Origin of the sequence: Bradyrhizobium sp. Arg816 (genome assembly GCF_029989365.1) — a bacterium.
Classification (GTDB): Bacteria; Pseudomonadota; Alphaproteobacteria; order Rhizobiales; family Xanthobacteraceae; genus Bradyrhizobium.
The window spans coordinates 1-57,671 of sequence record NZ_JAPRAQ010000037.1; the positions used below are offsets into that span (position 1 = coordinate 1).

50 protein-coding genes (1 of these 50 running past the window's edge) are annotated in these 57,671 nt (G+C 58.7%); 30 read left to right on the forward strand and 20 right to left on the reverse strand.

Annotated elements, in window-relative coordinates:
* From OWC48_RS42785 to OWC48_RS42800, 4 genes are all read right to left on the reverse strand, one after another.
* A partial coding sequence (locus tag OWC48_RS42785; RefSeq protein WP_282525405.1) for a transposase occupies positions 1-336 on the reverse strand: 336 nt, incomplete at its 3' end.
* Between the two features lie 286 nt (positions 337-622).
* On the reverse strand, positions 623-1,465 hold the full coding sequence (locus OWC48_RS42790; RefSeq protein WP_282525406.1) for a DUF5677 domain-containing protein: 843 nt from the start codon (positions 1,463-1,465) through the stop codon (positions 623-625).
* Between the two features lie 59 nt (positions 1,466-1,524).
* Positions 1,525-1,914, reverse strand: a complete 390-nt coding sequence (locus OWC48_RS42795; RefSeq protein ID WP_282525407.1) for a hypothetical protein — start codon at positions 1,912-1,914, stop codon at positions 1,525-1,527.
* A 350-nt stretch (positions 1,915-2,264) separates the two neighbouring features.
* On the reverse strand, positions 2,265-2,618 hold the full coding sequence (locus OWC48_RS42800) for a hypothetical protein (protein ID WP_282525408.1): 354 nt from the start codon (positions 2,616-2,618) through the stop codon (positions 2,265-2,267).
* A gap of 167 nt (positions 2,619-2,785) precedes the next feature.
* Here OWC48_RS42800 and OWC48_RS42805 point away from each other — a divergent pair, with 167 nt between their 5' ends.
* Positions 2,786-3,370 (forward strand): IS1595 family transposase, encoded by a 585-nt coding sequence (locus OWC48_RS42805; RefSeq protein WP_282525409.1) that lies wholly within the window; start codon positions 2,786-2,788, stop codon positions 3,368-3,370.
* Positions 3,371-4,045: 675 nt separating this feature from the next.
* Here the strand turns inward: OWC48_RS42805 and OWC48_RS42810 are convergent.
* The 3 genes from OWC48_RS42810 to OWC48_RS42820 all read right to left on the reverse strand — a co-directional run bounded on the left by OWC48_RS42810 (position 4,046) and on the right by OWC48_RS42820 (position 5,937).
* A complete protein-coding gene (locus OWC48_RS42810; RefSeq protein ID WP_282525410.1) occupies positions 4,046-4,219 on the reverse strand; it encodes a hypothetical protein in 174 nt (57 codons plus the stop codon).
* Positions 4,220-5,410: 1,191 nt separating this feature from the next.
* Entirely contained in the window at positions 5,411-5,644 is a 234-nt protein-coding gene (locus OWC48_RS42815; RefSeq protein ID WP_282525411.1) for a hypothetical protein, read from the reverse strand.
* Positions 5,645-5,676: 32 nt separating this feature from the next.
* Positions 5,677-5,937, reverse strand: coding sequence for a hypothetical protein (locus OWC48_RS42820; RefSeq protein ID WP_282525412.1), 261 nt, complete (start codon positions 5,935-5,937; stop codon positions 5,677-5,679).
* 316 nt (positions 5,938-6,253) lie between these two features.
* Here OWC48_RS42820 and OWC48_RS42825 point away from each other — a divergent pair, with 316 nt between their 5' ends.
* Both OWC48_RS42825 and OWC48_RS42830 read left to right on the forward strand, forming a co-directional pair.
* Entirely contained in the window at positions 6,254-6,514 is a 261-nt protein-coding gene (locus OWC48_RS42825) for a hypothetical protein (protein ID WP_282525413.1), read from the forward strand.
* Between the two features lie 120 nt (positions 6,515-6,634).
* Positions 6,635-7,012 (forward strand): hypothetical protein, encoded by a 378-nt coding sequence (locus tag OWC48_RS42830; protein WP_282525414.1) that lies wholly within the window; start codon positions 6,635-6,637, stop codon positions 7,010-7,012.
* A 68-nt stretch (positions 7,013-7,080) separates the two neighbouring features.
* Here the strand turns inward: OWC48_RS42830 and OWC48_RS42835 are convergent, their stop codons facing one another.
* Positions 7,081-7,293 carry a hypothetical protein gene (locus tag OWC48_RS42835; RefSeq protein WP_282525415.1) on the reverse strand — a complete coding sequence of 71 codons (213 nt, stop codon included), beginning with the start codon at positions 7,291-7,293 and terminating at the stop codon, positions 7,081-7,083.
* A 652-nt stretch (positions 7,294-7,945) separates the two neighbouring features.
* Positions 7,946-8,362 (reverse strand): hypothetical protein, encoded by a 417-nt coding sequence (locus OWC48_RS42840; protein ID WP_282525416.1) that lies wholly within the window; start codon positions 8,360-8,362, stop codon positions 7,946-7,948.
* Positions 8,363-9,861: 1,499 nt separating this feature from the next.
* On the opposite strand from OWC48_RS42840, the gene OWC48_RS42845 reads away from it, so the two are divergent.
* On the forward strand, positions 9,862-10,026 hold the full coding sequence (locus OWC48_RS42845) for a DUF2934 domain-containing protein (RefSeq protein ID WP_282525417.1): 165 nt from the start codon (positions 9,862-9,864) through the stop codon (positions 10,024-10,026).
* Positions 10,027-11,666: 1,640 nt separating this feature from the next.
* Positions 11,667-11,837, forward strand: coding sequence for a hypothetical protein (locus OWC48_RS42850; protein WP_282525418.1), 171 nt, complete (start codon positions 11,667-11,669; stop codon positions 11,835-11,837).
* 1,003 nt (positions 11,838-12,840) lie between these two features.
* On the opposite strand, the gene OWC48_RS42855 is transcribed toward OWC48_RS42850, so the two are convergent.
* The 6 genes from OWC48_RS42855 to OWC48_RS42880 form a co-directional block, all read right to left on the reverse strand.
* Positions 12,841-13,332, reverse strand: a complete 492-nt coding sequence (locus tag OWC48_RS42855; RefSeq protein WP_282525419.1) for a hypothetical protein — start codon at positions 13,330-13,332, stop codon at positions 12,841-12,843.
* 696 nt (positions 13,333-14,028) lie between these two features.
* On the reverse strand, positions 14,029-14,580 hold the full coding sequence (locus OWC48_RS42860) for a MarR family transcriptional regulator (RefSeq protein WP_282525420.1): 552 nt from the start codon (positions 14,578-14,580) through the stop codon (positions 14,029-14,031).
* Positions 14,581-14,985: 405 nt separating this feature from the next.
* Positions 14,986-15,429 (reverse strand): SET domain-containing protein, encoded by a 444-nt coding sequence (locus OWC48_RS42865; protein WP_282525421.1) that lies wholly within the window; start codon positions 15,427-15,429, stop codon positions 14,986-14,988.
* Between the two features lie 724 nt (positions 15,430-16,153).
* Positions 16,154-17,266 carry a hypothetical protein gene (locus tag OWC48_RS42870; protein ID WP_282525422.1) on the reverse strand — a complete coding sequence of 371 codons (1,113 nt, stop codon included), beginning with the start codon at positions 17,264-17,266 and terminating at the stop codon, positions 16,154-16,156.
* A 1,165-nt stretch (positions 17,267-18,431) separates the two neighbouring features.
* On the reverse strand, positions 18,432-18,665 hold the full coding sequence (locus OWC48_RS42875; protein ID WP_282525423.1) for a hypothetical protein: 234 nt from the start codon (positions 18,663-18,665) through the stop codon (positions 18,432-18,434).
* Positions 18,662-18,925, reverse strand: a complete 264-nt coding sequence (locus tag OWC48_RS42880; protein ID WP_282525424.1) for a hypothetical protein — start codon at positions 18,923-18,925, stop codon at positions 18,662-18,664. The genes OWC48_RS42875 and OWC48_RS42880 overlap by 4 nt, the downstream gene beginning before the upstream one ends.
* A 1,183-nt stretch (positions 18,926-20,108) precedes the next feature.
* Between OWC48_RS42880 and OWC48_RS42885 the strand changes: the two genes are divergently transcribed.
* The 10 genes from OWC48_RS42885 (at position 20,109) to OWC48_RS42930 (ending at position 32,401) form a co-directional block, all read left to right on the forward strand.
* Entirely contained in the window at positions 20,109-20,381 is a 273-nt protein-coding gene (locus OWC48_RS42885) for a hypothetical protein (protein WP_282525425.1), read from the forward strand.
* The gene (locus OWC48_RS42890) at positions 20,378-22,846 is read left to right on the forward strand and encodes an AAA family ATPase (RefSeq protein ID WP_282525426.1); all 2,469 of its coding nucleotides are present in this window, start codon (positions 20,378-20,380) and stop codon (positions 22,844-22,846) included. The genes OWC48_RS42885 and OWC48_RS42890 overlap by 4 nt, the downstream gene beginning before the upstream one ends.
* Positions 22,847-23,663: 817 nt before the next feature.
* Entirely contained in the window at positions 23,664-25,049 is a 1,386-nt protein-coding gene (locus OWC48_RS42895) for a sugar ABC transporter substrate-binding protein (protein ID WP_282525427.1), read from the forward strand.
* A 67-nt stretch (positions 25,050-25,116) separates the two neighbouring features.
* Complete coding sequence (locus OWC48_RS42900) at positions 25,117-26,079, forward strand: carbohydrate ABC transporter permease (RefSeq protein ID WP_282525428.1); 963 nt, start codon at positions 25,117-25,119, stop codon at positions 26,077-26,079.
* Positions 26,080-26,091: 12 nt separating this feature from the next.
* Complete coding sequence (locus tag OWC48_RS42905; RefSeq protein WP_282525429.1) at positions 26,092-26,952, forward strand: carbohydrate ABC transporter permease; 861 nt, start codon at positions 26,092-26,094, stop codon at positions 26,950-26,952.
* On the forward strand, positions 26,949-27,890 hold the full coding sequence (locus tag OWC48_RS42910) for a ribokinase (protein ID WP_282525430.1): 942 nt from the start codon (positions 26,949-26,951) through the stop codon (positions 27,888-27,890). The genes OWC48_RS42905 and OWC48_RS42910 overlap by 4 nt, the downstream gene beginning before the upstream one ends.
* Positions 27,887-28,657 carry an SDR family NAD(P)-dependent oxidoreductase gene (locus OWC48_RS42915; RefSeq protein ID WP_282525431.1) on the forward strand — a complete coding sequence of 257 codons (771 nt, stop codon included), beginning with the start codon at positions 27,887-27,889 and terminating at the stop codon, positions 28,655-28,657. Before OWC48_RS42910 ends, OWC48_RS42915 begins: the two co-directional genes overlap by 4 nt.
* On the forward strand, positions 28,650-29,477 hold the full coding sequence (locus OWC48_RS42920; RefSeq protein WP_282525432.1) for an HAD-IIA family hydrolase: 828 nt from the start codon (positions 28,650-28,652) through the stop codon (positions 29,475-29,477). The genes OWC48_RS42915 and OWC48_RS42920 overlap by 8 nt, the downstream gene beginning before the upstream one ends.
* Complete coding sequence (locus OWC48_RS42925) at positions 29,474-30,589, forward strand: sn-glycerol-3-phosphate ABC transporter ATP-binding protein UgpC (RefSeq protein ID WP_282525456.1); 1,116 nt, start codon at positions 29,474-29,476, stop codon at positions 30,587-30,589. Before OWC48_RS42920 ends, OWC48_RS42925 begins: the two co-directional genes overlap by 4 nt.
* A 57-nt stretch (positions 30,590-30,646) precedes the next feature.
* Positions 30,647-32,401, forward strand: a complete 1,755-nt coding sequence (locus OWC48_RS42930; RefSeq protein ID WP_282525433.1) for a phosphoenolpyruvate hydrolase family protein — start codon at positions 30,647-30,649, stop codon at positions 32,399-32,401.
* A 4-nt stretch (positions 32,402-32,405) separates the two neighbouring features.
* On the opposite strand, the gene OWC48_RS42935 is transcribed toward OWC48_RS42930, so the two are convergent.
* Positions 32,406-32,957: a hypothetical protein gene (locus OWC48_RS42935; protein ID WP_282525434.1), complete on the reverse strand. Its 552-nt coding sequence runs from the start codon at positions 32,955-32,957 to the stop codon at positions 32,406-32,408.
* Between the two features lie 1,502 nt (positions 32,958-34,459).
* Between OWC48_RS42935 and OWC48_RS42940 the strand changes: the two genes are divergently transcribed.
* Positions 34,460-35,056 carry a hypothetical protein gene (locus OWC48_RS42940; protein WP_122405223.1) on the forward strand — a complete coding sequence of 199 codons (597 nt, stop codon included), beginning with the start codon at positions 34,460-34,462 and terminating at the stop codon, positions 35,054-35,056.
* On the opposite strand, the gene OWC48_RS42945 is transcribed toward OWC48_RS42940, so the two are convergent.
* On the reverse strand, positions 35,057-35,347 hold the full coding sequence (locus tag OWC48_RS42945) for a hypothetical protein (RefSeq protein WP_282525435.1): 291 nt from the start codon (positions 35,345-35,347) through the stop codon (positions 35,057-35,059).
* Between the two features lie 462 nt (positions 35,348-35,809).
* On the reverse strand, positions 35,810-35,995 hold the full coding sequence (locus OWC48_RS42950) for an integrase arm-type DNA-binding domain-containing protein (RefSeq protein WP_282525436.1): 186 nt from the start codon (positions 35,993-35,995) through the stop codon (positions 35,810-35,812).
* 219 nt (positions 35,996-36,214) lie between these two features.
* Here OWC48_RS42950 and OWC48_RS42955 point away from each other — a divergent pair, with 219 nt between their 5' ends.
* The 10 genes from OWC48_RS42955 to OWC48_RS43005 all read left to right on the forward strand — a co-directional run bounded on the left by OWC48_RS42955 (position 36,215) and on the right by OWC48_RS43005 (position 48,591).
* Entirely contained in the window at positions 36,215-37,465 is a 1,251-nt protein-coding gene (locus OWC48_RS42955; RefSeq protein WP_282525437.1) for a Tm-1-like ATP-binding domain-containing protein, read from the forward strand.
* Entirely contained in the window at positions 37,458-38,321 is an 864-nt protein-coding gene (locus OWC48_RS42960) for a phosphoenolpyruvate hydrolase family protein (RefSeq protein WP_282525457.1), read from the forward strand. The genes OWC48_RS42955 and OWC48_RS42960 overlap by 8 nt, the downstream gene beginning before the upstream one ends.
* The gene (locus OWC48_RS42965; protein WP_282525438.1) at positions 38,314-40,089 is read left to right on the forward strand and encodes an FAD-dependent oxidoreductase; all 1,776 of its coding nucleotides are present in this window, start codon (positions 38,314-38,316) and stop codon (positions 40,087-40,089) included. The genes OWC48_RS42960 and OWC48_RS42965 overlap by 8 nt, the downstream gene beginning before the upstream one ends.
* Before the next feature lie 1,235 nt (positions 40,090-41,324).
* Positions 41,325-42,188 carry a branched-chain amino acid ABC transporter permease gene (locus OWC48_RS42975; RefSeq protein ID WP_282525439.1) on the forward strand — a complete coding sequence of 288 codons (864 nt, stop codon included), beginning with the start codon at positions 41,325-41,327 and terminating at the stop codon, positions 42,186-42,188.
* Entirely contained in the window at positions 42,185-43,405 is a 1,221-nt protein-coding gene (locus OWC48_RS42980; protein WP_282525440.1) for a substrate-binding protein, read from the forward strand. Before OWC48_RS42975 ends, OWC48_RS42980 begins: the two co-directional genes overlap by 4 nt.
* A gap of 65 nt (positions 43,406-43,470) precedes the next feature.
* Positions 43,471-44,481 carry a branched-chain amino acid ABC transporter permease gene (locus OWC48_RS42985; protein ID WP_282525458.1) on the forward strand — a complete coding sequence of 337 codons (1,011 nt, stop codon included), beginning with the start codon at positions 43,471-43,473 and terminating at the stop codon, positions 44,479-44,481.
* Positions 44,468-45,202: an ABC transporter ATP-binding protein gene (locus OWC48_RS42990; protein ID WP_282525441.1), complete on the forward strand. Its 735-nt coding sequence runs from the start codon at positions 44,468-44,470 to the stop codon at positions 45,200-45,202. Before OWC48_RS42985 ends, OWC48_RS42990 begins: the two co-directional genes overlap by 14 nt.
* A complete protein-coding gene (locus OWC48_RS42995) occupies positions 45,195-45,890 on the forward strand; it encodes an ABC transporter ATP-binding protein (RefSeq protein ID WP_282525442.1) in 696 nt (231 codons plus the stop codon). The genes OWC48_RS42990 and OWC48_RS42995 overlap by 8 nt, the downstream gene beginning before the upstream one ends.
* 77 nt (positions 45,891-45,967) lie before the next feature.
* On the forward strand, positions 45,968-47,224 hold the full coding sequence (locus tag OWC48_RS43000; RefSeq protein WP_282525443.1) for an amidohydrolase family protein: 1,257 nt from the start codon (positions 45,968-45,970) through the stop codon (positions 47,222-47,224).
* A 146-nt stretch (positions 47,225-47,370) separates the two neighbouring features.
* On the forward strand, positions 47,371-48,591 hold the full coding sequence (locus tag OWC48_RS43005; RefSeq protein WP_282525459.1) for a substrate-binding protein: 1,221 nt from the start codon (positions 47,371-47,373) through the stop codon (positions 48,589-48,591).
* Positions 48,592-48,645: 54 nt separating this feature from the next.
* Here OWC48_RS43005 and OWC48_RS43010 read toward each other — a convergent pair whose 3' ends face one another.
* Positions 48,646-49,428, reverse strand: a complete 783-nt coding sequence (locus OWC48_RS43010) for an enoyl-CoA hydratase-related protein (RefSeq protein WP_282525444.1) — start codon at positions 49,426-49,428, stop codon at positions 48,646-48,648.
* Positions 49,429-50,137: 709 nt separating this feature from the next.
* Between OWC48_RS43010 and OWC48_RS43015 the strand changes: the two genes are divergently transcribed.
* Positions 50,138-51,463, forward strand: coding sequence for an MFS transporter (locus OWC48_RS43015; protein WP_282525445.1), 1,326 nt, complete (start codon positions 50,138-50,140; stop codon positions 51,461-51,463).
* Positions 51,464-51,656: 193 nt separating this feature from the next.
* Positions 51,657-54,293: a CehA/McbA family metallohydrolase gene (locus OWC48_RS43020; RefSeq protein ID WP_282525446.1), complete on the forward strand. Its 2,637-nt coding sequence runs from the start codon at positions 51,657-51,659 to the stop codon at positions 54,291-54,293.
* Positions 54,294-54,457: 164 nt separating this feature from the next.
* Here the strand turns inward: OWC48_RS43020 and OWC48_RS43025 are convergent, their stop codons facing one another.
* The gene (locus tag OWC48_RS43025; protein WP_282525447.1) at positions 54,458-55,549 is read right to left on the reverse strand and encodes a LacI family DNA-binding transcriptional regulator; all 1,092 of its coding nucleotides are present in this window, start codon (positions 55,547-55,549) and stop codon (positions 54,458-54,460) included.
* Positions 55,550-55,812: 263 nt separating this feature from the next.
* Between OWC48_RS43025 and OWC48_RS43030 the strand changes: the two genes are divergently transcribed.
* On the forward strand, positions 55,813-57,015 hold the full coding sequence (locus tag OWC48_RS43030) for a CaiB/BaiF CoA-transferase family protein (RefSeq protein ID WP_282525448.1): 1,203 nt from the start codon (positions 55,813-55,815) through the stop codon (positions 57,013-57,015).
* Between the two features lie 252 nt (positions 57,016-57,267).
* Positions 57,268-57,671, forward strand: the 5' end (the start) of a protein-coding gene (locus tag OWC48_RS43035) for a hypothetical protein (RefSeq protein ID WP_282525449.1). It continues 748 nt past the right edge of the window; 404 of the gene's 1,152 nt are visible here — the first part of the coding sequence; its start codon is at positions 57,268-57,270; the stop codon falls past the right edge of the window.

Genomic DNA, 57,671 nt, shown 5'->3' on the forward strand with positions numbered 1-57,671 from the left:
GCGCCAACGGGTCATCGACGATCGATCGAACGGCAGACGGTGGCAGAAGCTCAATTCGCCGCAGAAGTATTGGTAGTAGGGGTTCTCGATCCAGCGGGCGCACAGCACCTCATCTGACAAGTTGTGCATGTGCTTCAGAATGAACAGGCCGGCCACGAGCCGCGTCGGCAAGCCAGGCTGCCCCAACCCTGTTTGGCAGACCGAACTAAAGCGCTCATCCAGAAACTTCCAGTCGATCAGCGCCGCCAACCGCACCAGCGGGTGACCCAAGTCGATGATCTGATCGAGCGCCGGAAGCAGCAGGTCTTTCTGGCGATCGTCCCGCGGTTTGCTCATCGCCTTCCCCAACGCCGATGACCCGACATCAGGGAATCACGAATCGCCCAAAAGCAAAATCCCAAAACGCAGGAAAAGAGGTCCAGCACCCTACTTTCCTGCAAAATCGAATACTACATCAAGACCAATTCTGCCTACTCCTCAGACCGATCCGTATTCTTCACGGACGACTACCCAACACGATGGCCTTCTGACGTAGCGCGCCCTTGCAGTCTCTTTGAATTGTCCTTGGCCTCGATCAGTCACGGCCGCCCTTTGTTCGTGGTCTCGGTCTTCGACGGCTGCTCTAAATTGCTGGCCATTTTTTACGCGCAAGATAAGCCTCATGCGCATCAACAAGCGAAAATACTCGATTCTGCAGATCATCAAGTTTCGGCTCGAAGTGGCTTGAAAGCTCATCTCCCCCAATGAACTCGAAGTAGATCTTCAGGGTGTCGGCCACCACCAATGCGAGGGATGTTACCGTTTGGGGTCTTGGTCGCTTCCAGGCCATCTTCGGAGTGAAAGAGTTGGTGGCTTCGTTCCAGTCTAGATGATTGCTATAGATCTCATGCCAGTTACCGTGAATGTTGTGCGAGGGACCACCGAAGAATCCAGAGTATGCGTCTGCTAGCCCGACATCTTTCGCCTTCTCAAAGAGGTTTTTGTTACCCCAAGGTCGCTTGTCGCTAGGGTTCACATGGTCGAGCGGTATGCCGGCCACTCTTTCCGCTCTTTCAATTGAATTGAGCATTCGATCTTCAATCGGCAACACAACTCCGCTCCGCGCGAGAATATTGGCCTTGAGCTTGTCTCGAAGTTTGCGTTCATGCTGCAGAGACTTCTGAACGTAGGAGTCGATCAGATCGGCGGAGAAGTTTTTAATGAAGAACCTGATGTTTACGGTCGTTTCGAACAGCGGTCGCGCGATCAGGACTGCCGTTTCATCGCGATCTTTGCATATTTGATCGAGGAAGGCGTCAAGCAGTTTGTATTGCCGAACCACCGTGCCTCCGACGGCCGCCATACTTCGATCCCAGCTCGCCTGAGGGCCCAACGTGCCAGCAGCTATGCAGGCATAGCTGGCGGTCTCGACCATCAGAGATACCGCGAGGGATGTGAATTGGCTTTCTTTTGCAAAGGAAGCCATCGCGTCGTTATCAACTGGCACGCGGTCGATGAGCGGGACGCTATGGCCGGGAGGCACCACTATTTGCCCTTAAACGCGTCCTGTCGAACCTGGACTCGGGCGAGGTCGAATTGCGGGATTTCTGCCCCTCGTTCTCGCCTAACGTCCAGCATGTCTCTCCATCGATCGCTGGACCATGGCCCCGTAGCCTGGATGCATTCTACAAATATTTCGGTGAGCTTGCCAATCTTTGCTGGTTCGCTGGCTGAAAAACCTGCCCGCGTCTCTGGATGGTGGAGGCGCCACCAAACCTTTTCGACGATCATGTCCTCGCCGTAAGGCTCGGGATTGTCGGGCCGGTTGATCGAAATGTACGAGCCAACTCTCGGAACTTCCGGAAGGTCAAATTCCAAAGAGTACTCCGGGTTCAGCTTGCCCACCTCCCGAACCACTACGATCGCGCGCGTCATCTGAAAGCTCCGAAGCAAAATGGTGTCTGTGGCGGCTTGCTCGCACTCAGTCCTGCGAAGTTGGCCAATGCAGCGCGACAGTCTTAAGGCCAGCACGATTGAAATAGTCGAACATCCGCCTTGAGCCGATCACTTCATCGATCCGCCGATAAATTTGATATTGCCGCTGCGGCACCTCCACCTACCATGCATAATGATTGATACTGATCGACAACAACTAAGCGCAGCCAACGCAAGTGCGAATGAACCTGCTTGTCATCTCTTCCAGACTGGAGCGCCTGTTCGGGCCCGCTCGCTACGGGCGATCTCCTTCGCGATCTCTTCTGCCTGCTTCTGGAAGGGTGACCCTATCATCCATTTCCTATCTTTTCATTGCTCAGATATCGCAGAAAAACCGGGGCGAGCAATTTACTGCCAATCAAGACGAATGCATCTACGGTAGCAACCAGTAACTTAATGTCGAGGCCCTTGGTTGAAGCTGCTACGAGGAAAGAAAACGCCACGAGATAGAAGATCGTTACGAGAAGTAGCATCAGACCCAGGAAGCCTGCATCTATTGCATCCTCCTCTGTCTCTGCGTGGAAAGCGCTGTACCAAAAGAACATTATAATGATTCCGATGGTGATCAGGAAAGCTAATCCCAGGCCTGCACCAAACCATTGCCATGCTGCTTTTGAGAGCGCTTCAGACTCAAGCATAAGCATCTCGACCCTCCGCTTCTGAAAAAATGGCGATCAAGGAAGAGACGACCGGCGTGCTTGACGACGAAACGCCCAGCTAGAGTCATCGGAGCCCCCGCCCACAACAATCAATTCAACCGCAACCGATGCGCGAATGCAAGCCACGTTGTACACAAGCGGAAGAGTGGTCATTGATCCCTCTTCAGCTTGCGCCGGCTCCAATGCGGCTCTTTTCCCTTCGCGTTAAGCTCTGGGACGTGATGCCGGTTCATCGCCCGCACGACCCCGATGCTGGCAACCGCCACAAGCGCCGTAGCGGCACGCAGGGTGGTCCGAAGGACAAGACTCCCGTGATCGGCGCCGTTGAGCGGGAGGGAGAAGTCGTCGCCAAGGTGCTGCCGGTTGCCAATAAGGTGACCATGCATGCGTTTGTCAAAGAGACGGTTTCTCCGGACGCCAAGATGCTGGCGACCGATGCACACCCGGTTTACCAGCGTCTTGATGGCAATCCGACGCACCAAATCGTCAACCATCAGGCGGGCGAGTATAAGAAGGGTGAGGCGCACACCAACTCGATCGAGTCGGTTTGGGCGCTTCTCAAACGCCAGATTGTCGGCACCCATCACTGGGTCAGCGCGAAGCATCTGCAACAGTACGTGCAGGAAATGACTTGGCGGCTGAATCGGCGTAGCATGAGTCCTGCCGAGCACATGAACGCCCTGTTCGACTGCGTCGTCGGGCCGATGCCGTACAAAGTGCTGATCGCCGATGAGTAAGAAGATTAAGAGTACGCCGCCGGAGCCGCCCCTTGGCCTCGATATGCCCTTTGATGAAGCATTGAAGCGCTTTATCGGGACTGATCCGAGGGAAGTAGAGGCGAGCGTTACGCGCGCCAAAAAGAAAAAGCCGCCGGGCAGGAAGCGAAAGCTCCCGTCCGACGGCGAAGTCAGTCAAGAGAACGTAGTGTCTCTACGCTACCGACGGATGCGGAAACGGAATCACGGTCGCTGACGAACGGTGACGCGGCAAGCGTCGCCAATGCCCGCAAACCTGCTGAATCTTGCCATCGCGAATGCGATTGTAGGTATCGATCCAAATAAAGCCGTTCATGCGTGTAGTTCCTTTCATTCGGTTGATTGGGGACGCAAACGCGCACGCGCGACAGCGCGCTCGGTCGTGAGGGACTGAGCGTGCTGTCGCAGCCTCGAACTGAGATTGAGGGCTTCGGGAGGCCGCTCTTTCGCGGCTCCTACCCCGGGCAATAAAAAACCCGGCGCAGAGGCCGGGCTCCTAAGTGCAACGATTTTCGCGGCGTTAAGCGAGGGAGAGTGAAGAAAGAGGGGACCAGCGCTGTCGCGCGGCGTCCCTATTCTCCTAATAGGGAGGAAATCGCGGGCAACCGTGGGAAGGTTCTCAAAATTGCGGGATCAGCGCCGTCACCAGGCTCCCACTTAGGCCGTGCCTGAGTGGTAGAAGCCGAAGGTCAATTGCAGATCGGAATCGCGAAGGCTGAGTTTCGGCGTCAATCCCTTGAGGTACGAACCGACCTCAATGATTTGGCCGTTGTGCCATCGCAAGTGCGACCTGACATAGACGTCCTTCGGCGCTTTTCCATGGTTGTGCATGGGTCTGCCTCCTCTTTGTTGGGCGGTGAACAACCGCCCTCGCTTGGGAACGCACAAGCGGCGATAGGACAAAGGGAGTTGCCGGTGACGGCGCTGAACTTTCACCTCCAAGACGGGGTTTGGACCCGTTCGGGGACAATTCTTCTAATGGGACAATCTCTGCCATCAGGAGAGAGTTGTCCTAGTGAGCACGCAAGCTTGCCGCCGAATAGTTCAAAACCGCCGTCTTACGCAGAGCACACCCTGCGTCCGCCGGATCGATCGTCCTATTCAGTCTAGGGCACGGGACGTTTGACCGTGGCGCACCCTCACACCTGTTTTGTACTCGACACGCAATACGCCGTTCGTGAACAGACCATTCTCTTCCCCGGCCGCCCAACCCGAGCCTAGCTCAAGGGCTGACTTCGCGGGCCCGTCCCGCGCATCGGTTTAGTCAACGCAAGCACTCCGGGTGGCCGGAGGGGTGGCTACAAGGGTGGCTGTGGTTCCGCGTGCAAAGCTTCGCCTTACGCGTGGTACCCGCGCGATTCGATCCGTAACAGTCGAATCGACCTTTTATAAGCGCGTGCCGTAGCTTAGGTCAATGTCAACACGTATATAGGTCCCTCTTTCATTCTCTTTGATCAATATCAGAGGGACGCAGATCGTCGGGCCAAAGATCTGTCGCCCGCAAGTTGGCGCTACTTCTTGGTGAGCCTTAATCACCACGGCGCCTCATCCGCGAGGGTGGGGCGCTTAGCTCCACGAGATCGACGACTAAGCCGCTTTATGGCCGCCTTTTGCGGGCCGCCTCATCACCAAAGCCGCTCGCTCAATGTCGCCCCGCCCCTGTCAAACAGCGTCTTGAAACCCTCGAGCATCCGAGGTGGCTGCCCCTCTGCCGGCATGTTGCAGCGTGGGCACGGCGCGCCAGCGCCGCCACAGGGGCAAGTCCCGTCCTATGGATAATCAGGATGACTTTCGCACACCCAGCCGACGTCTTCGCAAACGAAACAATTCATCGCGCTTCCTTTGGGCGGCGAGACGGCCCCGGCTGCAGGGGGGCAAGGGGTTAGGCCGGGGCCGCTCCGCCAGCTCGATGGCGAGCCAGCAAGAAATAACTAACGAGCCGCAACCGCGGTTCTTCCGGGGCCATCGGGCGACCTGGCCTGAAGGGGCGCAGCAGCCTGCCTCAGCGATCGGGCGGGCTCGCTACTTCGTCAGCTTGTGAACGTCCCCCGGCTGTAGGTTAAGCTGCTCAAACATCCGCTGCTGCGCAGCTGTCAATGCGACATCCAACACTTCCGCGGTCCAGCCTTCTGGAACGGCAGCGAGAACCAATGTCAGCGCCTGGCTTGGCTTGGCGAGCGCGATCCAAATTTGCGTTGTTGTGTCGTCCGCGGTCACTTGAACGACGGTAAATGAGCTGCCGAACGACTCTGCCATTTCGTTCAATGCGGCAACTAGCACACGGGTTTCTAATCCGAGGCGACTCGATCTCGCTTTGCCGGTCTTCCTTCCTGCATATTCTCCAGCGCGGTCGGCGGTTGTAAGCCCGGCGATGTCAGCCATTCATTGATGTGAGCGGCGGTATCGGCCTGGCGAGCTCGCCGGAGATATAGCTCGCGCTGGGTGCCTGGCGGCAACTGTGCTGCGGCCTCCTTGAAGCGCGCAGCCTCCTCGGCCAATCGCTCTTCAAATGTTTTCGTATGCTTGGTTCGGTTGCGACGCTTGATCATGCGCTGCACCTTTCCGTCAGAGGAAGGCGGGAGCGCATTGTCGCGTTCTCATCACCGATGTTTGCCACAATACCGCGCGGTGATAGCGCCTAAACTACTGAGGGGCGTGGTTGGTTTCTTTATCCTTTGTTAAGTCATTGATTTATTTTAAGAACTACTCAATTGTGCTAACTACTCATTTTACTGGAAACACAACATTACCGCGCCCCCACGGCCCGTGCGGTATGTGGTCTAATCCCATCGGACGTTTGATTCGCTCGGTGCGTCGGCTGCGGCCGACGAGGTAAAGCAGAGCATCTTTTCCAGGGGCACGCTCTTGCCCAATCCAGCAAACGATAACCATCGCGTACAGCCGCGTGGCCTACGCCGTGCGGCTGCTGCCCGCTATCTGGGCATCAGTCCAACGCATTTCGATGCCCAGCGCAGAGCCGGCAATATTCCGGCGCCGAAGCAGATGCTCGGCGTGGTGCTGTGGGACCGCCAGGACCTCGATCGCTTGTTCGACGGTGTTTCAGTCGCGAATGAAAACGACGGCTATTGGGACAAGGCATGCGGCAGCGAAAGCCTAAATTCGTAAACGAGTACGTCGATAGGCACGGCAAGCCCCGCGTCTATCTGCGACGCCCCGGGCAGGGCGCAAATCGCCTTGCCAGCGCCTTTGTACACGCCGGAATTCTGGACGGCCTATCGTGCGGCAATGAGCGCTGACGAGCGGATGCCAGAGGTGCGGCGTGTCAAGGTCGGCAGTATAGCGGCGGTGGTGCGCGCCTATTACGGCTCGACTGAATTCAAGGCTTTGGCTGTGAGCACGCGCGACACCTATAGCGGAGTGCTGGACCGCTTTGTTGATAAGCACGGCGAAGGGCCGATTGCTGGCCTTCAGCCAAAACACATCAATAAGCTGATTGACGAGATGGCCGATATGCCATCCGCCGCGAGCCGGAAGCGGCTTAAAGGTCTGATGGACTACGCGGTGTCTGCTGGCCTTCGCAGCGACAACCCGGTTGTCGTGGCTAGCCTAAAGAGTGCAACACCATCGGCCCGAAAACTGGCTTGTAGCGCTCATCGAGCATGAAGATCACGAAAGGCTCGTTGAAATCCAGCTAGACGATGACTTTTCATAGATTGAGTGCCGAAACCAATTCATTCCAGCGGCCTCCGCGAATGCCATGGCATGCGCCAGTGCCAGCCGCAGCGTTTGTCATAATCGAGCAGGCCAGCGGCGACGTTGCAGCCGACGAGCGGCGGCAACTCCACACCGGGGCAATGAGTCGTCAGACCATCGGCGATACCATCGCATCGCACACAGACCTTGAAGCTAAAATCCCGGCTGAAGTAATGACCGGGGAAGCTCACTAAGATTCCCATAGCTCTGCGCAGCCTCCTCGTTGATATAATCGAATTGTGATTGCGTCAGATCGCTGGGATCTGTGAGACCGAGAAGGCACAGATCGTCTTGGAGAGGTCGCAGATCACGACCGCGGACTCCAGGCGCGGGTGCCTAGCAGCGTGCGCTAAAAGCCCTTGTATGTCCGTGCGGACATTCCGCGTCGGCCGGGTCAGAAAGGAATGTCTCGAAGGGAGCGACGGGATGAGTAGATGACTCACCGCGAACTCCAAGCTTGCGCTAACGTCGTCTAACGCGCAAACCTAATGCTCGGATACCTATTTCTTCGCGTTGGTTGTCAGCGATTTTCGTGCATGCCTCGCATGTTTTGTGCGAAAAGTCGCTTCGGCCGCAGTTATTGCGCTAGCCGCTCGATCCAAATCGTCGCGCTACAATACAGAGTTGTGTTTTGTCCACGGAGACAGGCAGGGGCTGGCCATCGACCGAAGGAAGCAAGTCAATTTAAGGTCGGTCAACGTGGATACGCGCTCGTCGGACCTGCGCTAACGCAACACATGCCAGGCTTTGCCATTGGGACACGATCGACACCAAGGAATCGGATGGAGCCCTATACGCCTCATCGCGTTTCCCGCCCGTCACAGCTGCCGTTAAACAATTATTTCAAAACACGCCAGCGCTCAAGTCGAGGCCATAGGCCGCCGCGATAAGCGAAATAACAAGGCCACTTCCGCAGACCACAAGAAGGGCCTTGAGCATTTCAAAGTGCCTTTTGAACTGGATCTGCGGAGAGCACACACGGACGGAAATCGGGCTGACGTTCGGTTCCATCTTGACGAGGTCGAAGCCGTTTTTATGCACACCGAGCAGCGAGAGGCGTGGGCGCACTGCGTCGGCTGAAGCGGCCTCGGCAGGCCTCAGGCCATTAGGTCCGTGATCCGCATTACCTGCCCTGCAAGCTTGCTCCTTGATGCCCTCGTTGCAGGTCCAGACGAAAATCATTTTGGCCGTGAACGTCTTCTCGTCCTGGTCGATCTGAAGTTGCCCTTCGGTGATATGGCGGGCCACGGCATTGTCCATCGGGTGCCGGGATCTTCGATCCCGGCTGCGGGATGATGCCACGCATCAAGTCAGTATTGAAACCGGGAATGAGGGACGGTGTCTCACCACCGTAAGCATGCACCACGACACTTGGCCACGTCGTGGTGGCGCCCTGTAGTCCGTCGTTTTGCGCAGCCGCTGGCCTCACGAGATAACCGACCAGCTGTTCTCGTTCAGCCTGCCGTCCGACTTTCTTTGTCCGCCCCGTCACGATCTTGAGCGCATTATTCGGCAAAGGCTGTTGTAATGTTTTGGCCTCATCCATGGCGCGCAATCCAGACTTCGCGTTCCTCGTCGATCGTCAAAATTACCGGCCTTGCCTTGGGGGGGATCGGCCCGACCATTCGGCGTATCGTTAGGAAGCCGTGACCAAATGCGGCCTCGGCGTGGTCAGCCTCCTGCATCGAACCAACTTTGAATTGGATAGACATTAAGCGTGAACTTTCGAATCCAAATTTCCGTGGTTTCCCGTTGCATCAATGGAGTAACCTGTTTTCGCCTTTGGGGGCGTAGGGATGGCGCACTACCGAGCTTACCTTTTGGATCAGCACCACCGCGTTATAAGCGTGGCCAATTTGCAGTGTGCCGACGAGCAGGAAGCACGAGAACGTGCTCAGCAGCTAGTTGATGTCAACGACATCGAGCTATGGCAACTTGATCGCCGTATTGCGGTGTTTGAGGCCGCCATAATCCGAACTTCGCAGGCGGCGGTACAGGAAAGCGTTCAGCGGGCGCAGCCCCCTACAATGAAGCCTAAGTGAAGGCTGCGGCGCAAAAGAGGCGCACGACTCGGGTTGAGCGCAAGGATGACGGCTTGGTTTGTGGTGATGCTATAGAGATTGCAAATGGAGAACACCGGCGCCGACCTACTCGACCTCGATCATTAGCTCCTTGGTGGCCCGCAGCTTCGGAGGTAATAGCCTTGTGCTTGAACGGCTGACTTGATTTCGTCGCTGACCTTGAGAACTCTTTTTCTGCTCTTGCGCCACTTATGTGCAGCGTAAAGCGCGGGTACGGCAGAGCCTGTACTTAGAACGAGGAAGTCGCGCTTGTCATTGCGATAGACATCAAACACCTTTTGCCCCCGCTGATCATATTGAACTAAGAATGAAATATGTTGGTCGTCTTAATGGAGGAGCTTAGTATCTTGAATGGCTGTGCGGGTTGTAAATCTGCAACGCCCGCGACTTTTGCTTCACCGCGTTCCGGATTTAGAACGATTGATGCAAGCCCGGACTATCGCCAAATTGGACGCGCTAGGCAGCTACTTCAGCGATGCCGTGAACGGCACGAGACAGTAGGATCGGCTTGTAACCCTCCCGTACGGAGCGGAGATGCCCTGGAGCCCCAACAGCAATGATCAGCCGGATGTGATCTAGGGAAGCTTAGAACGAACTAACCACCGAGGAGATCTAGCAGACGCGAGAATTCTGGAAAGGGTGGCCAGCCTCAGGTTGGTCTCATCGGGAGTAACGCACATGGCAGGTCCTCCAACCCAAAAGGACATCGAACGCCGGGCATATCATTTGTGGCAGCAAGCCGGAATGCCAAAGGGGAGGGATCAAGAGTTCTATTTGGAAGCAGAACGACAGTTAAAGGAAGAGCTGATCAGCCACGAGCTCAAAACGCCGGATACGCTGTGAGACGATGGCGACAAGGCAGTCCATGGTCGCCACACAGGTGAGAAGCGGTTTCATTATTTGCTCCAAGTTGCATACCGCAGATGGCGAAGCCGAGCGTCGCTGCAGGGTAGGTGAGTCGGGCCGCCCTGTATCGCGGCAGGTCCAAGTCGAGTCAAAGCGTCGGTGTCGGGCAGAATCGAAGGCTACCATTTGACGGCCGCTGCGCACGAGTTGCGAAGGCGCGTTGCTTTGGAGGCGCTTCGGCGCCTGACCGCGTGACGTAACCTGTGTACGCCCGCGACCGGACGGTCAAAAGTCCGTTCGATCGTGCTCCTTTTTCGGTAGCGCGCCGGTAGCGCGCTATTTCGCGCGTGTGAAGGTGCTTGGCGGCGAGTTGATCATTGAATGCCGGCCTGAACTTGTCCCGCTGATCGAAAATATGAACATCGCCGACCAGATCGTGGTGCGGGGCCTGCCGCTGCCTCCTGCTAACTTACATTGCTACATTTGTACCTTGCCTAGACTTTTCAATCGAGACTTCAGTTCAATTCCAACATGCCGTACCTGGCTGCGCCACGAGATCGTGTCCGCAAAGTCGCGCCGCTACTTGCGGCTACCGGCGCTGCATACAAGGTGGGCATTGTATGGTTGCCCTCTCCAACACTTCACACCGCAAGACTGCGCAAACTATCTGCGAAACGCCGGGTACGCTTCCGCCTAAATCGGAAAGGCTCTAGGGTGTCTTTGGAGTAGGGGGGGCCCGAACAGTTCCGAAAGAGGGCGGAGTCCGGGAGCAGGTCGACCCCAAGTCCCGCGAGGTAGCGGCCGACGATCTTTCGCCTTTTGAAGGTGGCAGTCCCGATCGCCTGAACGCCGGTCTTCCCGCGCTCAATCCTGTATTCCTGCCCGTCCCAATGGGCCAGGGTAAGGGGCCTTCCGTCGACCGGTGAGAACCCCGTGTCCCACAAGAGGGCAATTAGCGCTGCAAGGCCGAAATACTTCTCGCGCCACGCCCGCTTAACGAGGCATTTTGATTTCGCGGTTTTGGCGTTTCACGGCGGATTGCTAACGACGGGTCGTGATCGGCAGGACACAGCTTCATCCCAGGCAGCACGCCGTACAGCGCGCGCCAAATCTTCATCGCGCGAAATGCCTCGTTGACGCCCTTCCGCTGGATAAGCCCGAAATACCAGCGGTCGAGATGCTCAAAACGAACCGTAGCCGGCGCTACATCACCAAAAATCGGTTTGATGTATTTCCAGCCTCGATCCCAAGCCTCGTCTCGTTGTGGTCGACGTCTATGTGAAGGTCCGTCCGCCCCGGAAGAAGGGAGAAGACGCCTATGCCGCGGACTACGAGGCGGTGACACCCCTGCAGCGCTACGCCAGCGAGCATAGGCTAGCCGTGGTTTTGGTGACCCACACGCGCAAAATGGAAGCTGAGGATCCATTAGAAGCGATCAGTGGCACTAATGGCGTAACCGGCGCGGCCGACGCAGTTTTAGTGCTCAACCGGGACGCCAAGGGCACGACCCTTTATGGCCGCGGTCGAGACATTGAGGAAATCGAGACGGCAATGCGCTTCGACAGCGGCAGGTGGTCGGTCCTTGGAAATGCCGACGATGTCCGAAGTCGGATGAGTGGCGGAAGATCGTTACAGTCTTGAAGGAGACGGGTGACGAACAGACGCCGGCGGCGATTGCCAAGCCAGCTGGTATGAAGCCAGAAAATGTCCACGTGTTGCTGCGCAAGATGGTCAAGGACGGCGAAGTGATGCAGCCTCGCATCGGCTACTACACGGTGCTAGCCCAGTTCGGGCAGGCGCGCGGCTAGCTTTATAGAACTCTGACTATTCTGGTTACTCCGATTACTCTTCTAGAGGAATCACCGGAGCAATCGGAATAATCGGGAGTGTTATACGCAGAAGCCCCAACGAGTTTGTGCTTCTGGAGCAGGGCGGTGGTCATGCCCTTAGAACGCGCTGGCGAGGCCGGACGGCGGCCTTGCCCCGCGGCCGGTGTTCGGTCAGGGACGCTGCCGAATACTCACCCTTGGCGGCCCGCCTACCGTTTGTATCGGTTCACCGGCCGCACGGTCCAGCGGCGGGTGTGGCCTAGCGAGGCCTACCGTTCCGGGAGGTGCATCGTTGCTGGCCGTACGAGTATCGATGCGCTCTGACGTGATTGCCGATCCAATGGCGATGGCCAAGGCGATAGCAGATAGGAAAAGGGCTGTCCGGTTCTGGTTGTCCATCGTTAGACCTCCGCGAACGGCTCCATAGCGCGGGGATAACGCCGAACTGACGACTTGGTTCTTACGGTGGCCGGCGATGGGTAGGGGGGCTTCGATTATAACATCCGTTCGAGGCGGTGGCTGAGCGGAGATTCATCAAGGCAGCCCTCGACGAAGCCGAAAATTATCAGGCGATATGTCTCAACATTAGTGGGCCGGCCGCGGCTGTCGACTTGGGCCGGCGGCCGTAGCAGATTGGCGACGGGTCGCCCTGTGCGCTGAGTAGGACGGCCCCACTGCTCTGGTTGGCTGCCCGAGTATGGATGCACTCGGCCGCTAGGCGCCAATTCCGAGCAGAAATACGACGACTAAACCTTTGCAATCGCCGCTATCCTGCTTGTTGCGATGCTACATCGCCAAATATCCCTAAGGGAAACCGGCTTTGGTTAGATCACTGTATTTCGCTGTCGCGGCGGTGCTCTTTTGGGGCGCTCTCGGGTGCCTTTTTTTACTCTCTTTGGAAGTTGCCGTTCTAATCGTCGCGCTGCCTGGTCTCACCCAATTTCATTCCGAATCGGCGCTCTCGCAATATTTCCGAGTATTTTCAGTCTTGCGTCGGCCCGAAGTCGCTCGCCAGGAATTGCTCGTGGGTCCATTGCTTCAGCGCATCGTCGTTGAGCACCGAGGTGACCAAGGCATTCCAATTCTCACCTGCCTCCCTCCATTTCGTTTTTCGGTCCGGAAGGTTACGCAGCAACCGAAATGCCCTCGTTGCGAACTTGCTTGCCTCTTTCCCTTCAGCAGCCTCGCGGATCACGTCTTTGAACAATTGTTCGGGAAAGGTCCACCCGGCGCCTGTGAAGCGGTCGGCAAATATGTATTCGAACGAGGCGCGAAACACGACCGCGGCTAGCGCATCCTCATATTCCGTGCCTGCGCTGCGCAGGTCGAACCATTGCAGCAGTCTTCGAACGGCTGCAGCAGGCGAAAACTGGCAGTCTCCGAGCGTGAGAGATACGAACATATACGCGATGTCTGATTGAAGTTCGTCGTCCAGAGACACGTACCAATGTTTGATTGCTTCAATAGGAGTCATGTGACAATTGCTATGAAAACGCGAGAATACAGGATGCGCCCCCGCTCAGGCGCGCTTGATCACGTAGCGCCATGGCTCTCAACCAGCCGACTGCCGGCAGGGGCAGTTGCCCAGGAATCCCTGCTTCTCTGCTGTAAGACATCGACGATGGTGCTCGCCGCAATTCGATGGCACGTCGTGGTTGGCTGCAAAATAATGCGTTCTTAACAGAAGGGAAGTATCAAGCAACGGTGTAGGGTGCTGCCTCGTGCAAAATGAACGCATCTCGGTCAGTTGTCCTCACATTAGACGGTGAATCATTCTTACGATTAGTCCAAACTGCGCAACCGAGAACGACGCGACGAGCTGTCGAGGATAGCCCATAGCGCTCTGGGGCGTCGCTCGTAGAAGACCGCGCCTCCGAGCAAAAGGATTGGCCAAATGCCGCAGAGTTATCGCTTATCATCGTCTCACGGAAAAAGATGCAGAAACGATTGCCAGAGTCGACGTAAATCGCTGCGTTGGAGCTTCTGTCGGCGCATGGCTCCTTCAGCATGCGCACAGCCATAGCTTGGAGCGCCGAATTTGATCACTCGGCACCGGCTCGAGCTGTGTTGCAGAGCGGCATAGTAAATCCAAGCTCCCGATCCAGGATTTGGGTTGTGCTCGTTGTGATCGCCGCGGCGAATAGGTTCGTGGGCTCAAGTTGTTGACCGGCTAAGCGTCCCGCAGCTGCTGCTCTCTTGAAGGTTCTTGCATCTTTAACGCGGCGTGTAGGCGAGCCTTTTCCAGCCGTTGCCTGACTCCGCTAAGGCAACTAGCCAGCTTTGCGAAGTCCGTAATATCGAGATAACCAGAAACAAACTCATCGAGTTCTTCCTGCTGCGCCGTGATGCTCGCAAGTTGCCTGCGAGCGCTATCGGTTAGCGACAGGTTGACGATTCGTGCATCGTTCGCGCAGCGCTTACGTCGCACAAATCGCTTATCCTCAAGCTGTTTCGAATGCCTCGTAATGAAGGCGGACTCAACCTTCATCAACTTTGCAACCACGTTGACCGGAACTCCGCCGTCCTGTTCCAAGTCGATCAACGCCATCAAGATCATCATTTGTGGTGCAGCAATGCCCAGCGCATGCGCCTGGAAATAACGAAGGTCGTCCAGACACACATTAATGGCTCTGATCTCCCACGTGAATCGCCTGAGCACATCCTGACTCGCGGCAGGGCTCTTCCCGAGCCGTCTTTTCAATCCTGGCAGCTTGGACGGCATCAGATTTCAGGGAGCCTCCATCCTAAAACTATTCCGGGCGAGCAGAGCGCAGCTGGCGGGGACGACATATGCGCCTACTTCGAAGCGTCGAATCCCGGGTCAATAAGCAATCCCACCAACTCGCTTCCGTGCCAACCTTCCTTGCAGACACGTCCGGTGCCGAAGCTGCCTAGGAGCAAAGCAGCTTCACACACTCACCCTGGTGAAATCACTCAAAATACAACTTTCATATGCAGAATTCCTGCTTCATGAACTGCTTTTGCATGCGATTACAGCGTCTAACGTCCTGAACGTCGCGAGTCCGCTCCAAAAGCGACACTGCTCCGCCACACGATTGGACTGCGAGCTTTTTAGGTTGTCGAGAGCTGCTCACTGAATCACTAGAACAACGCGTACGGCGCAGGATCAACCTGTCGGAGCCGGCTCCAGGCTTCGAAAGCAGGAGCTGGAGATCGCCAATAGCTCCTTATTCCACGATAAGTCACACCCTGGATCGAAAGACAAGTAATCGCAAGTCAGTTCTTCACCAGGTTGTACGTCGCGGGCCGTGAAAATTCTGCAATGATCGTCTTGATATGTGTTTGGATGACTGCTGTGATTCATGAAGCGAGCGTTGTCAGCATTATACTCTACGACGCCGTCATTAACCTTGTGGTCCCTCGGATAGGCATGCTTATCAAGTAGAGCTTGAAATGTTGGAGCTAGAGCTTCGTATTGTTCGCGCGTCACCGCAATGTCAACGATCGGGTTGTGAATCCAAAGTAGCGCGCCTTTAGGCAAACGAGTCGCAGAGAAAAGTCCAATACCGCCAAACTGGTCTGGCTTCAAAATAGTTTCAACAATCAACATCGAAGAAATCCCCAAAGTCACTAACACCGAGCAAGCTAACTGACGTGAGCTGCGAAATCTCCTGCACGAATTGGTAGGGTCGTCTATCCGCGGCGCCTTCATCACAATTAGGAGTTCCTCGGGATTCGTTTCGGCTTGCATGGTCCGGATCGCCTTCCGCGGCACCGCCATCGTGGTGATGCTAGAAGGGGCTGCAGGTCGGTGGGATTCCGGGCAAAGATCCGCGCCGATCAAGGAGGCGAGTGATCGTGACCTGTGGACTCTCAACGCGGCGGCACGCCGGCCTTTCTCGCGGCCCTGCAAGCCGCCGACAAGGCCTTCCTCAAGGCCTTCACGAGCTGGGGGCGAATGCGTCAATGCCCATTCGTTCCTCTGCCTTTGCTAGAAAGAAAGTGGAGACATGGGCAGACATTATAGTGCCGAGCGCCCCGGAGGGGTCGGCAGTCACCTCCGAGTTTTCTGCACTATCACCTCGCCGCAACCAGCCCAGCAATCTGATCAGGCTCTTTACCAACAAAAAGGCGCCATGGCTGTTCGGCTCAACAAGGAGCCGCTAAGCAATGGCGCCCGCAAGTTCATCGGGGCCGGCAGTACCTATCCGGACCGCCCAGAACCTCACTAAGCTCGCAAGAGGCGCTGAAGCAAGCTATCGTCCAGCAACAAGTTCGCTACCTGAGCTATCTGGACTGGCCTCTTACGTAGCGACTGTCCCTGGTGTCTACATCTATGGATGATGGATGAGCCGAACGTCGTTGGGTCCTCCCGGCCCCAAGAGCGCCGTGTAACGCTCGCCGCGAATGTCATATTGCTTCATCGGCTGCGCTGCGTCCGGCAAGAGGCCCCAGTGGCCGAGCTTTGAGATCATCGTGATTGGGGCGGGCTGTGTGCCGTGCGAAAAGCCCTCAGGAACGGCGAATGATGCGGCGTAAATCTCGCGGGCCGCGGGCGGCGTCGTCTCAGCTGTGGCGGACGCCGGAGCGGCTTGCTCCATCGTCTGTGCAAGCAGTGCTGGCGAGGGCCGATTCGCCGGCTGTGCGCTCGGCTGCGAAACGCGTTCCGGTCGAGATCCGAAATGAATGGGTGCGCCTGACAGATTGAGTGGAGAGCTGCCCCTCATCGCCGCCGCAGGCACGAACAGCGCCGTGAAGCGGTCGTTATGAACTATGAAAGGAGCGGGTGGGGTGTCCTGGCTCGGCGGGACGCTGCTACCCTCTTGCGCGCCTGACGTGCGCTGGTCGTCCTGCCGCGAGTTGAAGGAACGAACGGCCGCTCCGGAATCCACGGCGTGGTCATGACGCTCGGTTGGCTCGAGAGACGACGATGAGCCGGCGTTTTCCAGCATCGCCCACAGCAGATCCTGAGCGTGGTCTTCCGCAGGAAGGATCAACGGACCGCTGACCCGAAACGGTGTGCCAGCCTGTTCAATTAGCTCGCGAGGGGCTGAATTGCTAGGCTCGCTGGGCCGGTGCTCAATGGCATCGGCTTGCGTCTGGCTTAGTGTCCTCTGTCTCTTCGCAGGCCTCAACTGGCCGGTGTAGTCCTCACCCATCAGGGCAGCGGCGTCCTCGCGTCCGCTGACTGCGTGTTCGGGATGAGAACCGTCGGCCCTCTGGTGCTCAAGTCCCAAGGCCTCGGCGAGTCTAAGGCCTTCTTCCGACAGATGAGGATAGTAGGGATCAGCAGAAACAGGATCCTCTGCGATCGCAGAGGTACCAACTTGCGGCACTTCATCCAAGTACGGCTCAAAATCCGCTTGCTGCTGTTGCGCTTGCGGCACCGCGGCGCTGTAAGCAGCGAACTCTCGGTCGAATGGGTTGATCGTGTTAAATGGGTCCATGTCCGCCCCCGGTTCGAGTGTGTCGCTCTCGCTCTATTAGGACCAGCTGTCGACAAGCTGACGCACTCAGAGAATTCGGTGAGCCAAATGGGCCTGCCCGATCGCCACACTTCGCTCGAAAAACGCGCAAGACTGCGCTTCAAGTGGCACGCCTTGCGGCATTTTGCGGTGTCCTGCTGGATGGAGGCCGACCTGAACCAAAAACAGTTCAGACCTTTGCCGGCCATAGCAGTCTTTAGGTCAAGGACCGCTACGGCCATCTGTTCAAATCGGACGACCACAACACTCGCAGGATATGATCGCGAAAAGTCTCTTTGATTCGAAGGCATAAAGGGTCTTCGGACCGCTCATCGACATGCCGCATTGGGCGGCGGCATTCAGCAGGTGTCGGATCCGCGTGAGTACCTATCTCAAGCGGACCGATCGCAATGATCAAACGCTCATTGAACATGGTGAGCGGCTCGGCAACGGCGTCGTGTTCAAGCGACTTGGCTTTCTTGCGGAGCGACGTTCGGACGGAGCATCACTTGCCGAACTGTGCCGCACGCGGCGCACGGCAGGAAATGCGAAGCTTGATCCCACGCTGGATTATTCGCGCCTCGTCTCAAGATGGCGGCTCTTCATTCCGTCGACCTGGGTCGCGGAGGCCGAGATTGATCGGCAAGCGCGAATTTCTTGCTGTCGCAGGGCAGACCTTGCTCGGTCCGCATATTGTAAGGACCGAGTCCTCGGTGGTTTTATCGCCGGCGTCGGCGCGCATGAGGAACTCGCCGAAGGCTATCTCACCCTTATTCCGACATGCCTGAAGACGACATCGAGGTACTGGCCTGCAACTACGTTGAGGCCTTCGCGTAAACCTCAGGACTTTGGCCGAGCGAACGCGCCCGCGCGATCTCTACGATGGCGTGAATCCTTATCGAACCGCCGTCGAGCGGACAGAGTGTTGTCTCGACCGAGCCGCGTCCCCTTAAGGGCGCCATAAATAACTTCAGGCTGATCGCCTGCGTCTTCGGGCCCATGCCTATTGTGACAGAGACTTATGGTGGCCGCCTCGCGACGTAACGGAAGGAATCGAATTAGAGGCTTTCACCCGTTCTGTCGACGTAAGATAATCTGGACTTCGGCCCTCGCTTTCCCACTACAAGCGCGTCGAGATCAGATATACTCACTCGCCCTCGTTGTATTCGGCCCGATCGAAATCCGGGCCGAACAGCGCTGCTGCGGCGTCGTAGAGCGCGACGGTATTGACGGTCGACTGCATGGCGTACCAGGCGCGCAATGCCTCGATCGCCGAAGCATGGGCTAGCAACTGTCGCGACGGGGTTTGCCAATCGAGCACCTCCAGCTTGGGCGCCTCCCGCTTCGTGCCGCTCTCGAGGATATTGCGATCGATTGTCATTTCTCTGCCTTCGCCGTCCTAGTTGGTCCGCCAGACTCTATGCGCTCGCAACCAGCCTGCCAGTCTGCGCCGTGTTGACGGAACATTTCGCGATGCGACCGTTTGATGAAGGCGCGCTCGGCGCAAAAGCCGGCGGTGACTGAAGCGGCTACCGCTAGGCCGCAGGCGACGTAGTCATCCAGCAAACTCCAAATTATGTTGCTGCCGGCGACGACGGCAAAAGTGAGTGCCATGACGGTATTGCGAACTGCTTTAACCATGCTTGTTCCCCCAGCCGATCGGCGAGGGATGTTAACATTGCAACCACGACGTTCTGCGGCGTTTGAGGGGCATGATCCGTCGCATTTCTGCTAGATCAGCTTGTGGTCGCGCGCCATGCCGCGCGCGGCTAGACGGCACTCAGTAGTGCGCCAGTTCGCGCGAGGAGATCCTTCGCCGGCTTTAACTGCACGATGGTCCCATGTAGCCGCGGGCCAGACGAACGACTCGAAAGAACTGGTGGCCGACACGGGATGTGATCACCAGGCACGAGGTCTGTCAGGCCGAAGCAGCATCAGCAGCTCAGAGCAATCCACGGCAATTGCTGTTGGGGCAGTGGCCTTCAGCGGCTGCGACGTTGGCCGTGGCTTGGTAAGACTTGTGGGAGGACCGGTTGCTCCGACGACATGTTAGGAGAGCCGCATGGCATGAGAGAAGCTTCGTCAATGACAAAGCCCGGCCGGGGCGGAATTGAACAAAACTGCAGGCTAACCTGCTGAAATCCTGCAATGTGAGGCTGCTGACCAAACGATCAAAGCGCGCGAATCGCGCTAATGTAAGAGCGATGAGGTTTTCGTCCGGCGCGTAGCAATGATATCGAGGCGCGAACGCAGCGCGGGCGTCCAAAGTTCCCTTGAGTCATCAAGGCCGGTGATGATGCGCGAGCAACGAATCCCATTCCGAATTTTATATGACGGCGAGTGCTTCATCTGCTCTCGAACTGTGACTGGCATCAGAAAGTTGCGTCAGACGGTTGCTGTCCCTGGGTTTGGCGTCGAGGTGGATTTGGCCGTTTATAGTGAAAACAATTCTCATCCAATCTCGAGCATGGAGAACGCGGCCATCCTTATCGCTATCCAGATGGTCGCGCGCGCCAGCCATGCTCGTGTTGCGCGGCGCCGCGCCGCCCCAGGCGCGTAGTTGTCGTTTGCCATGCTCGGAAAGTTCGAGGAGTTGCCCCGCTGCGCTCCCAGCCGATGGCCGCATTTGACAACATGACGACGCAAGGGCGCTTGAGGCTGGCTCGGACGACCAATGCGGTCGCTTGGAATTCGTTCTGGTACGAACGTACAAAGGACGTGCTGTCTGCGAGGTTGATAAGGAGTTACTCGTGTCGAAATGAGCGCCGAATCTCTTGCGCGCGGACCGTGACAAAACCAAATGTGCTTGCGGTTCCGAGATGAGATGATGAAGACGATGTGCTGGGGGACTATAGTGGCCAACAATGAAATTGCTTTTGGGATCGATGACAACAATACCGTTGATCAAAGCATCTCGGCGCTCGCGGCCGCACTGAAACGGATCGACGATCCGCTAGCGGACGTCCTGTCAGGGGCACTTGCAAAGCTCAGCCTGGAAATCGCCGTCGATCAGGAGGCGCTCCTCGATGCGTTGTACGCAGCGACTGCGCCGGTGCAACCGCATCAGATCTCCCCTGAGGAAAGCACTGCCCAATGAGCGGCTGGTATCTTCAGAAGGTTTCAATCGAAGGCTTTCGCGGCATTAACAATGAGGGTGCTCCCCTCGTTGTCAAACTCAAGCCGGATTGCGTCAACTCCATCTCCGCGCCGAACGGTGTCGGGAAAACGTCGATTTTCGATGCGGTGGTCTACGCGATTACCGGTCGCATTCCCAAGCTCGACGAGCTGCCAGCGGCCGAGAAAGGCTCGTCCTACTACCTCAACCGCTTCCATGCGGGTGGTGTTGGAACGGTCACCCTGACTCTTGTGCCAGCCGGCGGCGGCGCCGAGGTCGATGTGACGGTCCGGCGCGATGCGGCCGGCGGGCGAACCGTAGCGGCAAGTACCGGGGCAGACGGAAATGCGATTCTGGCCGACCTCAATCGCGAGTTCGTCCTTCTCGATGGAAAAATATTTCAGGACTTTATCGATCTAGCGCCCCAGAAGCGCGGCCGATCGTTCGCCGGGCTGCTAGGCCTGAAGCGGTATTCGGCACTGCGACAGGGGTTGGCCTCGCTGACAAATACGAGAGCATTCAACAATCACTTTGGCGTCGCCACCAAGGAAGCCAAGCAGAATACTGCGACTGTCTCCCTCCAGCGAGCGCAGGCCAACATAAGGGAGGCCTTCACTGCGCTTGTCGGTGACGAGTACGATCCGGCAGAAGCCGAAACATCTATGCTCGCGAAGGCGCATTCCGCTCTCAGTGGCATCGAACTGCTCAAGCCCCTCTGCGAGGGGCGGACGTTCGAGGAGATCGACCCCACGAGTTGCGTCGATGCAGCGAAGGTCGCGGAAGGAGGTGAGGCGAGAGCAGAGCTCGCTAAAATCTTGCGCGACGAGGCGAGGTGGTCGGAGGCACTGAAAGCCGCGCCGAGCGAAGAGGATGCCAAGCGCCTTGTCGAGCTGGCCGATGCTCGTGATACCGCCTTTAAGCTTACTCAAGGCGATCTTTTCCGCCAGCTCTACGGCCTCAGCGAAATCATCATCGCGGATGACGGTTGGGTGGATAAATGTGTCTGCCCGACATGTGATCGATCTGGTGCCGGTTCGCTACTCGACCATGTTCGCCACAAGCTCGCGGCCTTTGAGGCCGTGGAGACAGCTTCGGCCAATCTGGTTCAAGAATGGACCAAAAAAGGTTGGAATCAGCTCGACGAGCTGGAACGGTTAGGGCAGCAGCCAGATGAGCAGGCCCTATTCGCCCAGGCAAAGGACATCGGACTGACGGGGGCCATCGACGGGGCGCGCGCACGCTCGGTCGTGGGATGGAAAGAGACGCTGACTGATCGCGCGGTCGCCAAGCTCAAGCACCTCACCGACAGCAAAATCACACTGGAGAAGAGCCTTCCCGACAAGCTCACGGCTGTCGTGGAGAAAGCCGAAGCCGCACGCCGCCTCCAGAGCAATTTGTCGGACCTGCGCGCCGCCCTGAGAGAGCAATCCGCCATCGCTGCCGAACTTGCGCGAATTGCTCGGGTCAAGAGCTTCCTTGACACGGCCAACTCACGCTTCGCCAGTGCCGAGTCCGCCGCAAGTGCGCGTCGACTCGCCGCGATCGAGCCTGTTACGCGAAGTATTTTCGCGGCGATCATGTACACCGATGTGGTGCCGGCCCTGAAAAAGCGCGCCGGCAGCGAAGATCTTTCCATCTCCCTCGCTCAATTCTGGAAACTGCCGGACATCTCGGCCCAAGCCGTCCTCTCCGAGAGCTATCGCAACGCCTTCGCGATCAGCGTCTATTTGGCGGCCGCCTCGCTCTATGGTGGGGGCGCCAAGTTTCTGATTCTCGATGATGTCACATCGAGCTTTGATTCTGGGCACCAGTTCCATCTGATGAACGTGATCAAAGGACAATTTGCGCGCCCTGGGGTCCCAAATGGCCCGCAGGTCATCCTGCTTAGCCATGACACAGTCCTGGAGAAGCTTTTCAACACAAATGCAAACGAGGGCGGCTGGTGGCATCAGTGCATACAGGGCACCGCGCGGACATCGGTGCTGCCGCAGTCGGGCGCGATCCATAAGATCCGCGATGCAACTCACGCCTTTCTCGATACCGGAAACACCGATGATTCCGCGCCCCGGATCAGACAGTACCTCGAGTTCAAACTCGAGGAGGTCATCTCGAGGGTTGGCATTCCCGTGCCTATCAACATTGCTTTCAATGACGATAAGCACATGGCAAAAAACCTCATAGATGCCATCAAGGCAGCCGTCGATCTCCATGACGCGGCCGGGCGCCTGGTCCTGGAGCCTGCCCAGCTCGCCGGCCTCGGCACCTCGGTGGCGACGATCGTGAGCAACTACCTCTCGCATTGGTCGACAGGACAGACCCATGCCTTCACGGCACCATCACTTAAAGGGGTAATGCAGGCGATCGAGAATTTCGCGGGTTGCTTTCAATTCGAGCATCCGGCAGGCTCGCGTCAGTACCGCTACTATCGATCTCTTAGCCAAAGGTGAGAATCGCTGTGGCTTCGAGCCCTGCTACCAGATCATCCAGGTCGTGGGGCTTGTCACGACAGCGGCCACCCAGGAGATTTAGTGTACCCTCGCCGCGAAAACGGGCTGCTGCGACAGACAATGCTTTGTCCCCAGGGGTTAGAATCTGGCGCTTTTCCAGGTACGATCCAGTACCCGTCTCGCAGTCCCATTTGTTGCAAAACGACCGTCATGCCGCTGAAGTTTCTGCAGACAGTTCGCGCCGCCTGATCTTGGCTCGCTGAATGCAAATAAGCAAATGCGCTTGAATGTGCTGCAAGACGAATTCAGCAGTTGATTCGAGGAAAGCAGATCAGACACTTCCCCCGCTGCGGTCGCAGCGTTTATCGCACCGCCGTTTGGTCAAACGAGAGACCAAATCGTCGGTGCGATGGGAGATTGCGAAAAGTTGCGGCAATGCGTCGTATTCTGCAGCGAGTTGTCGTCTCTCTTGAGGCATCCACTCAAGAACAAGATCGCCGCCTCCGTGACGAGTGGCGGGATCAATAGAGCATTTGAAACCAGCTACTGATACAGCGCGAGTAGTTAGTTAGGATCGCTCATTCTTTGTGGGGCTGGGTTCGCGGGGCCTGAACGTGCGCCTGCATTGATCATTTCTCACTATGGCTTCTTGAAGCGGCTCCTGTGATGCCGCTTCCCCGACGTACCCAATGTTACCCAACTTCGATCTGAATGGGTGCATATGGGCGGAAAATGCCGGTTAGCGTTCCCAACACTCGCGGTCCTGGAAGAGGAGGGGCGCGTGAATTGCAGGCCAAAGAGCCCAAAGGAGGGACTAATGCCAAGGACGCTAGCCGCTTTGCGCGGCCATTCGGCTCATTTTCTCAAAATCGCTCTGATTTGCTCACCTCTCTTGCTCGGTGCGTCCGCATCTTTCGTCCAGGCCAAAGCGGAGGATATCAACTGGCGCCAGTTCGAGGGCTCTTCGATCGTGTGGGCTTACGACATCCATCCGTATGCTGATGCCGTTGCAGCACAGTTGCCTGAGTTCGAGAAGTTGACAGGCATCAAGGTGACGCCCGAGCTTTATCCGGACGATGCCTACTGGAATAAGCTGACCATCCAGCTGAGCACAAAGTCACCCTCATGGGACGTCGTCGGCACGGGAATTCAGCCAGCTTGGGATCTCGCGCCCGGTCAACTGCTCGAGCCGCTCGACCGCTACCTGAACGACCCCAAGCTCACCTCGGCGAGCTATGATTACAAGGACTTCTTCCCCGCACTACGTGACGCGCTGACATGGGAGATCAAGAGCGGGCAGATCGAGGCGGGCCGGGGTCAGGTGTGGGCCATCCCGCACGGTTTCGAAAACATCCAATTGTTCTACCGTAAGGACATTCTGGACAAGCACGGTATCAAGGTTCCGACAACCCCGCCGGAAATGTCCGCGGCTTGCGAGAAGCTGAAATCTGCGGATCCTGCGATCACACCTCTCGGCGTGCGGGGAGTCCGCTTTTGGAGCAGCATCCACACGGCTGCAATCTCGATTGCCAAGTCCTACGGTGTGCACGACTTCGTCGTCAAGGACGGCAAGTTAGAGACCGGACTCGATTCGCCCGCGTCGGTCGCCTTCCACAAGGACTATGTGGAAATGATCAAGAAGTGCGCTGCTCCATCCTTTGCCAACGACAACTGGTATCAGGTGGTCGACGGCATCAATTCGGGTCGGACAGCGATGGCGATCGATTCCAACATGTTCGGGTTCTGGAACGATGTCGCCGGCAAGCCCGCTTCGGGCAAGATTGCATTCGCTCCTCCTCTGCGCGCTCCGAACGGCAAGAATTTTGAATCGAACATCTGGATCTGGTCCCTGGCCATGAATGCGGCCTCTCAGAAAAAGGGAGCAGCCTGGCTGTTCATCCAGTGGGCGACGTCAAAGCAGGTCGAGCTCAACGGTGCCGTCGCCGGAAAGCTCGTCAACTCTCCGCGCGCCTCGACCTGGAGCGACAAGGTTTGGCTCGACTATGCAGCTAAACCGGAATTCACGAACTTCGTGGATACCTTCAAAAGCGTGCAGGAGAGGGCTGCATTGGCCTTTACGCCGCGCGCAGGGTTTGCCGAGGCAATGAACGCCTGGGCGGTTGCCATGCAGAAAATGGTCAACGGCGCGGACGTGAAGGCGACGTTGACCGACCTCGCCTCGGAGATCCGCTCCTCCATGTAAGGCGATCGGGGGCGGCATAGCGAATTGTCGCCCCCACTACGCCCGAGTATCTTTTGAGAAGTGAGCGATGGACCTTCGAGGCATCGACGCAATCGTGACGCTACAATCATCGGCAGACCAGCTGGCCTCGTCCAATAACGAGCAGGTGCAAAAGGCCGAGCAGAATGCTCTTGACTGGTGGAGCCTTGCTGCGATTGCCCCCGCAATCATCATCCTGCTTGGATTTCTATTTCTGTTTTTCTATGGGGTCTTTCAATCACTGACCGATCTCAAGTTTGGCCGTCCCGTGGTTCGCTTCATTGGATTCACCAACTATGAAGTGGCGATCAAGACCCAAGATTTCTGGAACAGCGTGCGGGCGACTATGGCGTATGCCTGCTCCGCCGTGCTCGCCGAAGCGTTCTTTGGGCTTGCGCTCGCCAAATTGTTCGCAAGTGGAGTGTTTCTTGCCCGGCTGATGCGGCCCGTCATTCTCCTTCCGTTGGTTTTGCCGCCGATGAGCGTCGCTTTGATGTGGACCACAATGATGGATCCGCAGAACGGGATCCTGAATTATTTGCTTTCGCTTGTTGGGATCGGCCGGTTCGCATGGATTTCGGACGCCAGCACGGCGATGTGCTCGCTGGTTCTCATCGACATATGGACTTACACCCCATTTTTTGCGCTAATAATCTTCGCCGGCTTGCAGGGAATCAATGACGAAATCAGAGAGGCCGCGCGGGTCAATGGCGCGCGGGCTTGGGCAACGTTCCTCTATATCGAGCTTCCGCTCATCGCACCGTACATCCTGATCGCCGCGGTGTTTCGGCTGATCGAATCGCTCAATCAGTTCGATATCATCTTCGGAACAACCCAGGGCGGCCCGGGTGACAGTACCTCGGTGCTTTCGGTCCGCGCCTACATCACGGCCTTTCAAAATCTCGCTTTCGGGCGTGGTGCCGCGCTCATGGTTGTCAACTGGATGATCGTGCTTCTCGGGACCTTGGCCATGGTCAAATTGTGGCGGTTGGTCCGGCAGCGCGTAAGCTAGAGGAGGCTGAACATGCGTTTCAATCGCTCAACGCCTACAAGCTTGTTCCCTAATCTGCTGGTTGTTGCCTGTACGCTGATCCTGACATTTCCGCTGGTCTGGATCGTGATGATGTCGCTGAAGCAGCAGGCCGAGGTCATGACGTGGCCGCCGCGCTTTATCTTCACTCCAACATTTGAAAACTTCCGCGTTTTGTTCGATGCCGCCCAGGCCGGGGCAACAAGCTACGGCACCATCAAGGTTGATTTCCTGACCCCGGTCACAAATAGCGTCGTGATCTCGCTTGGTGCGGTGCTCGTATCGCTCATCGCCGGGGTACCGGCAGGCTACGTCCTGGCGAGGCGTGATATCCCTATGAAGGAGGACATCGCATTCTTCATTCTTGGCTTCCGCTTCGCGCCGGCGCTCCTTGTCGTCATACCGCTGTTCAGCGTGTTCCAGACAGTCGGCCTTTATGACACCTATTTCGGTATGATCTGGGTCTATCAAGTCGTCACGCTGCCAATGATCATTTGGCTGAGCCGTTCATATATCGAGGACATCCCAAAGGACATTGAGGAGGCGGCCGCCATGGATGGCGCAAAGCCATTCCGAGTTGTCTGGCACATCGTTCTTCCGCTTCTAAAGCCCGGCTTGATAGGCGCTTCTTTGCTTATCTTCCTGCTCGCGTGGCACAACTTCGCGCTCGGCCTGATCCTTAGTTCGACGAAAGCACCAGTCACCGTCGCCCTGCTCAAGCTGCTCAACCCGGGCGTTCAGTTCTATCCGGTGATGGCTGCGGGTCTGGTGGTGACCATGATTGTGCCGGTCATCCTGATCATCCTTGGCCAGCGTCATCTCGAACGTGGTCTTACCTTCGGGGCCGTGAAATGAGCCCCAGACCATTGATGTTCTTCGGAACGACCAATCTCGACCTCTGCTTCAACGTCGAGCGGCTTCCAGCGCCGGGTGAAAGCCAGATGGGAAGCTTGAAGCGGAATGCGGGAGGCAAGGGCGCCAATCAGGCGGTCGCCGCCGCTCGATTGGGCCTTCAGCCGAGCTTCTACACCCGACTTGGCGATGACGACGCCGGTCGATCGTTGCGGCAAGCGCTGGGTGAGGCAGGTGTCCGTCTCGATGCCATTGCGGTGTGCCCAGGGGAGATATCGGGTTCTGCTCTCGTGCTTGTGGGTGACGACGGCTCCAACATGATCGTCATAGACCCGGGAGCCAATGCAAATGTCACACCAAGCATGGTCGAAAAGGCGGCCAAATTCATTGAGCGGGACGCAATCGTCGTTGCCGAGATGGGCATGCCAGTCCCCGCGCTCAATCACCTCTTTGCAATGAAGAGCGTCAAGGGGTTCGATCTCATTTTCAATCCGGCGCCCGTGAGGGCGGGCCTGTCCGCGGCGGCGTGGAGGAGTGTTGATTTCGTCACCCCAAACCAAACGGAAGCTTTCGAGCTCACCGGGGTCGAGGTACACGACTTCGACAGCGCCGCTCATGCGGCTGGAAAGCTCCTCGATCTCGGCCCGAGAGCAGCCCTGATCACACTTGGTGCGCAGGGCGCCTACTACGCTGATGCCAGCGCGTCTTTTGCGCTGCGGGCATTTCCTGTGAAGGTCGTTGATACGACCGCGGCGGGCGATGCCTTTAATGGAGCCTTCGCCGCCTCTCTAGCCCACCGGTTGCCAATACGAGAAGCGATCAAAAAGGCGCTCGCGGTTGCCGCCCTATGTGTGACGCGACGCGGTGCCCAAAGCTCGATGCCTAGCGGTGAGGCCGTCGACGAATTTCTGAATTCTCAAACGATCTTGGAGTTGGAATGACCGAACAGTTCTCAGTTGCAGACAGGACCGTGCTCGTGACCGGTGCGGGTGGGGGCATTGGCTCAGCCATTGCCAATGCTTTCCGTCAAGGCGGTGCGAACGTCCTGGCAACCGACGTAAATGTGGAAAACCTCCGGGACATTCTGACGCGCTTGCCGCACGGCAATGGGATCCTGCCCATGAGCATGGACGTGTCTCGAGAAGATGATGTCGGCAGGGTGCTTGATGAGATCGCCAAGCGCTTCGGCAGGCTTGATGTCCTGATCAACAACGCCGGAATAAAATCGGCTCAGCCGCTTCTAACCGGCAATGCCGAGAAGATCGAAAAAACCATACAGATCAATTCCGTCGCGGTGCTTCGCTGTGCCAAGCAAACGATCGAGCGCTTCATGAAGGGCAAGGGCGGCCGCATCGTCAATGTCGGGTCCTCGTTGTCATCTCAAGGCGCGGTTTTCAACTACCAGGCTGGCGGCGCTGATTATTGCTTGTCAAAGGCAATCGTGCACGACGTGACAAAGCTGCTCGCTTATGAATGTGCTCCGCTCAAGATCAACGTCAACGCGATCGCACCCGGGATTATCGATACACCCATGCACGGGCGTCCGCGGGAGGAGACCGAAGCGCGCCACAGTGGCCGAATTCCGCTGGGCCGGGTCGGATTGCCGGAAGATATCGCAGGGCTCGCGGTGTTCCTGGCCAGCCCCGCAGCTTCCTACATGACCGGGCAGATTGTCCATGTGAATGGCGGGATGCTGATGAATGGTTAGCACCGGCTCCAAAGTCAACTGGCCGCCGATAGAAGGGGTCATCTCCGATCTGGATGGGGTCGTCTATCGTGGCACCACCGCAGTCGCGGATGCGATAGAAGCATTTACGCGATGGCAGGAAGCCGACGTGCCGTTCTGTTTTGTGACGAACAATTCCACGCATACCCCGGAGGACGTCGTCCGCAAGCTGAGAGGATTTGGTCTTTCGATCGCACCGTCAGAGGTGGTCACAAGCGCCATCACCGCCGCAGAACTCATTCGAGCGAATTATCCGCACTTGACGCGAATCTATGTCATCGGCGCTCCCTCGCTTGTCATGGCCATGCGCGATGTTGGGCTGGAGGTCACTGACCGAACGCCTGAAGCGGTTGTGATGGGACTTGACCGGGATATCACGCACGAGAAGATGCGAATTGCCGTTGAGGCGATCCTTAATGGCGCTGTCTTCATCGGAACCAATCCCGATCTTCTGCTGCCGACGGCCAGCGGGTTCGAGCCCGGGGCTGGTGCGACGATTGCAGCTGTGGCAGCCGCTACGCAAGTGCAGCCTTCGATCGTTGGAAAGCCGCAGGCGCCGATGATCGAAACAGCGCTCTCACGCCTTGGTACGAACCGCGGTTCGACCATTATGATCGGAGACCAAGTTTCTACGGATATTCAAGCCGGAAAGAGGGCGGGTCTTGCCACGGTGCTTGTTACAACCGGCGTGCCGACGCGTCAGGGGCCGTCCTTGATGGCCCCCGACTTCATCGTATCGAGCTTGCGCGAAATTGAGGTAAGTGCTGCTCGCGCGCCTCAGGCGCGACAGAGGAGGGCATAATGGCCAACGTTCGCCTGGAGAGCCTCAAGAAGGCCTATGGGACTATCGAGATCCTGCGTAATATCGACCTGACCATCGATCACGGCGAATTTGTCGTCTTCGTTGGTCCGTCCGGGTCAGGCAAATCCACCCTTCTGCGCATGATTGGCGGGCTCGAGCCCATCAGCGGTGGGCGGCTCCTCATCGACAATGAGCTCGTCAACGACATAGATGCCGCCGATCGCAACCTCGGCATGGTCTTTCAAAGTTACGCTCTCTATCCGCATATGACGGTGAGAGAGAACCTGGCCTTTCCCCTGCGCATGGCCAAAGCCTCGAAAGCCGAGATCGCCGCCAAGATAGTTAAAACAGCGTCGCTATTGCAGATCGACCATCTATTGGATCGCAAGCCTCGACAGCTTTCAGGCGGGCAACGCCAGCGCGTCGCAATCGGGCGCGCCATCATGCGAGAACCAAAAGTGTTCCTGTTCGATGAGCCCCTGTCCAACCTGGACACCGAATTGCGCGTGCAAATGCGGGTTCAGATCGCCAAACTCCACAAGCAGCTCGGAAATACCATGATCTATGTGACGCATGATCAGGTCGAGGCGATGACCATGGCCGACAAGATCGTCGTCCTCAAGGACGGCAACATCGAACAGGTCGGCAGCCCCCACGATCTATATCACAATCCGGCCTCGCGCTTTGTGGCAGGATTCATCGGCTCGCCGAAGATGAACTTCCTGGGCGGCAAGGTCGAGGCAGCTCACGAGCATGGTCTGGACGTCCGACTGGGGGCCGGCTCTACGATCTCCGTTCCGGTCCAGCCGGACCAAAGGCTAGTTGGCAAGGCGGTCACCGTCGGAATCCGCCCGGATGACTTCTCCTCGCCGGCACCCGAGCAGCAGGAGATCTCCATTGGACTCGACGTGGATTTCGTTGAGCATCTCGGTAGCGTCACGTACATCTACGGTAACGTTGGAGACGAAACGGTCGTCGCCAGGGCGCCAAAATCCGGCTCGCGCAAGGGAGCCGGAAAGCTCACCCTCACCGCCGCTCCAGCCGATTGCCACTTGTTCATGAGCAATGGAAAGGCGGTTCGGCGGTTGCAAGCGCCTGCGACTTGGAGCTAGTCTTGATGTCGAGCCGTGCGATGATGCCGGCTTCAGATCGACACGCGGATCACTGAGGTGAAGGAAGCCGGCATCAGGCAGTTCTTCCGGAATTCCCGTTCGTTCGTCCTTGGTGCGGGGATCGGATCTGGCATGACGGCCAGGGCCGCGGAACGGGCGGGCGCCGACTTCGTGCTCGCACTCAATGCTGGCCGTTTTCGTGCCATGGGCGGGGCCTCGCCCGCCTCCATTCTTCCAATCCGCAATAGTAACGAGTTCGTAGCGGGGTACGGACGGACCGAGATCCTGCCAAACACAAAGCTGCCGGTCTTCTTCGGCACCTGTACATTCGACCCCGAGCTTGATCTGGATCGATGGCTCGACCGAATCGTCAAATGGGGATTTGCAGGTGTGACCAACTTCCCTTCCGTCATACACATCGATGATGACCGCAGGTCATTGCTCGAGAAGTCCGGCCTTGGCTATTCCCGGGAGATCGAGCTCCTTGTGAAGGCTGCAAAACGCGGCCTGATGACGATTGCCTATGCTCGCAGTCAATCTGAAGCGCGTCGAATGGTCGAAGCAGGTGCCGAGGCCATTTGCATCAATTTCAATTTAAACCGCGCGGTTGAAAGCGGGCCCGATCCGTCGATCAGCCTGTCTGAACTTGCAGCCCGTACGAATGCCGTTGCGCGCGTTGCTCAATCCGTCAACAAGAGCACCATTTGCCTGCTTGGTGGCGGCCCGATTACAAAGCCGGACGAGCTCCTGGACATCTGTCGCGAGACCGGAATCCAGGGGTTCATCGGAGGCTCTTCGCTGGACCGCGTGCCTCTGGAAATGTCGGTCCTCGAGGTGACGTCGGGCTTCAAGACCATCCACCTGTTGCGCGAGAAGGTGGATCTGCTCGAACGGCAGCTGCAGTTGAGTGGCTTCAGGCACGGCGTCATCGCGCAGTCCTCGGCAATGAAGCGCATCCTCGAGATGACCAAACGCGTTGCGGCGACCCCCAACCCAGTCCTCATCTGGGGGGAGGCCGGCTCCGGCAAGCGTAGAATAGCAAGCCTGGTTCACGCATTTAGCGACCGCCGGCACGCCAAAGCGGCGTTGTTTCATTGCCGACCCGGTCCGGCGATGGATACACTCGGCCCGTTGTTCGGCGCCGAGCGCCTTGAGAGCGGCAGACGCCAATTGTCGCTCCTGGAGGCGTCGAGCGACGGCGCCGTCCTGCTGCTGCATGTTGACCAGCTTTCGCGTGAAGGCCAGGAGCGCCTCGCCGATTACCTGGAGACAGGCGGGTTTACCCCTCTGAACGGGGTAACTGTCATGCGTTCCCACGCCCGGATCATTGCGACCGCAACGGTGGCCCGAGGCGCTGGCCTTGAAACGGTTCTGTGCGCGCGGCTTCTCGACCTTTTTACCGGGCTGGATGTCCAGGTACCTTCGCTACCCGACAGGCTTGAAGATCTGCCGCAACTCGTTCAACACTTCACCGTCGAAGCCAAAGGAGATTCCAGCGCCCAGACGCTCACGATAGAAAACTCTGCATTCCTTGCGCTCGCCGGGCACGATTGGCCAGGCAATTTGCGCGAGTTGCGGCAGGTCGTCAACCAGCTCGCGACCATGCCATCAAGTCACATCACCGGTGAGGTGCTAAAGCCGTTGTTGCAGCCCCCTTCAGGCGCACGGCCCGCGGCCTCGCTGTCCGAGCGAGACTGGATTATCGAGGGTCTGAAGAGAAACCGGCTTCACCGCGGCAAGACTGCTCGCTCTCTCGGGCTTTCGCGCAAAACCCTCTACAACAAAATCAAGAAACTGCGGATCCTCGAATAAGGCCTCATGCCCGTCGGAGCGGCTGCTTGGCCGTGGCGGCCTGCTCCAGGGAGAACTTCGGTACCGACGACGATCCATGAGAGCCAAGGCTTACGAGCCCGATGTCCGATCCAATCGGCAGCGCAAGCACCTCGGGTCGCAGATAGACGGACCCATCCAGCTGTGAACCTAGCCGTTGCTCCGCTGCTGTCATCTTTGCCTCGTCGGCCGCGACAAACAGGACTTTGAACCCTCGGCTTGCAAACCACTCCATACGGCGAAGCTCGAGCTCCTGACCGCGATCGAGCGGCACTCCTGCCGGTGTCCGTTCAATCATGGGGGCAGGCGGAAAGTTCGTCACTCCGGTCATCCCTGCATCTTCCAACAAATCACCAAGATCTTCCCAGCATGCAAACGGGTCGATCATGACGATCGCCGCATAGCAGGAAGGGGGCATTTTGGGCCCCGCTTCCAAGTCCCGCAGGAGACAGTCGTTCCAGTCGATGACGGGAAGCGTGGCCATGACCAGCATGGCGTTCTGTGGAAGGGTCCGCAGTGACGGCGCATAGATCGTCATCTGATCACCGCGAGACGAGGAGAGACTTGCGGCAAGGCGACCTAAGACATTGGCTCTCACGGTTTTTACCCAACCCTACCCAATTGATGCTTCCGCCGATCTTACACGCCGCTTCATCCAGGTCTAGACCACGACTTCGATCGTTGTCGGAGCAACGTCCTGTATTTCTTTGGCGCAGGAGCCAGGTTCGGCTGGAAAGGGATGGTCGTCGGCGCCGTTTCCTCCTGGCTGCTTGAGTGGGCTCTCCGCGCCCGTCCAGAGTGTCGAATGCGATTTGCTGCAGGGTACTGAGGAGCTCCGCTCGCTATGAAAGAGGGCCCGTGAAGCGCCTCGGGAAAAAAATCGGGCGAGCTATCTGCGCCCTACGGATCCGCTAGCAGACCGGTTGTCTGCTTCCTCCCTGACTGGCGCCGCTGCTGGAAAACTCCGGCAGCGGCATCTTTTTGACTCGGAGCGCGCCTTGCCGCGCGGTCGGGAATTGGTGACGGCTCGCGACCTTGCGGGGAGCCCCAATCCATCAAAGATCCGCCAGCTACGCTTGCCCCAGTCTGGTTTCAAATGGTGAGGCGGCTTCCAATCCACACGGTGGCGCTTAATCACCTCGTTTCGGAACTGCTGTACCTCATCGGGCGCCTTCATCGAAACGCAGAGCGCCCCCTGTGCTCGCTCCATTGCGAGCGATCCTTTCGATGATGGGGCAGGTCCCGGAACGCTCTTGGCTGGCTAAGGACCTCGCCTCAATCACCGTTCAGCGCTGCACAGCCGGCGGCTGTTCAACGCTGGTGGATGCTTTCCCCGAGTTCGTGAGGCGCTCGAGGCGCATCAAGAGATGGCTCAGCCATGGTGGCATTCTGGGCGGGCTCTCAGAGCTTGGCAAGGGTGTGCGCTGGACGATGCCAGCGAAACTGGGACGAGAATGTCGTCCTTCGCGTCCAGGTGCGCGCGGCTCACTTTGATGGGACCCTTCGCTCTCTTTATTGTCCTCACTTAGCTGCGGCTGAACAGGCATGGTCGTGACGTTCGCTCGCTCTTTGGCTGCGGCTACCAATCAATGCTCCGAGGAACGAACTGCGCCGCGCCACGGGGTGCGCCCCGACGAGCGATCAGCTCCAATCGCGACGTGATGTATCGAGCCAGCACTGTTGGGTCGGCGCCGCAGTAGGGTGAGTATCGAGTACCGTTCGGCGACATCTCGCCAACGCTCATCCCGCGACGGTGAGAACGGACACTTGCTTGCGGTCATTGGCGGTTGGGCAATTGAGACCTGTGGCAGACAAGGCTTCTCCCGCAGATCGAGTGCAGCGTCAGGGCAAAGTCGTCGGCTTGCCCAGCTTGTTGGCGCCGCACTCCCTGTGGCGTCTGCACTGCCCACGAGACGCCGCCAGATCGTCGCCGGAAGTTCACGGTGCTTCAGGGAGTTAGGCAGGGGTGAGTCATAATGACTCACTAAAAACCCTTGCGGAATCAATGATTCTGATACTCTGCCATCCGAGGAGATTCGGATGGCAGACCCAACTTACAATTTGAACGGCGGCTTTAAGCCGACAATGAAAAGGTTCGCTGATCTCAGCGGGCCAGATTTTTTCCCCACCCCACCGTGGGCAACGTTTGCTCTGATCGACAACGAAAAATTCACCGGCGAGATTTGGGAAAGCGCGTGTGGTGATGGGACGATGTCCCGGGTGCTAGAGCAGACCGGGCAGCCCGTTCGCAGTTCTGATTTATACGATCGCGGCTATGGCGAGATCGGCTTTGACTTTCTTGAGCCGAAATGGTCAGCCGACAACATCGTAACCAATCCGCCTTACAACTGCGCTGAGGGCTTTGTCGCCAGCGGCGTCAAGCATTCGAACCGCAAGTTCGCACTGCTGTTGCGGCTTGCCTTCTTAGAGGGCGCGAACCGCGCAAATACGATCTTCGCAAAGATACCGCCCGCTCGGGTCTGGGTTTTCAGTGAACGTATTACTTTCTATCCTAGCGGCGTAGAGCCGAAGGGCAGCGGAACGACGGCTTATGCATGGTTTGTTTGGGATAAAGAAGCGCCGGGCAGAACCGAGCTGAAATGGTTCAAACCCGGCTATAAGGCGAAGTTCTCCTAGCTAGGCTGCAACCTCGCGCCCCGGCAGCGCCAAGCCGCCGGGGATGGCGACAAGCTCGCCTTCGTAGATGGCGTTTCTGGGCGACGCTTTATGCGAGGTGATGTTGCGCACCTGCTGCTCCCATAACGCCTCGCCTGGCCGGGTCGGTGATGGCGCAAGGTCTTCTGCCGAAAGCGTTAGGTAGTTCGGAATTTCTTCAATCAACTCTTTAATGGTCGCACGACCTGAAGCTCGATCGGTAAGAACTTTGATGGCCGCTTCGGCAACTTCAGCTTCGGTAACTCGGGACATATTCCCTACCTCCATTCTAGTGGACTCCAGAGATAGGTTCGCGCAATGGTAGTTGGAGTCAGTATAACTACGGTGGTAATTTCAGTGGCCTGCTTTGAAATCCCGAGTGGCCTATTTCGGCCAGTACCGACCATCTTCAATATTCAGGACTGACCATGCCGGACATCGACTTCATCCGGGTCGAAATCGAGCGCATGCGCACGCAGTCAGGGAGGCAGCGGAAAGAGATCCTCCAGCTTCAGCGGGCGGGCATTGGGACAGCCTCTCGCGCGGATGGTGGCCAAGATCGACGATCTCTCCACTCAGCGGGACGCGCTGAAGGGGCCCGGCCAGAACAAGAGCAGGGCGCTTGGAGGGCGGAAGTGGTGAGGTACTTCAGCGACGAGCCCAGGCTGTCGCCCTTTCTCAAGCCCTAAAATGAAGCTCGCCGTTTGGCTAGCCGCGATTACCGCCTGCGCCAGATCATGATGGGGTATTCCCGAGGGTGATACGCTGCATCTTCTCGTGACGCTTGAAGCGGAAGCAGAAGGTCTTTCGGGAAGCGGTTACCCGGATCGCCAGCCCCTTGCAGGCATCATCCTTGACCTCGAAGCGCTCAGTCCCTCGGGCCTTGAGCGAGGCGACGTAGCGGTCGGTGAAACGGGGCATCGGATTCCGGCTCCGGGGTTCGGCGCGCGGTTTCCCCCGGGAAACTTTTGCACCAAGGCTTGTTCGTTGGGGATTTCGAGTCGTCCGCGAAGCGGCTGCTGCTTCTATGGCCGCTTGGCACCTACCCAACTTTACCCAGTCGCGCTCGTATCCGGGCTTATGAGCCATTTTAGTTCGATCTAGACCTCCAAATGTCCTGAAACGTCTAGGAGGAAGATCGTGTCTCACCATTGCGCGGACGACCAGAGGTCGGTCCGGGATGGTCACCCGTCCGATCTTTCGGGCAAGGTCGCGATTATCGCAACCTTGGACACAAAGGGCCGCGAAAGCGCTTATCTCGCGCGCGTCGTCGAACGGTCGGGCCGCAAGACCCTTACGATTGATGTAGGCACATCAAACAGGAGGTGCAGAAGCGAGGCGGATAGCAGCGAGGAACGGGTGGCTGCACCCGCTGAGCTCTTACGGGAAATAGCTGCAAGCGCGCGTGAAGAAGTCAAGGAGCTCCTGCGATCAGGTGCGATCGACGCGATCGTCGGAGTGGCGGGCGGCAAAGGCAGCGCAGTCTTCGGTGAAGTTGTATCGGATTTGCCGTATGGATTCCCAAAGCTGCTGGTGAGCAGCGCGAGGCCAGCCCTCCTGGCCGAACTCGCCCTCCACAATGACATCATCCTCTATCCGACCCTGGTCGATCTGTTCGGAATCAACGCGTTCACCGAACGCGTTCTCGACAACGCAGGGCGGGCCATTGCGGCGATGCGCTATGTGCCTGCCCGAGATCGGCGGAAGAGAAAGACTGTTGCGATCACGGCCTTTGGGGTCACGACGCCGGCGGCAAATCGCTGTGTAGCGCGGCTGGCAGAAGCAGGCTTCGACGCGATTGTCTTTCCGGCCAATGGCGCTGGGGGCCGCAAGATGGAGCAGCTCGTGTCCGCCGGTGAGTTCGATGCTGTGATCGATTTGACCACAACCGAGCTCGCTGACGAGCTGGTCGGCGGCACCGCCAGCGCAGGTCCGGATCGGCTCACAGCAGCTTCTCACCGCATGATTCCTCAGCTTATCGCGCCGGGAGCTGTCGACATGGTGAACTTTGGCCCTCCCTCGAGCGTGCCTGCCGAGTTCAAGGGGCGGCAATTCTATTCGCATACCCCCTTCACGACGCTCATGCGGACGACGGCCTCGGAGAACGAGCGCATAGGCAGGCTCACAGCAGAGCGCCTTTCGCAAGCAAAGGCGCCCGCCCTCGTGTTGTGGCCGGCCAAGGGGGTGTCTGACTATGACCGGGACGGTGGAATCTTTCGAAATCCTGAAGCCGATAGAGCCTGGTTCGACGCTGTCAGGCAAAACCTACCGCCCTCGATCATCGCCCGCGAGCTGGATTGTCACATCAACGATCCGGAATTTGCGGACGCGGCCGCATCGTGGATCGTCGAACGACTGACACCAGGAGGGTCATCCCGTGCGGATGTTTGATCGGGCCGAAATACTCGCAAAGATCACAGCTCAAGTTGCGGCGGGAAAGGCAGTGATTGCCGCGGCGAGCAGTTGCGGGCTCGTCGCAAAATGCGCAGCTCTCGGCGGGGCTGACATGCTCGTGGTCTACAGTACTGGGTTATCGCGGTTGATGGGGCTGCCGACGAGCCGGATCGGCGATTCCAATGCGCGCACGCTCGAGCTGGCGGCGGAGATCCGCAACGTCGTCTCCTCCGTGCCTGTTATAGGCGGTGTCGAGGCCTGGGATCCCCTCCGGCTCGACCTCGATGATCTTCTGGACAAGTTCTGGGCTGCCGGCTTCTCCGGCGTGATCAACTACCCGACCATTTCAACGATGGGTGAGAAATGGCGTGAACGTCGAGGCCGCGTCGGGCTCGGCTTTGAGCGTGAAGTTGAGATGATCGCGGCGGCCCGCAAGAAGAACATCTTCTCGCTCGCCTATGTCGCAAGCCCGCACGACGCCAAAGCGATGGTCACGGCGGGAGCCGACTGCATCGTCCCACATGTCGGCGCAACGCGCGGCGGGCTTGTGGGGCATGAGGAGGGACAGTCGATTGAAGAGGCCATCAGGCGCATCAACGACATCAATGCTGCAGCTCAAGCCGTCCGCCCGGACGTCACCCTTCTCTGCCATGGCGGGGCAATCGCTGAGCCCCGGGATACCTCGGAAGTCTACCGATCGACCGGATGTGTCGGCTTCGTTGGCGCCTCCTCGATCGAACGGATCCCGATCGAGCGGGCGGTGAAGGCTGCAGCCGAAGAATTCAAAGCCGTTCCGCTCCCGCGAGAGCGTCAGCATTCACTGCAGAAACTGCACCGAGGCATGAATGAATAGCCCAATCACCGAATTGAAACCCAATGCCGCTTCCTTCTCCAAAGCGAGTAAGCCAACGCACGATTTGGAGACGGACGTGCTCGTGATCGGCAGCGGCGCGGCTGGACTGTCCGCAGCGCTCTATGCGGCAAAGGCCGGACTTCGCGTGACGGTGTGCGAGAAGTCTGACCGGCTCGGTGGCACGACCGCCCTGTCGAACGGCATGATCTGGGTTCCATGCTCAATGCAGGCCCGAGCCGCGAAAATCGATGATTCGATTGCGAATGCGAAGATCTATCTACAACACGAACTTGGCAACTACTATCGCCCCGAGTTCGTGGACGCCTATCTTGAAGACGGCCCAACGGCGCTCGCCAGCTTGGAGAATGGGAGTGAAGTGAAGTTCACACTGGCCTCCGCTCCGGATTATCATTCCAGCCAAATCGGCGGGGTCGACAAGGGGCGGGCGCTGAGCCCGGCACCTTACGACGGACGGCTTCTCGGCAAGGATTTCGACCTGATAGGTGATCCGATTCGCGTCGTGCTCGGCGGCATGATGATTTCGTCCGGCGAGGTCAGAAGCTTCCTCAACCCCTTCCAGTCGGCTGCCTCGCTCAAACACGTCCTGCGCCGGGTCAGCCGCTACGCAGGCGACCGGCTGCGCTACAGGAGGGGCACTGAACTCAGTGGCGGCAATGCGCTGATCGCGCGGTTATTGGTAAGCCTGCGCAGATATGGCATTGAAATCTGGCCACGCTGCCCGTCAGTAGATCTGACGAGGGAGGGAGGGAGGGTTACTGGCGCACTCCTCAAGCGGGATGGCAGAGATCTGCGCGTCCGCGCCTCGCACGGAGTGATCCTGGCAACCGGTGGCTTTGCGCGGAACGGAAAATTGCGATCCCAGCTCAGCCGAGCCCACCAGCACAATGATACGCTCGCCCACAGCGATGTCACCGGCGATGGTATTGCGCTCGCAGGCAAGCTCGGAGCTACGATCGATAATGACGTGGCATCGAGCGGCTTCTGGACGCCTGTCTCGATACTCAGAAACGGCCGCTCCTCGCAAGTGGTCCCGTACGGCTGGCTCGATCGTGGCCGTCCAGGCGTCATCGCCGTGGGACCAAATGCCAAGCGCTTCGTCAATGAATCCAATTCGTATCATGATATCTGCCTTGCCATGTTCAACAACGGTTATCCGGCGGACAAGCGGTTCTATTTCATCTGCGACAAGGAATTCGTCCGCCTCAGGGGCATGGGACACCTGCTCCCCTGGCCATGGACATTGAGCATCAAGAAGTATGCCCGGTTGGGCTACATCGAGATTGGCCGCACTATTGCGGAGCTGGCGGCGGAATTGGGCCTAGACCCCAACGAGCTCCAAAAGACCGTTGAAGAACACAATACCCACGCAGCTGAAGGACGCGATCCGCTCTTCAACCGCGGTGAAACGGCTTTCAACCGCACCCTGGGAGATCCGGCGGTCGGAAAGAAAAACCCGAACCTTGGAGCTATCAAAAGCAGCCCATTCATCGCACTCCCAATTGTCCCGGCAACCCTTGGAACGGCCACCGGCCTCTCAACCGATGCAGAAGGACAGGTCCTGAATGGAAATGGGGCGCCGATCGCAGGTCTTTATGCCTGCGGCAATGACATGACCTCGCCGATGCGTGGAATCTATCCTGGGGCAGGCATTACGATCGGCCCGGCGATTGTGTTCGCCTACCGCGCGGTCGACAGCATCGTGCGGTCGGCGCGACAGGAGCAGCCCGCGGTGGCATCGGGAGCGTAAGCCGAATGCTCTCTCCTGTTCCCCGGCGACGACAGACCAGGGTAAAGTAGGAGCGTGGATGGTCAACTAGCACCGCTTTGAGCACCTTTATGAAGAGCCCTGCCGGGTTTCATGCCGTTATGATCTCCTGACCTAGAGGGGCACGATGGCCGCTCACGCCGCGCCAAGATCGTTGCAACCGTCGGTCCGGCAACCGCGTCCCCTGAAAGTTTCGTGCACTCTATCTTTCCGGGGCTGATACGTTCACGCTGAACTTCAGCCATGGGACCCATGACGACCACGCCCGCGTGTTTCGACTCGATCCGTGCGCTCGAGCGGGAGTTCAATCGGCCGATCGGCGTGATACAGGATCTGCAAGGCCAGAAGATCCGCATTGGCCGGCCCGATGAAGGTAAGCTCGCGCTGGATGCCGAGGAGACCGTCTGCTTCACACGAAGCGAAAGGACGGGCGGGAAGCAGTCCATTCCGCTGCCTCATCCGGAAATATTCGCCGCGCTTATCCCCACGCGCATTATACTCGCGAGGGAGCGGAAAGGGGCATCAAAGACTACTGGGAGACAGTTGCGAGACGCCCGGGGATGCTGAACTGGTCGGTGAAGCAGTTGGCCAAGCGAAGCGGACTATCATGCGCCGTCATCAGCTGACTGGAAGAGTATAGTGACACGCCTCCCGCGTCCGACGAGTTGCTTCAAACCCTCTGGACCCGCTCGTTGGCAAGCCAGGTGTTCGGCCCAAATGAGTTCATCCTTTTTGGTGCTGAACTAACCGCCGGCGGCCATCGTTAGGTGGTGCATCCTCTCGTCTGGTTTCCTCCCCATGGTTGGGCATCGTTCGCCGCGGAACGCGTGTGCCCGCCTGCGACGCAGTTAGGGCATGCGGATAGCTCTCCTATCGCTTTTTGCCGCATCGAAATTGGGCTGGCGAGAACGCTAGGCACCCGCCGGAGGGCTCTCTTTAACGCGGGCGCAATGTCGCTTGTCCGGCGAACATTACCCAACATTACTCAGATCTCCCTACGTTTCTCTAGGCAATCTCGCGCCGCATGTCGTGAATGAAGCGCCGACAGGCGGGCCGCCCAAGAAGCCCACCATCGCCTGCAACTCCCATTGCCGGGATGACCTTCCAGGAGCGCTCTCGTGACAGCAGCCCTTTGCATTCCAACGAGTAGCTCACGCCTTCAGGCGGTCGGCGTGAAGAGGATGTGCTCGCAAGCCCAAGGAATGTGACGCAGCGGCATGGATACGCTACTTATCGCCATGTTCGAAATCTTGAGCTTCGGCGCGATCGTTGTGCTGGTCGTGCTCGGTCTCGGGATCATTGCCAGCATGATGGGTATCTTCAACTTCGCCCAGGGCGAGTTCGTCCTGCTCGGCGCCTACGTCACTTATCTCGTGCACAGCGTCGGTTTGCCGGTCCCGCTCGGCATGCTTGCCGCGCCCGTCGTGGTCGGCGCGCTTGGTTTCGTGCTGGAAAAACTCGTGGTGCGACGGTTCTACGCCGCTCCAATCGTCGCCATGCTTGGCACCTATGCGCTCGGGCTGATCATTCGCGAAGCCGTGCGCGGCCTGACCGGCGGACTCTATCTCTCGGTGCCGGAGCCAATCAGTGGCTCTATCACGATCGGTAGTCTGCATTTCGCCACCTGGCGCGGCGTCATCGTCATCATCACTTTGCTGGTGATGGCCGCGAGCCATGCACTGCTCGCCTACACCTCGTTCGGCCTGCGAGTCCGCGCCTCGCTGGAGAACCCGTCGCTGGCGCGTGCCTCGGGCATCTCCACGGGCATGATCTACAGCCTCACCTTTGCGTTTGGTGCGGCGCTCGCGGGCCTCGCCGGCGCGCTGATCGTGCCGGTCTTTTCACTGTTCGCCGATCTCGGCATCCGCTTTCTTATCCAGGGTTTTGTTGCCGTGATGGTCGGCGGCGTCGGGTCCTTCGCGGGCCCGGTCGCTGGCGCCAGCGTCATCGGCACGTTCAGTGCCTGGCTGCCTTGGCTGATGTCACCGGTCATCGCCGACGTTCTGGTGTTCGTGCTCGCCATCATTTTTATCAAGTTCCGGCCGCAAGGCCTAGTTTCGGGAAGAGGGGTCAACCGATGATCAACGCCAGCCGTCAACTGAGCCGCCGCCGCTTTCTCGGCGAATTTGCCCTCGCTTCGGCTGCCATAGCGGCGGGCCCGGGCAGCTGGGTGATCCGCCCGGACTGGGCAAATGCTGCGGAAGGCCCGATCAGGCTCGGCATTGCTACCGATCTTACGGGGGCACTCGGCTTCGCCGGCAATACCGACGCCAATGTCGCTCGCATGCTGGTCAAGGAAATCAACGATTCCGGCGGCCTGTTGGGGCGCCCGATCGAACTCCTGATTGAGGATACTGCCTCAGACGAATCCGTCGCCGTGGGAAATGTGCGCAAGCTGATTCAGCGAGACAAGGTCGACTTGGTGCTCGGCGGTATCTCGAGCTCGATGCGCAATGCGATCAAGTACGTCATTATCTCTCGCGGCAAGACGCTCTATATCTATCCGGAAGGTTACGAAGGTAAAGAGTGCACGCCCTATCTGTTCTGCACGGGGCCGGTACCAGCTCAGAATTGCGACCAGTTCATTCCCTGGTTGATCAAAAATGGTGGCAAGCGCTTTGCGCTGCCTGGCTCCAATTATGTTTGGCCGCAAACAATCAACGCCTATGCGCGCAAGGTGATCGAGAGCAGCGGTGGCGAAGTCGTCTTTGAAGAATACTACCCGCTCGATCAGATCGACTTTTCCTCTACGGTTAGCCGCATCATATCCAACAAAGTAGACGTGGTTTTCAACGCCATTGTTCCCCCCGGCGTTAGCCCGTTCTTCAAACAGCTCTACCAAGCCGGCTTCTCCAAAAACGGCGGGCGGCTAGGCTGCGTCTATTACGACGAAAACTTCCTGGAAATGAACCAGGCCCACGAGATTGAAGGGCTTGCGAGCAGCCTCGACTACTACAAGGTGCTCGCGGCGGAGGATCCGGTGAGCGCCAGGATCCAATCGGCTTACGACAAACAGTTCCCTGCCAAGTTCCGATTCTCGGCAGGCAGCGCCGCTACTGGCACCTATCGAGGACTGAAGCTGTGGGAGGCTGCAGTGAAAGAGGCCGGTACAATTGACCGCGAGGCGGTAGCCGCCGCCCTCGACCACGCGAAAATTGCTGAAGGGCCGGGCGGGCCTGCCGAGATGGCGCCCGGCAAGCGCCACTGCAGGATGAAGATGTACATCGGAGTGGCGAAGGGCGGCCAGTACGAGATCGTCGCGCGTAGCGCCGGCCTGGTCGATCCGAAGGAGTGCTGATGTCATCGACCGGCACTGGCATACAGCCCCCGTCACGCGTCATTGAAGCTGCTCGTTCGCCTGTCATGGCATCTGCCTTCGCAGGGCGAACGAAGGTGCTTCCGATTCTCGAACTAGCATTGCTGATTGCCGCTTCGATCGCACCTCTCCTCCTGCGGGATTACATCACTGTCTATGCGACACGAGTGCTCATTCTGTGCCTCTTCGCGTTGTCGTTCGACCTGGTGTGGGGCTATGCGGGTATCTTGAGCTTGGGTCAGTCGTTGTTCTTCGGCATGGCTGGCTACGGTGTGGCGCTGCTTTCACGCGATTTCGGGGTTGGATCGATTTTTGCGGTTCTTCCGGCCGGAACCCTGATAGGCTTTGTGGCGGCATTGTTGCTGGCAGGCTTCCTGCTCCTCGGCCGTCACCCCTCGAGTGTGGTCTTCGTTTCGCTTGGTACTTTGACCGGAGCTTACGCAGCTGACCGGCTGGCGAGAGGTTCACATTATCTTGGCGGTCAGAACGGTATCCCTTCGATCCAACCGATGACAATCGGCTCGCACGAATTGAGCGAGGGACCAGGTTTCTACTACCTGGTGCTCGCCATTCTAGTTCTGATCTACCTTCTGTCGCGCTTTCTGTTGCGATCCCAGTTCGGTCTGGCGCTGGCGGGATTGCGAGAGAACGAACAGCGGATCGCCTTCTTCGGGTACAAAGTGCAACATTTGAAGGCGATCATATTCGCAATCAGCGGCGCGATTGCAGGTACTGCCGGTAGCCTTTATGCGTTTCACGAGGGGTTCGTCTGGACGAACATGCTGGGCGTGGTCATGTCGACCCAGGTCGTGCTCTACGTCTTGTTCGGCGGCTCCGGGACATTGATCGGTGCGGTCATCGGCACCGCGATTGTCGAGGGACTCAGCTTCTGGCTCTCCGACAACTATCGCGATATCTGGCCGATCATTCTCGGCGTTCTGCTGTTGCTCGTCATTCTGTTCCGGCCCCTCGGCTTGATCAGCCTCGTGCTGGGCGAGCGGGAACGTGTCGGTAGTTTCGGCCCGAGCCTCAAGGAGAAGCGCAATGCCGCTCCTTGAAGCCGCCGGCATCTCCAAGGTCTTTGGCAAGCTCACCGCGCTGGACGGAGCGGCGCTCACGGTCGGCGAGAGAGAGTTTCATGGCCTGATCGGGCCGAACGGCTCGGGCAAGAGCACGCTGATGAAGTGTCTCGCAGGTGCGCTCGTGCCGACCCGAGGCAAGGTGACGTTCATCAATACTGACGTCACCTCGTTTACGCCGCCAGAGCGTGCGCGAGCCGGCATGAGCCTGAAATTCCAGATCACCGCCGTGCTACCGACCCTCACGCTTTACGACAACATCCTGCTCGCGCTGCAGGCCCGGTCCTCACTGCTGGACCTGGCGTTCTCGCGCACTCGAGGACGACTGCACGAGGAGGTCATGACGATGCTCCTCCAGTTCCGGCTCGCCGATCGCGCCTTTGATGCTGCGGCGACCCTGTCTCACGGGCAGCAGCAATGGTTGGAGATCGCTATGGCGCTCGCATGCCGACCGCGCCTGCTGCTGTTGGACGAGCCCACCGGCGGCATGAGCCTGGAGGAGCGCCGCGTCACCGGCGAATTGCTGCAGCCGATCAAACAGCATTGCTCGCTCGTCATCGTGGAGCACGACCTGGATTTCATCCGCGACATCTGCGACCGCCTGACCGTGCTCGATCAAGGCAAGGTGCTGGCGTCAGGAACGGTTGCCGAGATCCAGGCCAACAGAAGCGTCCAGGAGATTTATCTGCGCCGTGCCTGAATTCCTCGATATCAAGCATCTCGATGCCGGCTATGGACGCAGTCAGGTCTTGTTCGGCGTCAATATGACCATCCCGCCGCGTGGCGGGGTGGCCGTCCTCGGCCGCAACGGCGCCGGAAAGAGCACGCTCATGAAAGCGATTGTCGGCGAACTGCCGGCATGGAAGGGCGGCCTGCAGTTCAACGGCCAAGACATCGATCGCCGGCGGACCGAAGTGCGGATACGGGCCGGTATTGGATATGTGCCGCAAGAGCATTCTGTGTTCGCGCGCCTCTCCGTGCGTGACAATCTCGCCGTCGGATCGCTTTTGCACCCCGATGGATCGGCAGTGGACCGGGTGATGAGGATGTTTCCGAAACTCGGCCAGCGCCTCGATCAGCCGGCCGGAACGCTCTCCGGTGGCGAGCGCAAGATGCTCGCTATCGGGCGCGCTATCCTCGGAAACCCTAAACTCCTCCTGTTGGATGAGCCGACCGAGGGTGTCTGGATCGGCGTCATCGAGGAGATCACCGAGCGCTTGGTCGAGCTAGCCAGAGAGATCGCCATCATCATCGTCGAGCAACATCTCGACCTCGCAATGCGTGTAGCGGAGCACGCCTATGTGCTCGATCGCGGCCGTGTCGCGCTTTCGGGCCCGGCGCAGCAGCTGCGCAACGACCCGCGGCTATTGATGTATCTAGCGCCGTAGAGGCGTTCGCCGGCGGCCATCTCCTGGTCGAAGGTGGCGCATTCGAGTTCCTTGCGATGGCTGAGCAGAGAGGGTCGATGTCCGAAACCATCAGCGATTTTATGAATGCGTGCCAAGTCGTCGATGTCCATGAACATCACATGCCCGAGGTCGCACATAGCCGGGACGTAAATCTGTTGAAACTGTTCCAACAGAGCTATGCGGCTTGGACGAGCCACGTGCTGCCATCCGAGCCCAAGGCAACGAGCAATATGATATCTGCCCCTGCCGAGCCGACCACCTGGGAGGCCCTTGCTCCGTTCCTCGGGAGGAGCGGATCGAACGCATTCGTCCGGAACCTCGTCCGCGGAGTCGCCGAGCTTTACGGCGTCGCCGACACTGGAATCACTCGCGACAACTGGGAGGCGGTAGACGCTTCAGTGCGCTTGCGCCACAAGGAGGCGACATGGCCAAGTGAAGTGATTGGGCGGGCCGCCATCGGAAGGATCGTAACGGACCCTTTTCTTGATCCGTTGATGGATCCGCGGCCGGTCCTTGGGCAAAGTTACGATGCGGTCCTGCGGATTAACGCATTCGCCCTCGGCTGGCACCCCGAATCTCGCGATCATAATGGAAATTGCGGGCATACGTTGCTGCGGCGCCTCGGCCTCGAGGTGAAAACCTTCGATGATTATTGCGACGCAATTCGCGAGCTCGTAGCCGGCTGCGCCCGGCGCAATCACATTGCGCTCAAGAACGCACTCGCCTATGACCGGGACCTAAGCTTTGACGAACCGAACGAGGAACTGGCTCGGCAGGCCTGGGGACGAATTTCGCCATCACCGGCAGCGCGCAAGGCGTTCTGCGACTTTGTCGTCGACTTGTTTTGTCAACTCGCAGGCGAGGCCGGCCTGCCAGTCCAAACTCACCTTGGAACGGCAATCATAAGCGGCTCCCACCCGCTACGTATGACCGGGTTGATTGAGCGTCATCCTCGGACCCGCTTTCTGCTGATGCATTTGGCCTATCCCTGGAGCCGGGACTTGTTGGGCATGGCCTTTGTGTATCGAAATGTTTGGCTTGATTTGTGCTGGTCTTTTCTGTTGAGCCCGTCACATTTCAAGCTCGCCCTGCACGAAGCCATTGAAGTTTTGCCAGATGAATCGCGAATGATGATTGGAGGAGATTGTCTTCACGTTGAGGAGACGTTTGCCGCGATACAGGGCGCGCGTCGGCTCATCGGCGAGGTTCTGAATGAAAAAGTCGCGAACGGTTACTTTCGGTCGCGAGACGCAGAGCGCTTGGCGATCAGAATCCTTGGCGAGAACGCGAAGGAGTTTTTCAGACTGTCCTGAATGCTGCTTCGTTACGCGATTTTACCCAAACGCTCGCGGAAGAGGCTGCTTGAAACTCAAAATGACGGATAGCTTTCAGGCTGCCGCGCCCCGGAAAGCGCAGGGCACGTGGATTTAAGGCCATGAGCCAAGGGGACGTCAGTTCCATGTTGAATGATCACCGACAACTCCGCCGCCGCCGCTTTCTCTGCAATTTCGCCTTTGCGTCTGCGGCCATTGCGGCCGGCCCGGGCAGCTGGGTGATCCGTCCTGACTGGGCCAACGCCGCCGAAGGCCCGATCAGGATAGGCATTGCCACCGACCTTACGGGGGCACTCGGCTTTGCCGGGAATACCGACGCCAATGTCGCTCGCATGGTGGTCAACGAGATCAACGAGACTGGTGGTTTGCTGGGGCGCCCCATCGAGCTCCTGATCGAGGACACCGCGTCCAACGAGTCCGTTGCCGTTGGCAATGTCCGCAAGTTGATTCAGCGAGACAAGGTCGACCTGGTGCTCGGTGGCATTGCGAGCTCGATGCGCAACGCCATCAAGGACATCATCATCTCTCGTGGCAAGACGCTCTACATCTATCCGCAGGCCTACGAAGGCAGGGAGTGCACGCCCTATCTGTTCTGCACCGGCCCGGTACCGGCGCAGAATTGCGACCGGTTCATCCCCTGGTTGATCAAGAACGGTGGCAGGCGCTTCGCGCTGCCTGGCTCCAACTACGTCTGGCCACAAACAATCAACGCCTATGCGCGCAAGGTGATCGAGAGCAGCGGCGGGGAGGTGGTATTCGAGGAGTACTACCCCCTCGACCAGATCGATTTTTCATCGACCGTGAGCCGCATCACGTCCAACAAAGTAGACGTGGTATTCAACAGCGTCATCCCCCCGGGCGTCGGCTCCTTCTTCAAACAGCTTTATGAAGCAGGCTTTTCCAGGAATGGGGGACAGCTGGGCTGCGTCTACTATGACGAGAACACGCTCGAAATGAATCAGGCTCACGAGATCGAAGGTCTCGCCAGCAGCCTGGACTATTACAGGGCGTTCGCGGTGGAAGATCCGGTGAGCGCCAAAATTCAGTCGACCTACGAAAAGCAGTTTCCTGGCAAGTTCCGGTTCTCAGCAGGCAGCGCCGCGACCGGCACTTATCGAGGATTGAAGCTGTGGGAAGCCGCAGTAAAGGAAGCCGGTACAATTGACCGCGACGCGGTCGCCGCCGCGCTCGACCACGCGAAGCTTGTGGAAGGGCCTGGCGGGCCGGCGGAGATGGTGCCGGGCAAGCGCCATTGCAGGATGAACATGTACGTTGGTGTGGCAAGGGCCGGCCAATACGAGATTGTCGCCCGTAGCGCCGGCCTGGTCGAGCCGAAGGAGTGTTGAATGCCCCATGTTACGCGGGCCAGCTTCGCTGGCGCCGCGAGCAGATCGCGGTAGCTAGTTCCCGCGATAGTTCGGCGGCCTCTTCTCGAAGAAGGCGTTCATGCCTTCCTGCTGGTCAGCTGTGCTGAAGGCAAACCGGATCGCTTGGCGTTCAAACTCGAGCCCTGCGTCCAGCGTGGTCTGGAAGGCGGCGAGAACGGCGGCTTTGGCAAGTTCAGCCGAACGGGGAGGCTTTTGCGCAATCAGATCGGCTAGTTCGAGCGCACGAATCTGCGCCCTGCCGCTTTCGACAACTTCCGCCACAAGGCCGGCCTGCATCGCAATCCGCGCCGAGATGGATTGGCCGCTCAGGATCATCAGCATGGCCAGCGATTTGCCAGCCACGCGTGTCAGCCTTTGCGTTGCGCCGTCACCCGGCAATATCCCGATGTTAATCTCAGGCTGCCCAAATACCGCCCCTTCGCCTGCTATCACGATATCCGCGAGCAGTGCCAATTCGTGGCCGCCGCCGAAGCAAATGCCCTCGACTGCAGCAATGAGAGGCTTGGGGAAATTGGCGATATCCCTCCAGGCAGAACGTCGCGCGGAATTGTCGATTGCCTCAAAGCCGCGCTCTCGCATCTCCTTGATGTCGGCTCCGGCAGAGAAGAACGCATCGCTGCCACAAAGCACGACACAGCGGACATCTTCGTCGATTGCGGCATCGCGCAAGGTGGCGCCTAGATCCACGATCATGTCGTTGCTCAAGGCGTTTCGTTTCGATTTCCTGTTCAGGGTCAAAAGGCGCACGTGGGGCGCGACAGATGTCGACAGGATGAGATCGGACGTCTTGGTCATGGAGCAGTTCTCCTGAAGGAATATGAGGGCCAGCCCTTAAACTGAAATCGATTTCTTGGCAACGAGGCCTCTTTAAGCCTGTTTTTGGCAGAATCAGCCTCCGCGGCGCCGCTGTCCCTTGCTCAACGCTGGCCTGACGGTGACCCATGAGCCGCGCCTCACCCTTGAAAAACGGCTTGACTCCATAGTTCCGAATTCCTATTAGTGTTGAAATCGATTTCAGAGATCGACGTCAAAATGCCCGATAATGCGGGAAACCGGAAGCGTGCGGCCGGCGAGAGTGGGGCGCATCTGAAGGATCTCATTGACGCTGCGACGGTCTTGTGACGCCGCGCTGTCCAACAAGAACATCAGCTTCTTCAGAAGCGCGCTTAGAGCAACAGGAGGAGGCTAGCCATGGGAATGGCACGGAATCTCGCGCGCGCTTTATGCGAGCCGCCGCGCAAGTCGGAGGCAACGATGGAGGCGTCCTGCGCCATTAGGGTCGTGCAATGGCCGCTCGTGAGGCTGGGCTCGCAAATACGTGAAGCCAGGCGGGCTTTCCGCGGGCATCCCGGGCACCTTTTGCGCCTGCGCTTCCGCGGTCCGGCCTGCTCGATGCCGCCGCTCTCGTCGACTCTGCCGCGGCGGGCGCAATTGACCTGACGAGCGGCTGCTCGTTCTCGCGCGACCCGCAATTATTAACGTCATCAATAGAGCCCGAGGACCCATGAACATCATTGCTCAGCCCAGCGCTGTACCCATCCAGCTTGACAAGCAAACTGCCAACAAGCGGATGACCGCAGGCCTTGGAGGAGGGGTGGCGCTGGAGTGGTACGACTGGAATGTCTACGGCGTAATGGCAGCGTTTCTCTCGCCGCACTTCTTCCCTTCCGATGATCCCACCAGCTCGCTGCTGGCAGGGCTGGCCGTGTACGGGGCGGGGTTTTGCGCTCGGCCGCTGGGCGCGGTTTTGCTGGGGCCGGTCGCAGATCGCATCAGCCACAAGCGCGTGATGCTGATCTCAGTCACGGCCATGGCGGTTTGCTCGCTTTTGATATCCTTGTTGCCCACCTACAAGGACCTCGGCGTCACGGCGGCCATAGCGCTGCTGATCATGCGGCTGATTCAGGGGTTTGCCACAGGCGCGGAGGCTGGTGTCGCCAACGCCATTGCAATTGAATTGGCGCCCCCTGGAAAGGAGGGACGCTACCTCGGTCTGATTGGTGGCACATTCATCCAGTTGGGAAACCTTGGATCCAGCTTGGTTGCCTTCCTGGTGAGCGCCTCGGTCGCACCTGAAGCCATGCGCGAGTGGGCCTGGCGCATACCCTTTGCGGTCGGTGGCGTGCTGGGCCTTTTGATCATCTATCTGCGCACGACGGTGCCGGAAACCTTGATCAATCGAGCCATGCATCGGCAAGATGAGTCTTCGCGCATTCAGGAAACGACTGGCGGTGTGTGGCAAACGCTATGGAGCGTCCGCCTTTCGCTGCTCGCCGTCATCCTGGTGATCGGGTCGGTGCAGATCGCCAACTATGCCTGGAATACCGGTCTGCCCAACATGGCCAACACGGTCTTCAAGGAGAACAGCACGTATGTGTACGGGATCATGACGCTGATGGTCCTGATCTGGATGTCAACGGCGCCTCTTATCGGCGCTTTCGCGGACAAGGTGCGACCCTCGCGCGCGTTCACGCTGCTGCGCCTGTTGCTCATCCCATGCTTCTTCCTGACACTGCTCTATTCGGAAAAAGGCATCGTCACGTTCTTCTTTGTCACGGTGTTCGGCGGCGCGATCGTGGGCTTCAACATGGCCCTCTATAACTTCATCGCCACCACGCTGATGCCGCGCGCCGTGCGGACCACCGGAGTGGCTCTCGGCTATGCGCTCGGCGTCTCTCTGTTTGGCGGGACGTCACCCTATCTGCTGGTCTGGTTGCAACGCGAGCACATCGCCTGGATGTTTCCCGTCTACGGATCGTTGATCGCGCTCCTGAGCGTGCTGGTCTACCAGATCGCCAAGAAGCGCGGCTGCCTCTACATCGGTGAATGAACACGCTCTGCCCCTGCGCTTTGCCGTGCCCGCGACGGACGCAAAGCATCCACGTCAGGTGCAAAACATAAGGGCTCGTGCGTATCTCTTCATGCTGGGTATCAGCATGGGGTCGGCGCAAGCGACCTTGCGCGAGCAGTCATTCACAAGACTGCTTGCGCGGCACTGAGTTGCTGAAACTGGAGTCCGAAGCATGAAAGCACCTTCATCGCCGCACTTCACGCCTGTCGACTTGAAGCAATGTTTCAACGCCAGGCGCGCAAATGCCGGTGAAGGGTTCGCCGCCCGCCCAGGTGACACCGGCTGGATCGATTCGCTTCGCGGGCTCCAGACCCATCGCGGCATGCCCTTTCTCTTCGGCAGCAAAACAGGGCCGGATGTGCTGGAGCTGCGCCCCGGGGCCCCTCCTGCCGTAATTGCGTTGCCGCCGACAATGGCGAGCTATGTGCTGTTCGTGCAAGTGGCGGCAGACCGCCCCAGTACAAGCCCCGAGGGTTTCGGAGAGATCGGCCCGGCTACGCTGCCTGTTGAAGGTAATCCACTCGGCGACCGGGTGGCGACATACGGGCTCCGCTACGCCGACGGTAGCGAGACCCACGTGCCGGTGCTGCGCCGCTTCGCGATCCAGCAGAACCACATCTCCTGGAGTGCGAGTGCGTTCGCCGCCCTGCCGCTACGCGCGCCGATCGTGCATGCAAGCACGGGCGAGGACTTTGTACTCGGCAGAGCGCCGGGGGCAAGCTTCTTCCAGGGCGAGGCCCGCACCCAATCGGGACGTATGGATCGACAAGGTGAGAACCTGTGGCTTTACGCGCTCCCGAATCCTTATCCGGACAAGGAGCTTTCGGCACTAAGCTTGTGCGCGGAACAGGAAAGCTCGCTTGTCTTTGCGGTGACCACGACAGCGCTCACCCAGCACCCGCTGCGCCTCCAGGGCCGTCGCAAGCTGAAGGTGAGGCTGCCGCCCGGGGTCCATCTGAACAAGCTTGGCGAGCTCGATGTCGACGATCGAGGCGAGCAGATTGGCATGGACCTCGGCACGGTCATCTCGGCCCGCGCAGTGCTCGAGTACTCCAGAGCGGATTGGCTAGGCGCCAAAGTTGACGTGCAGCCCGTGCGCTCCGGGAACGAAGTCATCGTGGAGTACTCCGCGCATCCGGACGCAAGGCTCTATCTGCGCTCCGACGATGGCCGCTTGCACATGTTCGATCTTCGATCGTTGGAAGGTTGCGGTAACGCAGGCGGCGCCTCGCTCAATGTGGCGACAGTCGAACCGGCCACAAGGCCGGTCAAGATCCGCATCATGGAGAAGGGCAGTGGCATGCGTGTTGCCGCGCGGCTGCATGTCCATGGTGCGCACGGGGAGTATCTGCCACCCAAGGGACATCACCGCAAGGTCAATACCGGCAGGTTTGAGGACTTCTCGGGCGAGTTTGCCAATGGACTGAACCAGTACGCCTACGTGGACGGCAGTTGCGAGGCGGACCTGCCGCTCGGGCCCGTGTTCGTAGAGATCAGCAGGGGTTTCGAGGTGCGCCCGCTGCGCACCATCGTGGAAATCACTGCAACGACGGACAATCTCACCTTTGAGCTCGATCGTGTGCTGCGCTGGCGCGAACAGGGATGGGTTAGCTCTGATACGCACGTCCATTTCCTGAGCCCGCAGACAGCGCTGCTTGAGGGCAAGGCGGAGGGTGTCAACGTCGTCAACTTGCTCGCCGCACAGTGGGGCGAGTTATTCACCAACGTCGCCGATTTCGACGGACGCACGACGATCGGAGCAAAGGATTTCGGCGGGGACGGAGAATTCCTGGTTCGGGTCGGCACGGAGAACCGGATGCAGGTTCTGGGGCACATATCGCTGCTCGGCTACGAAGGTGAGATGATCAATCCGCTCTCTTGCGGCGGGTCCAACGAAGCTGCGATCGGCCATGTTCTGGAAGCGACCATGGCCGACTGGGCGGAGCGCTGCCGTCAGCAACGGGGGCTGGTCGTAATGCCGCATGCGCCGAACCCGCAGGCGGAGCGTGCGGCCGACATTGTGCTCGGCCTTGTCGACGCCATCGAAATGATGTCGTTCAACCCGCGGACCGCGCAGATCAGCGCATTTGGTCTCGCCGACTGGTATCGCTACCTCAACATCGGGTACCATCTACCGCTGGTAGCCGGCTCCGACAAGATGGACGCGGCCGCACTCCTCGGGGGCTCGCGGACCTATGTGCGGCTGGGCGAACGCGACTTCACGTATCGCAACTGGATGGATGCCGTGCGCAGCGGGGACACGTTCATCACGGTCGGGCCTCTGGTTGAGATGACCGTTGAAGGACGTCGCCCCGGAGGCACCGTGGCCCTTCCCCGTTCAGGCGGCACCCTCACGATCGACTGGCGGATCGAATCGGTCAGCGTTCCGCCGACGCGGGTGGAGCTCATACGTAACGGCACGGTCCTCGACGAGGTTCGATGCGAGGGCTTGTCGTGCAAGGGGCAGCTCTCCCTGCCCATCAGCGAGTCATGTTGGATCGCACTGCGCGTTCGGGGCAGTGTCGCCGGACGCGAGGCCGACATTGCGGCGCACACCAGTGCGGTATATGTCAAAATAGGCGGGATGCCCGTCTTTGCCACCTCGGATGCAGTGTCGGTCCTTGCACAAATCGAGGGATCGATCGCCTATATGGACACGCTCGCTCCCAAGTCCGACGAAGCGCGACACTCGCGGCTGCGAGCTGCCCTGGAGCTTGCGCATCATCGCCTGCATCATAGACTGCACGAACTGGGCGCCAGTCACCACCACGCGCCCGTTCACTCCGTTCACGTTGAACGCGAGCATTGAGAAGCCTCTTGTGCCATTGCCGGTCGCGCAAGTGGCGCGCCATATGCTCAGCCAACTCTACTTACGGACGATTAGTGAAATGGGGCGAGCAGCTTGCGTCACCGGGTCCTGGGACGCGAAAGCCAGGCTACGGTTCTGAAATAGCTATCAGGACCTTGGCCCGATCAATGATCTCGACTGCGCCCGCGACGGGCGGGACGGACGCTGGACCGCGGCGGGGCGCTCGATGACCGCATGACAAGCCGGTACGGCAACACGACACTTCTCGGGACAGGACTTCCGGCAATGGCATTGATGAGATAATCGGCGGCTCCCCGGCCGATTTCTGCCGCCGGAACACTGACTGTTGTGAGCGGCGGGTCCATTTGCGCTGCCAATTCCACATCGTCAAATCCTGTGATGGAAAGCGTGGCCGGTACGGCCAGCCCCATCTTGCGAGCCTCGGCCATTGCACCGATGGCAAGCGTGTCGGTGGTGCAGATTACTGCTGTCGTGTCCGGGTGATCGGTGAGGAGTTGACGAAGGGCACTACGGCCCTGGGCTAGCGAATAATCGGCCTTGACGATCTGGGTTGGCTTGAGCGGGAGACCGGCGTCCGAGAGCGCGCGCTGAATTCCCTCGAGCCGGGCGCGGGATCTGTCGTTTGACGCAGCAACAACGTTGGCAATCGCGCCGAATCGGACGTGTCCAAGCCTTAGCAGATACTCCGTCATCTCGCGGGTGGCGCTTTCGTTGTCGATTCCGATCGCGGGGATGCCGCCGCCGGCCTTGGCAACATAGGTGGTGATGACGGGTACGCCTGCCTGTTCGATCAGGCTCCTCAGCTCCCGTCCGTGGGAAGCTCCGACCAGCACGATTCCATCGATGCCACGTTCAATGAGACTTTGCAGTTCCTGAAATTCACGTCGCTGGTCATATTGCGAATTCGCAATGAACAGCGTGTAGCCGCTTTCGCTGAGGCGGTTCTGGAGCGCTTCCACGCCTTCTGCAAAGATACCGAGTGCCAGCGTCGGAACGATGACGCCAACGGTGCGCATGCGTCCCGATTTCAATGCTCTGGCTGCGCTATCGCGCGTATAGGCCAGGTCATTGATATGCCGCATGACCCTGTCGCGAAGCTCCGGCCGTACGATATCGGGGTGATTGAGAACCCGCGACACCGTCGCCGGCGACACATTCGCCTTCCGGGCAACGTCCTCGATCTTCACGCGCGGCTGCTGGCGGCCTTTTGGCACGATTACAGGTTTCTTGTCCATTTGCGTTGGTCAACCAGGAGAAGGAGAGCGTCTCCCCTCCAAACGGTTAAACCATCACGAGCGCCACCTTCTCAAGGCCTGTATGCGGGCCATCCGCGCTATTTCTAGCCCTCTCATGCGCAGATGGAGCGGGGTGAAGCGAATCTCATTCGAAAGTTGGTTGATTCGCTTGACTCCGGTTCTTGCACAGCCTAATCCTGAAATCGATTTCAGAAATCGAGAGCCAAGCAGCTCGATTTCAGGTAAAACCGAAAGCAAGATGTATGGTCGATCTCTTGAAGGGCATTCGTGTCCTCAGCCTCAATCACTTTCTGATGGGTCCGGTCGGCGTGCAGTTTCTTGCCGACCTCGGTGCGGACGTGATCGCCGTGGAACCGCCCGGAGGGGCCTTTCAGAGGAAATGGGGCGGGGCTGACAAGCGGGTTGACGGCCAATCGATGTTGCTTCTGACGGGAAACCGCAACAAGCGCAGCCTCACGCTCGATCTGAAAAAACCCGAAGCTGTGGTCATCGCCCGGCAACTGATCGCGAAATCGGATGTGATCGCAGAGAACTTCCGCCCGGGTGTGCTCGACAAGCTTGGTCTCGGCTACGAGGATGCAAAGAAGATCAATCCGCAGATCATCTATGCCGCTGCCTCCGGCTACGGTCCTGACGGGCCCTACGTCGATCGCCCAGGCCAGGATCTCTTGATCCAGGCGCTATCAGGACTTGCGATGATCACCGGAAGTCGCGAGCAGGGGCCGCGGGCTGTCGGCGTTTCCGCCATCGATCATCACGGCGCCGCCTTGTTTGCGGCGGGGATCCTGGCCGCCCTCGTGAGGAAAGCGCGGACGGGGCAGGGCTGCCGCGTCGATGTTAGCCTGCTGTCGGCTGCGCTCGACCTGCAGATGGAATCTTTTACCTGCTACCTGAATGGCCAAAGGCCTGACGACGTCCGTCAGCCGGGCCCGGTGGCCGGCTGGTACTACGGCGCTCCTTACGGCATCTATGCGACACGCGATGGACACATTGCGATCTCTTTGGGATCGCTCGATGCGCTCTCAGACGCGCTTGGCCTTCCGGCTGAGCAGCGAATTCCTGACGAGGATGCCTATCGTCGGCGGGACGAGGCCTCAGCCATGATTGCGGCCAGCGTCGCCAAACGCACAACCAACGAATGCATCGTCTTGTTCGAATCGCGTCGAATTTGGCACGCTGCGGTGAACGATTATGCCGACGTCGTCGCGGATCCGCAGATCGCGCACAACAAAAATTTTCAGGTCGTGACCGGCGCGACCGGCGCTCCCATTACCCTTGTCAGCCATCCCGTGCGCTACGACGGCGAGCAGCCGGGCGTGCGTTTGCCGCCGCAAAAGCTCGGCGCGCAAACGGAGGAGATTCTGAAAGAGCTAGGCTATGACGCCAGGAAATTGAAGGATCTTTATGATACGGGCGCCATCGGCGCGGCGGACTCACATCACTAAACGAATAAAGAGACTTCTCGGAATTAGCGCGCTTGCGTCAGGAGGGGCATGGTGATGGGCATAAACTTGCGCGCGGCGTTCGTCCCTGCGGTGCTGCTGACGAGGTTTGCTCCTCGGCAGCGATGCAACCAAGCACGCTTGGAAGTCGCGTGAACGCTCACCATTCGCGCCAGCCCAGGATCTCTTGGTAAAGAACTTTAAGTTATCGCCAGGCCAGGGCCGCGCGGCGAGTTTTATGTTGGACCAGAAGCCATGTCGGAAAGCCAATATCTGCCCGCGCGCGAGCGCATGCTGAAGCGCATTGCCGAGACTCGGGACACGGCACGCTCGGGCTTGCCGCACTGGGCGAGTGCCGCCGACGGAAAATGGACGTTTACGCCCGATGGTGATTGGACCGGCGGGGCATTTGTCGGTGAGCTTTGGCTCGCGCATCTCGCTGATCCCAGCCAGTTCCCAATCGAAGACGCGCGTGCTGCGCTAAGCCGAATGTTGCCGCGTGCCGAGCGGCTTACGGCCTTCAAGGGCTTCGGCTTCTATCATGCTGGCGCCCTGGCCAGCATCCTGTTCAAGGAAGAAAACGCGCGCGCGGTGGCTCTGACAGCAGCAAGGTCGCTTCGTGATATGTTCGATCCACATCTCGGACTGATACCGTTGGG

Bases quoted from the DNA above. Each gene is read 5' to 3' on its own strand.
- OWC48_RS42790 (WP_282525406.1), bottom strand. From the start codon at position 1,465: ATGGCTTCCTTTGCAAAAGAAAGCCAATTCACATCCCTCGCGGTATCT.
- OWC48_RS42795 (WP_282525407.1), bottom strand. From the start codon at position 1,914: ATGACGCGCGCGATCGTAGTGGTTCGGGAGGTGGGCAAGCTGAACCCG.
- OWC48_RS42800 (WP_282525408.1), bottom strand. From the start codon at position 2,618: ATGCTTATGCTTGAGTCTGAAGCGCTCTCAAAAGCAGCATGGCAATGG.
- OWC48_RS42810 (WP_282525410.1), bottom strand. From the start codon at position 4,219: ATGCACAACCATGGAAAAGCGCCGAAGGACGTCTATGTCAGGTCGCAC.
- OWC48_RS42815 (WP_282525411.1), bottom strand. From the start codon at position 5,644: ATGGCAGAGTCGTTCGGCAGCTCATTTACCGTCGTTCAAGTGACCGCG.
- OWC48_RS42820 (WP_282525412.1), bottom strand. From the start codon at position 5,937: ATGATCAAGCGTCGCAACCGAACCAAGCATACGAAAACATTTGAAGAG.
- OWC48_RS42830 (WP_282525414.1), top strand. From the start codon at position 6,635: ATGAGCGCTGACGAGCGGATGCCAGAGGTGCGGCGTGTCAAGGTCGGC.
- OWC48_RS42840 (WP_282525416.1), bottom strand. From the start codon at position 8,362: ATGGACAATGCCGTGGCCCGCCATATCACCGAAGGGCAACTTCAGATC.
- OWC48_RS42845 (WP_282525417.1), top strand. From the start codon at position 9,862: ATGGCAGGTCCTCCAACCCAAAAGGACATCGAACGCCGGGCATATCAT.
- OWC48_RS42855 (WP_282525419.1), bottom strand. From the start codon at position 13,332: ATGACTCCTATTGAAGCAATCAAACATTGGTACGTGTCTCTGGACGAC.
- OWC48_RS42860 (WP_282525420.1), bottom strand. From the start codon at position 14,580: ATGCCGTCCAAGCTGCCAGGATTGAAAAGACGGCTCGGGAAGAGCCCT.
- OWC48_RS42865 (WP_282525421.1), bottom strand. From the start codon at position 15,429: ATGTTGATTGTTGAAACTATTTTGAAGCCAGACCAGTTTGGCGGTATT.
- OWC48_RS42870 (WP_282525422.1), bottom strand. From the start codon at position 17,266: ATGGACCCATTTAACACGATCAACCCATTCGACCGAGAGTTCGCTGCT.
- OWC48_RS42875 (WP_282525423.1), bottom strand. From the start codon at position 18,665: ATGACAATCGATCGCAATATCCTCGAGAGCGGCACGAAGCGGGAGGCG.
- OWC48_RS42880 (WP_282525424.1), bottom strand. From the start codon at position 18,925: ATGGTTAAAGCAGTTCGCAATACCGTCATGGCACTCACTTTTGCCGTC.
- OWC48_RS42885 (WP_282525425.1), top strand. From the start codon at position 20,109: ATGATGAAGACGATGTGCTGGGGGACTATAGTGGCCAACAATGAAATT.
- OWC48_RS42890 (WP_282525426.1), top strand. From the start codon at position 20,378: ATGAGCGGCTGGTATCTTCAGAAGGTTTCAATCGAAGGCTTTCGCGGC.
- OWC48_RS42895 (WP_282525427.1), top strand. From the start codon at position 23,664: ATGCCAAGGACGCTAGCCGCTTTGCGCGGCCATTCGGCTCATTTTCTC.
- OWC48_RS42900 (WP_282525428.1), top strand. From the start codon at position 25,117: ATGGACCTTCGAGGCATCGACGCAATCGTGACGCTACAATCATCGGCA.
- OWC48_RS42905 (WP_282525429.1), top strand. From the start codon at position 26,092: ATGCGTTTCAATCGCTCAACGCCTACAAGCTTGTTCCCTAATCTGCTG.
- OWC48_RS42910 (WP_282525430.1), top strand. From the start codon at position 26,949: ATGAGCCCCAGACCATTGATGTTCTTCGGAACGACCAATCTCGACCTC.
- OWC48_RS42915 (WP_282525431.1), top strand. From the start codon at position 27,887: ATGACCGAACAGTTCTCAGTTGCAGACAGGACCGTGCTCGTGACCGGT.
- OWC48_RS42920 (WP_282525432.1), top strand. From the start codon at position 28,650: ATGGTTAGCACCGGCTCCAAAGTCAACTGGCCGCCGATAGAAGGGGTC.
- OWC48_RS42935 (WP_282525434.1), bottom strand. From the start codon at position 32,957: ATGACGATCTATGCGCCGTCACTGCGGACCCTTCCACAGAACGCCATG.
- OWC48_RS42940 (WP_122405223.1), top strand. From the start codon at position 34,460: ATGGCAGACCCAACTTACAATTTGAACGGCGGCTTTAAGCCGACAATG.
- OWC48_RS42945 (WP_282525435.1), bottom strand. From the start codon at position 35,347: ATGTCCCGAGTTACCGAAGCTGAAGTTGCCGAAGCGGCCATCAAAGTT.
- OWC48_RS42950 (WP_282525436.1), bottom strand. From the start codon at position 35,995: ATGCCCCGTTTCACCGACCGCTACGTCGCCTCGCTCAAGGCCCGAGGG.
- OWC48_RS42960 (WP_282525457.1), top strand. From the start codon at position 37,458: ATGTTTGATCGGGCCGAAATACTCGCAAAGATCACAGCTCAAGTTGCG.
- OWC48_RS42965 (WP_282525438.1), top strand. From the start codon at position 38,314: ATGAATAGCCCAATCACCGAATTGAAACCCAATGCCGCTTCCTTCTCC.
- OWC48_RS42975 (WP_282525439.1), top strand. From the start codon at position 41,325: ATGGATACGCTACTTATCGCCATGTTCGAAATCTTGAGCTTCGGCGCG.
- OWC48_RS42980 (WP_282525440.1), top strand. From the start codon at position 42,185: ATGATCAACGCCAGCCGTCAACTGAGCCGCCGCCGCTTTCTCGGCGAA.
- OWC48_RS42985 (WP_282525458.1), top strand. From the start codon at position 43,471: ATGGCATCTGCCTTCGCAGGGCGAACGAAGGTGCTTCCGATTCTCGAA.
- OWC48_RS42990 (WP_282525441.1), top strand. From the start codon at position 44,468: ATGCCGCTCCTTGAAGCCGCCGGCATCTCCAAGGTCTTTGGCAAGCTC.
- OWC48_RS43000 (WP_282525443.1), top strand. From the start codon at position 45,968: ATGTCCGAAACCATCAGCGATTTTATGAATGCGTGCCAAGTCGTCGAT.
- OWC48_RS43005 (WP_282525459.1), top strand. From the start codon at position 47,371: ATGTTGAATGATCACCGACAACTCCGCCGCCGCCGCTTTCTCTGCAAT.
- OWC48_RS43010 (WP_282525444.1), bottom strand. From the start codon at position 49,428: ATGACCAAGACGTCCGATCTCATCCTGTCGACATCTGTCGCGCCCCAC.
- OWC48_RS43015 (WP_282525445.1), top strand. From the start codon at position 50,138: ATGAACATCATTGCTCAGCCCAGCGCTGTACCCATCCAGCTTGACAAG.
- OWC48_RS43020 (WP_282525446.1), top strand. From the start codon at position 51,657: ATGAAAGCACCTTCATCGCCGCACTTCACGCCTGTCGACTTGAAGCAA.
- OWC48_RS43025 (WP_282525447.1), bottom strand. From the start codon at position 55,549: ATGGACAAGAAACCTGTAATCGTGCCAAAAGGCCGCCAGCAGCCGCGC.
- OWC48_RS43030 (WP_282525448.1), top strand. From the start codon at position 55,813: ATGGTCGATCTCTTGAAGGGCATTCGTGTCCTCAGCCTCAATCACTTT.